The sequence below is a fragment of the Myxococcaceae bacterium JPH2 genome (assembly GCA_016458225.1).
Classification (GTDB): domain Bacteria; phylum Myxococcota; class Myxococcia; order Myxococcales; family Myxococcaceae; genus Citreicoccus.
Map to the genome: position 1 here is coordinate 803,513 of JAEMGR010000005.1, position 57,671 is coordinate 861,183.

Genomic DNA, 57,671 nt, shown 5'->3' on the forward strand with positions numbered 1-57,671 from the left:
CGGAGGGGTTGCACAGGTACACCGTGGGGTCCGCCGCGAGCTGTCCGCGAAACAGCTCGGAGAACTCGCGAGCCGAATCCCCCCCGAAGAGCACCGTGTGGTGTGGCAGCGCCGGGCGTCCCTCCACCGCGAGGAGGAGCACGAAGCCGGAGAGCGCCAGGGGCTCGGACTCACGGCGCGCCGCGCTCAGCGGATCCGCGTTCACCACCACCGTGTCGAACGGCTCCGCGCTCCCGAGCGGCCCCACGCGGTAACCCTCCGCGTCTCGCGAGAAGCTGGCGCGCACACCCAACCGCACCGTGACGCCCTGACGGCGCACGGCCTGCCCCAGGGCCTCCACCAACGCACCAATGCCGCCGCGGACATGGTGCACCCCATAGGCGCGCTCGATGTGCGGGATGAGCGAGAACGCCGCGCTCGCCGCATAGGGTGAGGCGCCCGCGTAGGTGGCGAAGCGCCCCACGAACTGCTGGAGGTGGTGCGTCTTGAAGTGCTTCACCGCGAGGTCATGCAGCGTGGGCAGCTTCATCCCCGCCACCACCGCGCCCACGCCCCGTCGCGCCACGCGCGCCATGAAGCCGGCCAGTCCCTCGAAGGGCGCCTCCAGGTAGGGCTCGCCCGCGGCGCGCCAGATGCGCGCGGCCTCGTCGTAGAACGAGCGGACCCCGCGCCGCTCGCAAGGCCGCAGCTCGCCCGCGCTCCACGCCGTGCGCTCCAGGTCCTTGTGCGCCGTGAACCTGCACCCGTCCGAGAATCGGTAGGCGCACTGCGGCTCCAGCTCGATGAAGGGTGGCAAGAGGTCCACCGCGTCCAGCGCCGCGAACGTGCCGCGCACCAGCTCCGGCAACGTCAGCAACGTGGGGCCGGTGTCCAGCGTGAGCCCGTCGCACGTGAGCGCGCGAGCCTTGCCGCCCAGCGTCGCGCTGCCCTCGAAGAGCGTCACGGCGTGGCCCTCCTTCGCCAGCAGCCCCGCGGCGGTCAGCCCTCCGATTCCTCCCCCCACCACGGCGACGCGCGTTCGCTTCATGGTGGCGCCATCAGCCTTCCGTCCCCGTGCGCAACAGCGGCGTGCGCGCCGCCTCGGGGGACTCGGGCAGCACGGCCTGAGGGCGCACGAAGGTCAGTGCCGCCAGCGCGAGCTTCCGTCGCGTGGGCACGAACGCGCGGGCGCGGAAGACGTCGAAGTCCCTCGCCTCGATGTCGCGGAGGATGTCGCCGTAGATGGCGCCCATGAGCCGCACCATCCGCTGTGAGCCCACCCCTCGGAGGTAGCGCACGCCCGACGCCGCGCGCGCGTAATAGGCCCGAGCGCGACGAATCTGGAACCGCATGAAGTCGCGCCACCGCGCATCCACTTCGCCTCGGCGCAGGTCGTCCTCCGACAGGCCGAACGCGCGCAGCTCCTCGGCGGGCAGGTAGACACGACCGCGCTCCAGGTCCTCGCGCACGTCGCGCAGGATGTTGGTGAGCTGCATGGCGCGGCCCAGGTCCGCGGCCGGAGCCACCGCGCGCGCATCCTCGCCCCCGAGCACCGGCGTCAGCATCAGCCCCACCACGCCCGCCACCCGGTAGCAGTACAGGTCCAGCTGCTCCCACGTGTCATAGCGAGCGCGCGTCAGGTCCATCTCCATCCCGGAGATGAGGTCCTGGAAGGGCTGCTCCGGAATGCGGTAGCGCCGCACCGTGTGCCCGAGTGCGGCGAACTCGCCCGCGTCCCAAGGCGCGCGGGCGTCCCCTCCGCGCGAGCGCCCGGTCAGCGCTCCCCACTCGGGAGAGGCCAGCTCCGGCAGGGCCGCATACAGCTCGCGAACACGCCACCGCGCCGTCGCCAGGCGAAGGGCCAGGTCGCCCCCCTCCCCCGCATCGCCATCCACCAGGTCATCGAGCCTTCGGCAGAAGGCATACAGCGCGAAGGCCGCCTTCCGACGCGCCCCGAAGAGCAGATACGAGGCGAAGTAGAAGCTCTTCGCGTGATGGCGAGTCACCTGCTTCGCCAACCCGTACCCCCGCGCGATGAGCGGCGCATCGTTCCGAGCGGGCGTCATGCGGTGGCCTCCGAGAACGACTCCGTCGCATGCGCTGCCGGCCGGGGCACGAGCCCCGCGGTGCGCGCCCAATCCCCCAGTCGCTCGGTGACGAGCCGCGCGGAGATGAGCACCGTGGGCAACCCCGTGCCCGGCTGCGTGGACGCCCCCACGAAGAAGAGGTTGCGCACGCGCGCGTCCTGGTTCGCGGGACGGAAGGGACCAATCTGCATGAAGTTCTGCGCCAGCCCGAAGGCGCTGCCGCGCGCCAGATTGAACGTGCCGGCCCAATCGTCCGGCGTGAAGACGCGCTCCACGGCGATGTCTCGCTCCAGGTCGGGGATCCCCAGCTCCGCCAGGCGCTGGAACACCTTGGCGCGCACGCGCGGCCCTTCTTCGCGCCAGCTCAGGCTCGCGTGTTGATGTGGCACGGGCACCAGGACGTAGAGCGCGTCGCGGCCGGGCGGCGCGAGCCCCGGGTCCGTCCGAGTGGGCACGTTGACGTAGAAGCTCGGGTCCTCCGGCACACGGAAGCGCTCGAAGATGTCCTCGAACGAACCTCGGTAGTCCCGACCGAACACGACGTTGTGGTGCAGGAGCCCTGGCACTCGCCGCTTCAAGCCCAGGTAGAGGAGGTAGGCGCTCGACGTGAAGCGCAGCGAGGTGCGCCGCTTCAGCGGGGCGGCCTTCGGGTCCAGCAATGACTCGTAGGCATAGGGCAGGTCCGCGTTGCACAGCACCGCGTCCGCGCGAATCACTTCGCCGCCCGCCAACCGCACGCCCGTGGCACGGCCGCCCTCCGTGAGGATGCGCTCCACGGGCGCGCCATAGCGGAAGCGCACACCCTCCTCGCGCCCCAGCCGCTCCAGCGCGCGGGGAATGGCATACAGCCCGCCCTGGGGAAACCAGATGCCCACGCCCAGCTCCGTGAAGGGCAGCAGGCCGTACACGGCGGGAGACGCGTACGGGGACACGCCCAGGTACATCGTCTGGAAGGTCATCGCCGCGCGCAGCCGCTCGTCGCGGAAGAAGCGCGCCACGTCCGAGTACATGCGGCGGTGCGCGCGCACGCGGAAGAGGCTCGCCAGCACGCGGGGCGACAGATAGTCCGTGAGCCCCGCGTAGTTGCGGCCCACCAGCCGGTCCAGGCTGATGCGGTACTGCTCACGGCCCTGGGCCAGGAAGGCCAGGTAGCGCTGGTAGCTGCCGGGCTCCACGCGCTCCAGCTCGCGTCCCATGGCGCACAGCTCGGAGGTGAACGTGATGTGCGAGCCGTCGCGGAAGTGCACGCGGTAGTTCGGATCGCACCGCAGGAGCGTCAGGTAGTCCTCGATCCGCCGGCCAAGCGCGCGGAAGGTCTCCTCGAACACCTCCGGCATCAACACGATGGTGGGGCCGATGTCCCACGTGAAGCCGTCCACCCGAAGCTGGTTGCAGCGCCCGCCGGGCCCCGCTGTCTTCTCCAGAACCTGGACGTCGAAGCCCTGGTGCGCGAGCCGCGCCGCCGCGGCCAGCCCGCCCACGCCCGCGCCCACCACCACCACGCTCGGCCTGTGGGGTCCGCTCATGACGTCCTCACGCGGCCCGGTACGTCAGCCGCTCGATGAGCGCGTCCAGCCGCTCGCGCATGCCTTGAGGATTGGGGAGCCCCCGGAGCGCACGACGCGCGGCGCGAGAGCACTGCTCCACCCGCCGCTCACACGCGGCACGGCCCCCATGGAACTCCACCAGCGCCCGGGCCCGAGCCACCGCGGCGGCGTCCTTCTCTTCCGCGGGCAGCGACCACAGGGCATCCAGCTCGGCGCGGCCCTCGGGCGAGGCGCGCGTGTACGCGGCCAGCACCGGGAAGGTGCGCTTGCCTTGGACGAAGTCGCTGTCGCAGGACTTGCCCGCCACGCCCGAGTCGCCGAAGAGGCCCAGCAGGTCGTCGCGGAGCTGGTAGGCCAGCCCCACGTGGCGCCCCACGCGCTCCAGTCCTTCCGTCAGCGCCTCGTCGCCACCCGCGAGCATGGCCCCGCACACCAACGGCGCGCAGAAGCCGTAGCGCGCCGTCTTCAAGTGCGCCACCCGCAGCGCCTGGAACAGCGTCACCTCGGACAGCGGCGCGCGCGACACCTCCAGGTCCAGGAACTGTCCCGCCGCGGTGTGCCGGCACACGCCCAGGTAGTAGCGCGCCACGTCCATGACGCCGGGCAGCCCACACTCGAGCAGCGCCTCCAGTGCCCGCGCGAAGAGGTGGTCCCCCATCACCACCGCCAGGTCCTCGCCCGCGCGCCCCGCCGCCAGCATCGAGTGCAGCGCGGGCCCACCTCGGCGCGTCGCCGCCTGGTCCGCCACATCGTCATGGATGAGCAGGAACGTGTGCAGCAGCTCCAGGCCCGCCGCGAAGCGCCACAGCTCCGGCGGCACCCCCGAGGTGCCCCGAGCCAGCCCATAGCCCGCCAGCACCAACGCGGGCCGCAGCCGCTTCGCCGGCCGCAGGGCATAGGCCCTCGCGCGCGCCCTCGCCTGGGTCCAGCGCTCGTCCAGGCCCACCTCGTCCGGCAGCTCGAACAGCTCCGCCAACGAGGACTCCACCTGCCCCTGCACGCACTTCAGCCACGCCTGTTCGAGCGACGGCGCTTCACCCGCCGACTGCGCGTTGGGAGGCACGGGGGCCATGCGGCGGACCTCACGGAAGAGAGGACGGACTGCGGCCTTCACCCCAGAGGTAGCGTTTGCGTCTAGCGCTTGTCAAGACTATGTCCAATGTTTGTTTCAACCCTGTACAGAGGAGTGCCCCGATGAAGACGTGGCTGGCTGGCGTGCTCTCGGCGACCCTGGCGGCGGGAGGAGTCCCTGTCTCGGGCCCCCGGGACGCGACGTTGCGCGGTTCGAGCGGGGCGGAGGTGAAGCTGTCCCGCTGGCGAGGCAAGCCGGTCATCCTCTTCTACGAGGACCGGGACTCCACCACGCTCAACGCGGCCTTGAAGGAAGAGCTGTTCGCCAAGGGCCGCGAGCACGGGCTCTTGAGCGCCGCGTGGGTGGTGGCGGTCGCGAACCTCCAGCGCTACGACTTCTTCCCCGCTCGGCAGATCGCCCTCTCCTACGTGCGCGACGAGGAGAAGAAGGTCGGAATCCCCATCCTCGTGGACCTGGACGGGACGCTGGGCCGGGCGCCGTGGGAGCTGCCCACCAAGACCTCCAACGTGCTGCTCCTGGACGCCACCGGCGCCGTCGTCTTCCAGCACGCCGGGCGGATGAAGCCCGAGGAGCGCGCGGCCTTCTTCGTCCAGCTCGGCACCTTGGTGGGGCAGGACCTGGGACAGCCCGCGCCAGGACCCACCCCGTGAAGGTCGCCGTCACCGGCGCGAGCGGCTTCCTGGGCGCTCGACTTGTTCAGCGTTTGTGCGAGGTGGGGCATGAGGTCCACGTCCTCTCGCGCAACCTTGAACGAACCCTGGCCAGTCTTCCGGCAGGCGTCACGGGGACCTGCTGGGTGGGGCCGGAGGTGCCTGAAGGCGCGCTGGTGGGAGCGGAGGCCGTGGTGCATCTGGCCGGTGAGCCGGTGGATCAACGGTGGACGCACGAGGCGAAGCAGCGCATCCACGACAGCCGCGTGTTCGGCACGCGGGCCGTGGTGGACGCGATGGTGCGCGGGGGGACGGCGCGGCGGTTCGTGTCGGCGTCCGCGGTGGGCTACTACGGCGGCGCGCGGGAGGCACAGCCGCTGACCGAGTCCCATGCTCCGGGCGACGACTTCCTCGCGCGCGTGTGTCAGGCCTGGGAGACGGAGGCCCTGCGGGCGCGAGCCACGGGCGTGGCCACCGCGGTGCTGCGCATCGGCGTGGTGCTGCACCCCTCGGGCGGCGCGCTGCATCGGATGCTGCCGCTGTTCCGCGTGGGGGCGGGCGGGCGCGTGGGCTCAGGGTTGCAGTACGTGAGCTGGGTGCACCGCGAGGACCTCGTGGAGCTGCTGCGATTCACCCTAGAGCATCCGGAGCTGGAGGGCGCGCTCAACGCCACGTCCCCCGTGCCCGTGACGAACACCGAGTTCGCGCATGCGCTGGGCCGCGTGATGGAGCGCCCGTCCGGAATGCACGTGCCGGGCATCGTGCTCAAGGCCCGCTTCGGAGAGATGGCGCGCGTGGTGCTGGAGGGCCAGCGGGTGCTGCCGGCGCGCGCGCTGGAAGCAGGCTTCGTCTTTCAACACCCCGAGCTGGAAGCCGCGCTGAGGGACCTGCTGGGACCGGCCGCGCTCGCATAGGGTTGTCCGCGCATGGACGCGAAGCGCACCCCGGTCATCGACGGCGACACGGCGACGTTCCTCTGGCGCGGGCGCGGCGGCGTGCGCGTGCACGGCGACTTCCAGGACTGGCAGGGCGAGCCTCTTCCCCTGGAGCGCGTGGGCCCCAACCTGTGGGCGCGAACGCTGACGCTGCCTCGGGATGCCTACGTGGAGTATGCGCTCTTCGACGCGCACGGCCGCCGCGTGAGGGATCCGCTCAACCCCCGCGTCTCGGACAACGGCTTCGGCGACGAGAACCACTGCTTCTACATGCCCGAGGGCGGCCCCACGCCGTTCGCGCGGCGACTCCCCGGCGTGCCGCGCGGACAGCTGACTCGGCACACGGTGGAGACGGGGGACCAGGCCGTGGGCGCGCGCCGCGCGGTGACGCTCTACGCGCCACCCGTGACAGGCCCCGTACCGTTGGTGGTGGTGCTGGATGGAGAGGATTACCTGCGGCGCGCGCGGCTGCCCGTGCTGGTGGACAACCTCATCGCGCAGCAGCGCATGCGTCCCGTGGCGCTGGCCTTCGTCTCCAACGGCGCCGAGGCCCGCACGCCCGAGTACACGTGCAGCGAGGCCACCGTGCGCTTCCTGCTCAACGCCGTGCTCCCCCTGGCGCGGCGCGAGCTGCCCCTCCTGGATGAGCGCGCGCATCCGGGAGCCCACGCGGTGCTCGGCGCGTCCTATGGCGGCCTCATGGCCCTCTTCGCCGCCCAGCGCGCGCCGGAGGTCTTCGGTCACGTGCTGGCGCAGTCCGGCGCGTACGCACTGGATGGCTGGGACTTCGTCGTCTTCGAGCTGGCCCGGCGCCCCCACCAGCGCCCCCTCTCCGTCTGGATGGACTGCGGCGGCTTCGAGGGGCTCCTGGAGGGCAACCGACGCATCGCGCCGCTGCTGACCTCGGCCGGTCACCGGGTGGCGCTCCGGGAGTACAGCGGCGGCCACAACTATCCTGCCTGGCGGGACGACCTCCCCCACGGGCTGGCGTTTATTTTCCCACATCCACCCACTTCCCGTTCGGAATGAAGCAACCTGGACGAGGGCAGGTGCGATAACCACCGTGGGCCATCCTGGGGCGATCACCGCCTCGGGCTTTCCCGCCCGGAGTCCCGCCATGTCCCGCGTCGATGGTGGCAACCGCCCCCCCTCCTCGTCGAGGCGCCCGGAAACGGAGCGCCCCGAGCGGGGTGACGTGTCGCGCGAGAAGAAGCCCGAGGCACCGGCCGCGCGGCCCACCGGCGCCAAGTCCCAGGCGCCCACCGGCGCCAAGTCCCAGGCGCCCACCGGCGCCCAGTCCAAAGAAGTGATGTCGAACCAGACGATGCGTCCCTTTCAAGGGCGGAGCGACTTCGAACCCGCCCGCCCCACCGCGCGGCCCACGCCGCCGGCCCGTCCCGCCATCTCTCCGGCGGACGCCGAATCCATTGCCCAGGCCGACGCGGAGCTGGGCCTCCTCGAAGAGTTCCCGGACCAGGACGCGCAGGGCGGTCTGGCGTCCGCGATGCTGCACGCGCACTCGGATGCGCCGGTGTCGCAGAACCGCATCGTGGAGCGGCTGAAGCAGGACGGTCGCCTGGAGGCCCTCTTCGGCGAGGTGTTCCGCGACGGCAATCCCTACGTGGAGCAGCCGCACCGCAAGGCCATCGTGCGCGCGCTCGACACGGCGATGGAGCGCGGCACCGTCACGACGGACGACATCAAGGCCTTCGCGCGTGGTGCCTACGCTCAGGAGTGGCGCGAGATTGGCGCCGCGCTCGGCGGCACGGCGCAGCCCGCGAAGGTGAAGTAGCAGCGCCCGCGGTTACCGCGCCACCATCGGGAGCCGCCGCACCAGCGCGCTCCGCACGGCCTGCGTGACCGCGTCCGCGTCCGCGCTGAGCTCCTCGGGCATCCAGAAGTAGAGCACCCGCTCCTCCACCTCCACCTGGGACCGCACGCAGCGCAGTCCGTCGATCTCCGCGCGCTCCGGGCTCTCGGGCAGGCACTGCTTGCACAGGCAGGGCAGCGGCGCGCCCGTCCCATGCGCGGTGAGGTTGATGGCGGGGCGCGAGCCCTTCGCGGCCTGCAGCAGGCTCGCGGCGTCCTCGGCGGTCAGCGCGCGCGGCGTCTGGAGCGACATGCCCAGGGCGCCCTTCGCGGCCTGGATTCCCTTGCCGGATGCGAAGCGGATGCTCGGGATGAGCGAGGTGACGTCGGTGATGGGGATGCGGTTGGCTGATGAGCGCCAGCCATCGTCATCCTGCTCGGGTGAGCGCAGCACGGCCACCAGCCACAGCGCCTCGTCCGGCGGACGCACCGTCACGAGGAACAGGTTCCCGCCCGCTTCGAGCGGCTCCAAGGCGCGGCTGTTGCTGCGGTAGACGTCCAGCGGCAGCACGTCGCCGGGGGAGAGGCCCGCCGCCTGCTTCTCGAAGATGGCCTTGCTGATGATGGCCAGCATGTCAGGCATGTCGCGGACTCTAGCAGGAGGCATAGAGTCCGCGCGGATGCCCGACCTGGACCCCGCCCTGGTGCGGCTGCTCGACGAGGATGCGCAGGTGCGCCGCGACGCGGTCGACGCCGTGGACCTCACGTCCTCCCCGGGCCGATATGCCCTGCGACAGGCCCTGCTGACGGACGAGGACGCCCAGGTGCGCGCGGCGGCGGCGCATCGGCTGGGGGACGCACGCGACGCGCGCTTCATCCCCGCCCTGCTCGAGTCCCTGCGCGACGCCATGCCCAGCGTGCGTGATCGCTCATGGCGCGCGCTGGCGAGGCTCGGGGCGGAGGCGCTGCTGCCCCCAGCCCGCCGCGCGGCCCGCGAGGAGTCCGTGTGGTGGGTGCGCCGCGCGGCCGTGCGCGCCGCCGCGTCGCTCGCCCACCCCGAGGCGTTGGAGGTGCTGCTGATCGCCCTGGAGGACCCCTTCTGGCGCGTGCGTCACGCGGCGGTGCAGGCGTTGGGGTGGCTCGGCGCGGAGGACGCGCGAGTCCGGGAGCGCGTCCAGCAGGCGGCGGAACAGACGCCCCAGGGCCCGCTGCGCTCGGCGGCCACCTACCTGGAAGGCGTGTGGCGCGAGGCCGCGTCCCGCGCGTAAGGCCTGCTTAAGACTCCTCCCCGATAAGCGCACGGTCGCGACCCATGAAGGGCGCGGCTGCGCGTGGCGCGTCGTCACGCCGGGAGGAATCGGGATGAGCAACCCAGTCAGGAACGACACGCCCCCCATCGATGCCACGCGGCGCAAGATCCTCCGAGGCATCGGGCTGGCGCTGGCCGCCGCTCCCCTGGGGCGCCTCCTCGCCGCCTGCGGAGAGGGCACCACCCCCACCGAGCCGCTGTCGGACGCGGGCACGCTCCTGGACTCCGGAGTCCCCGCTGAAAACTGGGCCACCGGCGGCACGGCGGTCATGCGCGGCGGCTATCCAGATCCGTTCGCGTCTGGCATTGGCAGCACGTGCAAGCTGACGTGCGAGGCGACGCTGGGCCCCTGCTACGCGCGGACGCTGGAGCGCCAGGACATCAGCGAGGGCCATGACGGCCTCCCGGTGCGTCTGGCCTTCCTCATCGTGGACGAGACGTGCAAGCCCATCCCGAACGCCAGCGTGGACATCTGGCACGCCGCGCCCGAGGGTCTCTACTCGGGAGACGACGCGAGCACGTTCTGCACCTCGGCGGACGCGAAGGCCGTGGCCGCGCGCTGGTTCCGAGGCGTGCAGACCACGGACGCGAACGGACGCGTGCAGTTCGATACGTGCTTCCCCGGCTGGTACAGCAGCCGCACCATCCACATCCACTTCACGGTGCGACTCAACGGCCAGGAGTACGTGACGTCGCAGCTCTTCTTCGACGACGCGCTGGACGACGACATCGTCAACACGCAGCCGCTGTACAACGCGCGCGGTCCTCGTGACACGACGAACGCGCACGACAACGTCGTCTCGGCGGACTCCGTCGTGGACTACCTGTTCCAGACGCAGCGCATGCCGGACGGCGCGATGCTCGCGTGGAAGACGCTCGTCATCCGCTCCTCGCTCGACGCCGCGCGGTGCCAGGTGCCGGGTGGCAGCGGCGGCGGTCCGGGTGGACCGGGCGGCGATGGCGGCATGGGTCCTCCGCCGGGCTTCGACGGCGGCATGGGCCCGCCGCCTCCGTGACTCAGGGAGGGCCGAACGTCTCCTCCAGGAACTGGCGCATGAAGGCGGGACGCCGCGCGGCGGTGTCCCGCATCCGCTCGAGGCTCCCCTCCCACTCCGTCAGCGAGGCGGGATAGCTCCAGCGCTGGATGTGCTCGGCCATCTCCGGCGCCAGCTGTCCCGCCACCGCGTCGATGGCCGCGACGACGCGCTCGGGCGCGAAGGTGTGGTCCAGGTGCCAGCGGAAGCGCGCGGCGAACCGCGCCCGGAAGTCCGGTGACGCCATCAGCTTGCGAGGCAGCACCACGGAAGGCTCCGACAACGACGGTTCCGACAGCAGCCGCGTCAGCGTGTCGTCCTCGGGGCCCGTGAGCAGCGCCGAGTCCAGGTCGTACACCATCCAGCGCCAGCGCCCGTCCTGCGCCGCGGGCGCGCCCGCCACGAGCTTGCCGCTGTACCGCCACATCCGGACGTTGTTGTCCGGCCAGTCCGTGTTCGCGAAGTAGATCTCCGCGATGAGGTAGTCGATGAAGTCGTCCACGTCCACGCGGGCCTGGACGTAGGCATACGACGCCGGCACCGCGAGGTCGTGGGTGCGCACGTATTCGAGCAGGTCCTGGTACGCCTGCGCGTCGCTCTCCGCGCCCACGTCCAGCAGGCCGCCCGCGCCCTCCAAAATGGTGACCTTCTTGCGGTCCACCGCGTAGTGCCCGCTCAGGTAGTACTCGTCATAGCGCTCGCGCAGCTCATGCAGGCCCCAGTACTCGCCGTTGATGAACACCAGCGCGGGGCGGCACGCCTGGAGCGTCAGCGCCGTCTCGCGCAAGAGCCCCTGGAGCACGCAGTCCTTCAGCTTCGTGGCGACCTGGTCCTGCCCCGACGTGCGCAAGAGCAGCCGCTTGAAGTCCCGCACGTTCAGGCCCGGAAACAGCGCGCCGGAGAACCACTCCGGGCCGTAGTCCTCCTTCGCGTACAGGCGCAGGCTCTTCTGCGCCAGCACCGCGCTGCCTGACCCGTGGATGCGCACGCCCGCCGGCTGCGCGAGCCCGGGCGCGCCATCCGCCTCGAACCACTCGACGGAGACGGGCCGCTCCCAGTCCTTGCCGTCCTGCATGTAGTTGCCCGTGTTCCAGCTCAGCGAGCCGTCCTCGGGAGAGTCCTGGTGCAGGTTCCCCGGCACGTAGATGCCCATGGCGTCGCCGAACAGGTTCGCGGCCTCCGTCACCAGCGAGACCACCGGCAGCGTGTACGGCTCGCGGCCCAGCAGGTACGTGCGCGTCCAACCCGGGCCCACGGGCGTCGCTCCGTCGAACGCCTGCGCGCGGATGACGTGGGCCAGCGACACCGACCCTTGAGGTGCCTTCCAGCCCCAGTTGTCCGGTGCCTCCGGCGCCGTGGTCGGGATGGCGGAGAGGGGCGCGGTGCCCTGGCGCCCCAGCAGCACGAGCGGCCCCGAGTACAGCGGCGACGCCGGCGTTGGCACCGAGCCATCCACCGTGTAGCGCGTCGTCGTGGTGGCCGAGGTGGGCAGCGTCAGCAGCGTCTCGGGCTGGTACAGGCTCGCCGCGTCCAGGAGGTCCAACGGACGCAGCTCCACGTGGGCACGGCCCACCTCACCCGAGACGTGCGAGGCCACCACCTCCACCTCGCGGGCGCTCACGTCGGGCCACCACGGCAGGCTCCACTGCCCACCCTCCACGTCCGCCCGCCCCAGGCGCACGCTGTCCACGAAGACCTCCACCGTCAGCGCGCCCACGTCGCCGCGCACGGCGCCCCACAAGACGTGCCGCGCGTTGTCCATCCCCTCCAAGGTCACCGCGGGCAGCTCCTGCTCGACCCGGCCCTCGTCCGCCGACTCCACCATCGGAGGCGAGCCGTGGCAGGCGGACAGCCACAGCCCCAGACACGCCAGCAAGGCTGGCGAACGCACCGCACGCAACGGGAGCCCAGGAGGAGAGAACGAGGAGCGCATCCGTTCCCTCTACAGCAGATAGTTTGTGTTCACACCACCTAGTTCGAGGGGGCGCTCGCACCCTCGTCCGGCCATGAACTCCCGAGGGGACGGAGCCCCGGCGTGGAGGGCGGGCGGTGTCTAGAATGCCGCGATGTCCACCCGAGAACCCACCCCGCCCGACCTCCTCGCGCCTGACCTCGGGAACGAGGATCCAGCGGTGGTGACGGCGAGGCTGGAGGCCACGCCCGCCTCCGAGGTGAGCGCGCGGGAGCTGGTGGAGTGGCTGGGAGACCCCCACGAACCACTCCGCGAACTGGCGCGCCGTCGCCTGCGGGAGCGGAAGGACCTGGACGCGCTCCGGCTCGCGCTGCGCTGGCTGGATGAGCCTCGGGTGCCCCACGCCGCGCAGGCCGCCTATTCCCTGATGGAGCGCGCGCCCGTGGAGGACGTGGTGCTCGCCACGCGAGTGCTGGACGAGCCCCCACGCCCCGGAGCGGTGGCGTGGGCCACGCGCGTGGCGGCGCGTCGGGCCCATCCCGAGCTGCTGGCCCGGAGCCGAGCCCTCGCGCGACACCCGGAGCCCTCCATCCGTCGCGCCGCGCTGTCGGGCCTCGCCGCGGATCCCTCCAGCCGGGAGGTGCTGCTCGCCGCGCTCGAGGACCCCGAAGCGGCCGTGCGCGAGGAGGTCCTGGCCGCCTGGGAGCGAAGGCCCCCCGCGCGCGCCGCCGCCGAAGCGTTCGCCCAGGCGCTGGTGAGCTTCGCGCCGAAGGCCCGCTCCACGCGAGAGCGCCGCGCGGTGGCCACCGCCGCGGTCCTGCTGAACGATGAGGCCCTGCTCAATCAGGCCTCACGAGACGAGGACCCCTCCGTGCGCGCCGTGGCGCTGGCGGCGAGAGCCCGACACGGGAACCTCTCCGCCGAGGAGCGCGCCCAGGCCGAACGCGACGAGGATCCCTGGATCCGCCTGGCGGTGTTGGACCTCGCCAGCGCTCGGCGGGCCTGCGTGGAAGACCTCGACCCGAGCGTCCGGCGCGCCGCGCTCGACCTCTGGGTCGCCTGGAATCGCGAGCCCTCCGACGACGACTCACCCGAGTCGCAAGACGTGGCGCTCGCCTGCGCGCAATCACCGGACCCGTGGGTGCGTGCCCGCGCGTGCGACCTGCTCGACCCCGCCCGAGCGCCGGAGGAGCTGCACGTGCTGCTGCGGCTGACGCACGACACCTCGCCCATGGCGCGCGCCGCCGCGGCCTCCGTGCTGGAGTCGTGCGACACGCTCGACGCGCGCCTCGACACGGTGGAGGCCGCTGACCTCCAGCCCGCCGTCTGGACCTGGCGCCTGCGCCACGCCGATGACGCCGCCCTTCAACGCCTGAGCGCCGCACTGGACAGCGCCGCCTCGACGGACGCCCTCACCGCGCACCTCGAAGCCCTCACGCTCGTCTTCCCCGACGACGCCCTCGCCGCCGCGCCGTCCGTCGCGCGCCACCGCCCCACGCCCGCGCCCAAGCGCCCGCGAGCCCCCGCGACGCCTCGCCCCCGGCCCGAAGCCCACTCCTCGTCGCGCCCCCTCGGCACCACCGGCCTGCGCGTCTCGCCGCTCGTGCTCTCGGGCGCGAACCTCACCACGCCCGAGCCCTTCTTCGAGGCCCGGGACGCGGGCGTGAACGCCTTCTTCTGGGAGCCCCGCTACACCGCCCTCACGCGGTTCCTCCGCGCCCAGCGCGACCGGAGGAACGAGTTGGTGGTGGTCGCCGGCACGTACCACGCGGGAGAGGCCGCCCTCCGCCGCGATGTGGAGTCCGCGCTGCGGCGGCTGCGCACGACGTCCCTGGATGTCTTCCTGCTGTTCTGGGTTCGTTCGCCGGAGCGCCTCTCCGACGAAGACTTCGCGGCGCTGGAGCGGCTGCGCGCCGAGGGGAAGGTCCGCGCGTTCGGCTTCTCCACGCACCTGCGCGACCTGGCGCGCGAGGCCCTCCACCGCGCGCCCTGGCCCGTCGTGATGACCCGGCACAGCGCCGCGCACCCCGGCGCGGAGGCCGCGTTCCTGCCCGAGGCCCAGGCCCGAGGCACCGGCGTGCTCACCTTCAGCACCACCTGCTACGGCCGCCTGCTGCGCCCCACGCCCGAAGTCACACCCGACGCGGTGCTGCCCTCGGCGGTGGACTGCTACCGCTACTCCCTCTCGCAGCCCGGCGTGAGCGCCAGCCTCACCGCGCCGCGAAGCTGGAGCGAGCTGCGGCACAACCTGGAGGTGCTCGCCCGCCCGAGGATGGAACCCGACGCCCTGCCTGCCATGCGGGCCCATGGGGAGCGCGTGAGAGCCCGCGAGCGAGAGCTGGACGCACGGGTGCGCCGAGCGCCAGGCGGCCCGCGCGATGCCCTGCTCGCCCTGCTGGAAGAGGGCGAAGGGGTGTGATGGAATCCGGGGCGCTCCTGGGGCCGCGTGCAGCCAGCCTTCCGTCCGCGATGTCACGTCGCGGCTGCCGTTGATTCCCATTGAAGAATGACGCGGTACGAGGTCCGCCTTGCGGGCTTCCTCGACCTCGTCCGCCTCTGCCGTGCAGGTGGCGGCGGTCCCAGGAGCCGCGGTTTCCCGCCCTGGAGCCCTGGCACATGAACCTGGTTGGCCTCCTCCTGGAGCTCAAGCCACTGATGAAGGACCCCGAGGCCAGCTTCGACGCCATCGTCGAGCTGCTCGAGCGAAACCAGGGTCTCGCCGAGTACGAGGTGGCCCGCTTCTTCGTCGCGCGCGCCTGGAAGGACCCGGTCGAAGGCCGCGTGCGAAGCCCGGACGCGCGTGAGCGCCTGCGGGCCGCGCGCCTGATTCCCCTCTTGTTCGATCGCACCAGCGCCGCGCGGCTCGTGCGCCGGATGGTGAAGGATGCGGACGCGCGGGTGTCGGCGTCGGCGAGAGCCGCGGTGCGCAAGCTGGGGCTCGCGGACGTGTCGCTCCCGGACTCGCGCGAGGAGCCGCCGAGCCACCCGAGACCCACCGCCATCGGAGGCTGGAACCCCACGGGCTGGAGCTTCGGGCTCTACCCCGAGATGACCCAGGCCGCGCGCAAGCGTCCTCCTCCCGTCACCGAGGCACTGCCCTCGCTGCGCACGCGCGAGGACGTGGCGAAGCTCCTGGGCCTGGGGACGGGCGACCTCGACGCGCTGATGCGCCCGGGAACCCAGTCGGGCTCGGGCTACGTGGAGTTCGAGGTCCCCAAGCGCTCCGGTGGTGTGCGTCGCCTGAGCGCGCCGCGCCCCAAGCTGAAGGCCGCGCAGCGCACGCTCTTGGAACAGGTGCTCGCGCGAATGCCGGCCCACCCCGCCGCGCACGGCTTCGTGTCGGGCCGCTCCACCGTCACGAACGCCGAGCCGCACGTCGGCGCCACGGTGGTGGTGCGCGTGGACCTGGAGGACTTCTTCCCCTCGGTGCACTTCCGCCGCGTGAAGGGCCTCTTCGAAGCGCATGGCTACGGCGAGGAGGTCGCGACCACGCTGGCGGGCCTCACCACCTACCGCGCGAAGCTGCCGGACGGCACGGTCGCGTGGCCCGGCGTGCTGCCACAGGGCGCGCCCACGTCTCCGACCATCGCCAACCTCGTGTGCCGCCGCATGGACGCGCGCCTCACCGCGCTGGCCGCGAAGGTCGGCGCCGCGTACACGCGCTACGCGGATGACTTGTCCTTCTCCTTCCGCCAGCCGCCCGAGCGCCTGGGCCGCTTCTTCTGGTGGGTGAACGCCATCCTCCAGCAGGAGGGCTTCGCGGAGAACGGACCCAAGCGCCGGGTGATGCGCCAGGGCGGACGCCAGCGCGTGACGGGCCTCACCGTCAACGAGCGCGTGTCCATCCCGCGCGATGAGCGCCGCCGCTTCAAGGCCATCCTGGCCAACTGCCGCAAGCACGGCGTGGACTCGCAGGCCCGAGGGCGGCCGGACTTCAAGCGCTGGCTGGAGGGCTACGCGGCCTATGTCCGCATGGTGCACCCCGAGCTGGGCGAGGCCTGGCAGCGCGAGGTGAAGGAGCTGCTCGCCACATGAGTGACGACGCGAAGTGGATCGCGCGGGTGGCCGCCGAGCCCGCGAACAACGCACTCCGGCTGGCCCACGCGCAGACGCTGCGCGAGACGGACGCGCCCCGCGCGGAGTTCATCCAGGCGCAGGTGGCGCTCACCGGCAAGCTGGACCCCGCGAGCCGCCGCACGCTGAACCGAAGGGCCGAGGCGCTCCTGGCCCACCACCACCGCGCCTGGAGCGAGCCCCTGCGCAAGCACGGCATCCAGCGCTGTGACTTCACGCGCGGCTACGTCGAGTCGCTCTCACTCTCGGAAGACCTGCTGGCGAGGCACGGCGAAGCGCTGTTCACGCACGAGCCCGTGCGACAGGTGACGCTGGAGACGCGCGATGGGAAGTCGCTCGCCGAAGCCGCGGCGCAGCCCTGGTTCGAGCAAGTCTCCTGGCTGCGCCTCCAAGGCCCAGGCGCGGAGGCCGCCGCCGAGGCATTGGCGGCCGCGCCCCACGTCGGGAAGCTGGAAGTGCTCTCCTTCCGCGCGCCATCCGAAGGAGGCGTCGCGGCCGTGGTGAAGAGCACCACGCTGACGGGCCTGCGCGTCCTCAGCCTGTCGCTGGAAGAGGCGGACCCCGAAGTGCTGGCCCAGGCGTTCGCGGGGAATCGGCTCGCCCTGAAGCGACTCTTCCTCTCCGGCGCGCGCATCGGCGACGAGGGCGCGGAAGGGCTCTCGAAGTGCAAGACCCTGGGCACGCTGGAGCAGCTCGCGTTGAACCGGAACGAGCTGAGTGACGAGGGCGCGGCGGCGCTGGCGCGGAGCAAGGGGCTGAACGCCCTGGAGCGCCTGGAGCTGTCTGGCAATGACCTGAGCGAGGAAGGCGCGCTGGCCTTCAAGTCACCCAAGGCGCTGCCCAACTTGAAACGTCTGGAGTTGAAGGAGATGGGCCTGAGCGACAGCGATGTGGAGCCGCTGCTGCGCCGGCTGGGTAAAGGCCTCAGGCTCTGAGCCCGCGCACCGGGCGAGCGAGCCTCATCCGTGCGAGCCTTGACGCTTCTTCACTTTGATTTCGTTGCGACGGGCGAGCCGCCCGTGAGTATTGGAGTCCATGGATACCGCGCTGCGCTTCGTCCTGTTCGTGCTCGTCATCGGCGTCATCACGGTGTTCTCACACATCTACCTGTACCGGCGCCTGTTCCGGGACACAGCCGAGCACGCCGGGTGGCGCCTCACGGGCAAGGTGCTGCTCGTCGGACTGTGCCTGCCGCTGATCCTCTCGTGGTTCGTGACCCGCCTGCTGCCGACCAACGCCTTGTTCTCCATGGCCACCGTGGTGTGGACCTGGATGGGCATCTCCATCTACCTCCTGCTGACGCTGGGTGCCGTGGACGGAGTGTGGGCACTCACGCGCAAACTCCAGGCGCGCAAGGCGGCGCGTGAAACGCCGGCCGCCACGCCCGCGCCGCAGGCCCCAGCCTCGGTCGACGAGGCCCGCCGCCTGTTCCTCGCCCGAGCCGGCGCGAGCGGCGCGGTGCTGGCGACCAGCGGACTGGTGGGCTACGGCTCGTGGCGCGCGTTCCACCCGCCCGTGGTGAGCGAAGTGGCGGTGCGGCTGCCAGGACTGCCCAAGGCGCTGGATGGCTTCACGCTCGTCCACCTCAGCGACATCCACGTGGGCCCCATCATCGAGCGGCGGTTCATGGATGAGCTGGTCGCGCGATGCAACGCGTTGAAGCCAGACCTGGTGGCCATCACGGGCGACCTGGTGGATGGCACGGTGTCGGGCCTGGGGCCGGCGGTCTCCGCGCTGACCAACCTGCGCTCACGGGCGGGCACCTACTTCGTCACCGGCAACCACGAGTACTACTGGAACGCGGACGCCTGGGCCCAAGCGCTGGAAGGCATGGGCATCGGCGCGCTGCGCAACCGCCACGTGCGGATTGGAGACGCGGCGGCCTCGTTCGACCTCGTGGGCGTGGATGACTGGTCCGCGCGAAACCGAGGCGGCGCGCGAGGCTATGACCTGGACGCGGCCACCGCGGGACGAGACCCCTCGCGGGCCTCGGTCCTCCTGGCGCATCAGCCCTCCAACTGGGCCGAGGCCGCCCAGGCAGGGATGGGATTGCAGCTCTCCGGGCATACCCACGGAGGCCAATTCTTCCCATTCACGCTCGCGGTCGCGGCCATCTGGCGTCACGACCAGGGCCACTTCCAGCAGGGCGAGAATCACCTCTACGTGAGCCGGGGCACGGGCTTCTGGGGTCCGCCGCTGCGCGTGGGCGCGCCGCCGGAAATCGTGAAGGTGACGCTGCTCGCCTGAGGTGTAGGCTTGACCAGTGAATGAATAAGGAACCGGCGAAGCGTGAGATCAAGCAGGAGCGCGCAGCGCGGACGCGGCTCGAGATTCTCGAAGCCGCCATCACGTTGTTCGCGCGACGCGGTTACCTGGCGACGACGATGGCGGACCTCGCCCGCGCCATCCGGATGACGCCCGGCGCGCTCTACTGGCACTTCCCCACGAAGGAGGACCTGCTGCTGGCCGCCATCGCGGACTTGCACGAGCGCTACCTGCGCGAGTTCGTGGACCTGCTCACCGAGCACCGCAAGCTGCCTGCGCGCGAGCAACTCCTGGCATTCATGCGCCGCACCACGCACTTCCTGGGGCAGCATCGCGAGTACGGCATCTTCTTCAGCCTGGTGGCCGCCGAGTCCGCCGAGTCCAACGACCGCGTCGCCGAAGCCATCCGCGAGAAGATCGCCCTCTACGTGGAAGTGCTCGCGGGCATCCTGCGCTACGGCCAGCGGACGCAAGAGTTCCGCACCGACATGGAGCCGCAGCATCTGGCGCACACGCTGATGGGCAGCTACCTGGGGCTCCTGCTGCACCAGAACCTGTTTCGCACCAGCGTGGACTACAACCCTGTCATGGCCGCGCTGGATGGACTCGTCGCATCGGGCCTGCCGCCCACACCCACCGGGTCCTGAGCCGCTCTGGCTCTCCCGAATCAGCACGTTTTCCAACATTTGGTAGGCTATCGCGCGGTCGGTCCTGGGATGGGGGTCCCACGCGATGCCGCTCGTGCCAGATGGTTACGGGGAGTTCATTGTCATCAAGAGTCGACCGGGGCATCCCCTGGGGCGGCTGAGCAGCGCGGAATACCGAAACATCTATCAGAACATCCTGCATCCCCATTCCCCGTTCCATGTGGTGCATCAGCACCGGCTGAACGTGGCGAACGGGGTGATGCTCGAGGGGCAAGCCTTCACGGCGGTGGAGCAGTCGGTGCGCAACCGCGCGACCACGGTGCAGCAGCAGCTCACCAACCGGAACGCCACGATTCACCCCCATGTCTACGGGCTCATCTTCATCCCGCGGACGCTCTACGAGGTCATGTACCTCAACGCGCTGATGGAGCAGGAGGAGACGCTCGCGGCGTTCAACCAGTGGGACCTGGAGCCGATGGCGCAGTACGAGGCGGCCATCGTGGACCCGGCCGTCAACCTGGCGGCGGAGAACGTGAACTGCTCGCTCGGGATGAACGTGCTCATCACCGACAAGCTGCGCCCCCTGCTGACGGTGCACGAGCAGCACTTCCCGCTGTCGGGCGCGCAAATCTGGAGATTGGCGAACCCCGAGCTGGCGCTGTTCCGAGCCCACGTCCTGCGCGCGGGAGCGCGGCAGTCCGGGTTCCGGTACTTGAACCCCGCGAACGTGGCGAGCCAGATATCGCTGGGTCAGCGGCTCAACGGGAACAACCCCATCCGCACGAGGGTGGACATCCTCATCCGGAGCTTGCGGGCAGCGATGCGGGTGGAGATGGAGAGCGCGGGGAGGCTCTTGCTCTACCGAGGCACCGACCACGACGTGGACTCGCTGGTGGGGAGCGGCGGGTTCCCCATCTCCTTCAACACGAGCCTGTTCGCGACGTTGGTGTACGACCCGAACTTCAACACCTCGACGCCGGCGTTCATGTTGGAGAATCAGCGGACAGGGTACTGCGTGCCCATTCCCTATCAAGACATGGTGCGCGCGAGGTTTCCGTTCCATGTCCCGCTGGGGAACACGCTGAAGCAGTTGCACGGACATGACCAGCCGTCCCATGCGTGGACCAAGACGACGGCGGCCTATTACAACAACCACCTGGGCGGGATGCTGCCGGGGGCCTTTCCAGCCACGTCGCACTTGCATCACATGCAGTACCACGTGAACAACTTGCAGACGTTGAACACGGAGTTCCAGAACAACTACGTGTTGCGCAAGCGGGTCATCTACAAGTGGAACGTGCCGGACCCGGAGGTTTCGAGTCGGAACCTGATGTGCAATGTCTGCGATGCGGTGCACGGCCGGTTCCCGTCTCTCGCGAGGCGCTGGCACATCTGCGACACGTGCAGCGCCATCTACTGCTGGTCCTGCGGCTTCCAACTGCGCCTGTACCGCTTCCAGGACGCGGACGAAGTCATGGATGCCATGGCCCGCGACTATTCAAACCCCGGAGTCCGAGCCTGCCGTTCCTGCGAAGGAACCACCCGACTGTTCAGCTGACCGGACCCGGAGGAGAAGAAGGAGGTGCCACCGTCGGGGCCCGAGCCCGCCAGGCCACACGGACCTCATAGAGCCCGAGGGCCAACAATCCACCGGTGCACAGGACGAAGATGCCCGCGCCGTCGACGGAGATGGGTCCATTGAGGAGCAGGGCGCGGATGGACCCGGCCAGGAAGAAGAGCAACCCCGCGACGCCGACACACGCTTGCACTGCCCCGGTGAAGAGCCCCAGGGCAATGGGAACGCGGCGTTGGGCCTTGGACTGGTTGAGCCCCAGGAAGACCAACCCCAGGACGACCACCGCGACCACGACATTCGCGATGAGAATCTCGCGCAAGTCCGCGTCGGGGTCCTCCACTGCCCTCCCTGCCCAGGCGGGCGATGCCACCAGAAGACTGGTGGCACCGAGCAGCCCGCGAAGCCCTGACTGCCGGACTGAAAGAAGACGCGTGGACCAGTCGAACGGAGCCATGCGCCCAAGCATACTCTAGCTGCTCAGCCAAGCGACCGGGGGCGTCATGGGGCACCCAGTGCGCGGGCCAACGCGCCAACAAGAGGAGCGTTGCCCATTCTCTCACGCCATTGCGCCAGGTAGTCCAACGCGGACATCTTCATCCACCCGGCCTGCCTGGGATTGGCACCTCGACTCACCAGCATTGCAACCATCGCGACATCCAAATCATCCAAGCTCCTTTTCCGGAGCGGAAGGTTGATGGCCGGATCGCCAATCCGCTCTTCGTTCCGGGCGTTCACGTCAGCACCCGCGTCGAGAAGGATTCGAGCCACCTCCAGGTCGCGATTATCTACCGCGCACATGAGGGGAGTCTGTTCACAGTCATCAAACGTGTTCAGCCTGGACCTACCATCAGCCTGAAGCAGCGCATTGAGGACAGGGACAAAGTGCACCTTCGCCGCTTGATGGACCGATGAGCCAAGTCCTCGACCCGACTCACAAGCGGTCCTTGCCCCGAGTCGGAGCAGACAGTCCACGCGACGGAGGGACTCATCCAGTCCGGCCTCTTCCGAAATGGCCAACGTCAATGCGGTGACCCCGTCGAAAGAGGCATTCACGTCGGCGCCGTTCCGCACAAGCGACTCGGCAGCCTCGAGATCGCCCGACTCAATCGCCATGCAAAGGGGGTCGTTGGCTGGAGAACGCATCGAACACGTACCAAGGTGGAGAGAAGAAACGAAGCTGATCAGCCGACCGGTCCAGGGCGAAGCGTGGCCAGAACCCTCGCACGGTTGTGGGGAGCCAGCCCCGAGAGCGTGAGGGTTCCCGAGTGGAATCCCGAGTACCGAATTCGGAGGCTGTCATTCTCCTCCACGACTTCGTCAGCTTGGACACGAGCCGTGAAGAGCCCAATCTTCGTTGTCTGCTCGCCCGGACGGTCCAACTGAAGTCCCCCTCCCGACCGGCGCAGAAAGAGAGAGCCCGGAGCCAGATAGAAAGTGGCGCCTGACGCTCTTCGCGAAGAAAACAGGGTTCTCACCACGTACGCACACGGAGACACCTCTTTGGCCGAAAGCCGAGACAAGTCTCGTGCGAGGCGTCGCTCGCTCATCCACAAGCCCGTGAGCCACAAGACCACGAGGACTGGAGCCCAAAGCCAGCTGAATGTCATGAGACCCTCCCTCTCCACGGACAACGGCTGACCACTCGCAGCCCACCATGGTCCGCACTTCGCGGCCCGTTTAACGCAAAAGGGCCCTCGCCTCCACACATCGAGGCGAGGGCCCGGACTTCAAGACTTCAGGATGCGGCTACGGCTGCTCCGTCGCACTCGCGGAGTTCTGCGGGTCTCTCGCCGCGCGCGTGACGAAGTCATTCTTGTTGTTGTCCGTGTCGCTGCCGTTCCCCTTGAGGGCGTCTGCACCACCGGTCCCCATGCTCGAAGACGTGGAGCTGGGGTTCGCCTTGCGCTCGATGCTGCCGCCCCTGGACGGCGACGGCGCAGCCTCGGTCTCGGAAACCACGCGTCCCGTTCCGTAGCCCACGACGTCGACAACGCCCGTGGTCACCGTGGGGTCGACCGTCACCGTCGAGTTGCCCAGACGCAGGTTGCCCGACGTGCCAGAGATATCCGTCGAGCCCCAGGACATGTCCGCGGCCACCGCGGGCGTGCCGGCCGTGTACCCATCATTCGAGATCAGGAAGTAGCCGTGGGCCTTGATCGTCTTGCCCGCGCCAATCGTCGTGAGGACCGTGTAGTTGACCGTCGTGCTGGTCGTGCTGGCCGTGCGGTACTGCAGCTTCCAACCGCTGATGTCGATGTCGACATCGTTCGGGTTGTACAGCTCGACGAAGTCATCCGCGTTCACGGTCAGTCCCGCGCCAGAGACCTCGCTGATGACCACGTGGCCCATGGGAACCGGGACCACCACGGTGATGGCCGACGACTTCGTCACTCCGTCGTAGGTCGCGGTCAGCGAACCCGTCGCAGCCGCAGCCGCGGCCTTGAACGTCACCGTCGCGGTCAGGCTGCCCTCGGGGATGGTCACCGACGTCGTCGTGTCCGGAACAAACGTCCCCAGGCCCGTCCCCAGCGTCAGCTCCACGCTGACACCACCCACCGGGGCCTTGCGGTCCAGCGACACCGTGAACACCTGCGTCGCTCCCGTGTTCACCGACACCGTCGCAGGCGAGATGCTCGCGAGCTTCGCCGGCGGCGGAATCACCGTGACCGCCGTGGTGCGCGTCACGCCATTGAGCGAGGCCGTCACGCTTCCGGTCCCCTCACCCGCCGCGTTCGCGGTGAAGGTGAAGGTCGCCGTCGTCTCGCCTGCATTCACCGTGACCGCCTGCGTATCCAGCGCACCGAAGGGCGCGCCACCCGCGGGTGCAACCGCCGCCACCTGCACCTGGATCGGCGCAGCCGGCGCCGGCGTCACCGTCACGGTGAACACCTGCGTGGCCCCCGCGTTCAGCGTCACCGCACTCGACGGAGTGATGGACACCAGCCGCGTCGCGTCCTGGAGCACCGTCACGTCCGCCGTCGCCGAGCCTCCACCCAGCGCGGCCGTCACCTGACCCGCCGTCACCGTCGTGGTCTCGTCCGTCGTGAAGCTGAACGTCGCGCTCGTCACGTTCTTCGCGATGGTGGTCGGGGCGAACGTCCCGAAGTCCGTGGCGGGCGAAGACGTCAGAGCCAGCACCGCGCCAGCCGGGGCCGGCCGATCCAACGACACCGTGAACGACACCGTGCCACCGGGCGCGACCGACACCGTCGTCGGCGAGATGCCCGTCACCACAGGCGTCTCGTTCGTCCCCAGAACCCGGAGGTTCGTGGTGAGCGAAGAGGCCCCCGAGGTCGCCGTCAGCGTGACGCTCGCGGCCTGAGCAGCCGCCGTCACCGGCACCGTCACGCTCGTCTGTCCCGCCGGAATGACCACCTGCCCACCGGTCACGCTCAGCACGTTCGAGTCGCTCGACGTCACAGACACCGTCACGTCCACCGGATACGTGGCGGCCATCGTCACCGTCAGCGCCTGCGGGAACGCCGCCGTGTCGCCCACACGCGCGAACCCACCCGACGTGAAGGCCGTCAGCGCGGGCAACACCCCCTGCATGTCCGCCGCGCCACGCGGCACCAGCTTGGAGTTGCTGAAGGTGTACGTCAGCACGCCGCGCAGGGCCCGGTAGAACGTGCCCGTCGTCTGCGTGGGGTACGCGAAGGCCTGGTCATCCACCATCAGGCCCGTCTTGGTCGGATCGCCCGCGTGGTTCTCATCGACGATGAACTCACGCTTCGCGTTCTCGGGACCGGTCGTCCAGAGGTCACGGACCTCCAGCACCACGCCCTCCAACTCCTGCGCGCGCGGTCCGCCCGTGCGCACCGCGTCCGTGCGCACCACCACCGGCGTGGGCGCGGGGTTGAGGCTGCTCAGCTTCGTCACCTTGACGTTCGTCAACTCAAGCAGGCCGAAGTAGTCCTTCAGCACGCCCTCGGTGATGTTGATGCGGTCGCCCACCGCGACGTCCGCCTTCAAGCCGTACACGAACAGGCCCGAGTTCTCCGGACCCTTGCCCGCGGGCGGGTTGGCCACCTGCACCCAGTAGCCGCTCGTCGCCGTGACATCCACCGCGGTGACGATGACGTCGGACACCGCCAGCTTGAGACCCACGAGCGAGCCCGAGCCCGTGCGCGGCGCAGTCTTCACGTCGTAGACCGTCAGCGCACACGCGATACCGCCCGCGTTGGGCACCGGGCAGGGGTCGCACGCGTCACCCATGCCGTCACCGTCCGTGTCCTTCTGGTCCACGTTCGCCACGAACGGGCAATTGTCGGTTGCCAGGATGCCGTCGTTGTCCGCGTCCATCGGGTCATCCGTCGTGCACGCGGCGCTCGCGTCCTGCGGGCAACCATCGCAGAGGTCTCCCTTGCCGTCGCCGTCCGTGTCCTTCTGGTCCGCGTTGGACACGAACGGGCAGTTGTCCCGCCACGTCGGCACGCCGTCCGCGTCGTCGTCGTCCAGCGCATGACTCGGCTGGCAGGTGGTGACGTTGGCCGCCAGCGGGCACGGGTCACACGCATCGCCCACGCCATCGCCGTCCGTGTCCGCCTGCGCGCCGTTGTCCATCGGGCGCACCGGGTTGAACACGGTGGGGCAGTTGTCGCTGCTGCTCGGAATGCCGTCCGCATCCGGGTCATCCGCGCGCACTTCGCTGGAGTAGATAGTGGAACCAGCCTGAGAGGCATTGGGCCACGAGGCGCCCTGCGAATCGCGACGCGGCTCGCACACCGGCTCATCCTTGGGCGTGCCACCGCACGCGAACAGCGGATAGGCATTGGCCGTGTCCGGCGACGCCTGCAGGCCCGCCAGGTCCTTGCCAATCTCAGACGTGAGGCACACCGACTTCGCCGTGCCGCACACATCCAGCGCGTCACACGTGTCCGCGCCCTTCAGCCCGTTCATCAGCGTCTGGTCACCGTAGAGCGGCTTGCCGCCACGCATGGTCAGCACCACGTCCTCGGCGTTCGCCGTCACCACCGCGCGGTGCGGACGGCCGTAGAACACGCGCAGGCGGTAGATGGCCAGGTCCGCCAGCTTGCCCGGCGCGATGCGACCCACCTTCTCGAAGACATCCGTCACGTCGGCGGCGTTCGCCGTCACCATGCGCCAGAGCTGCTCGTCGGTGAACTCGTGCGCGTAGCGCGAGCTGTTGAGGTAGTCCGCGCACTGCAGCTCGCGCAGCAGGTTCATGGAGCCGGACTTCAGCCAGTCCGTGCCCAGCGCGATGCTCACTCCCAGGTGCTTGTACGCCGTCACCATCGCCGTATCGCCGTACAGCGACACGTTGGAGCGCGGCGACCAGATGAGCCCGGTGCCGTGCTCGGCCATCGCGGCGATCTCCTTCGCCGTGAGGCCCACGCCGTGGATGATGGCCGTGCGGCCGAACAGCACGCTGTTGTTGCCCTGCGACACGCAGCGGAACTCGTTGAGCGCCGTCATGCCGATGCCCTCGGAGACGTGCGGCAGGTACGCCGACGTCTTCGGCAGGCCGCTGGACACAGGCAGCGAGGAGTAGCTGCACCCACTCGTCAGCGTCGTGCCGGAGCTGTCACCCAGCGGGAAGGTGTCCGAGTCCGCGTAGCCCTCACCCAGGCCCTCCTGCTGCGCCACCGAGGAGACGTCCAGGTTACGCAAGAGGCCCGGCTGGCCGCCCGCGCCCGCGATGGACGTGGTGCCGGACATCATCTGCCGCAGCTCCTGCCAGCGGATCATGTCCGCCTTGACGTTGGACGGGTTGAGAATCTTCGTGTGGCTGTTGGCGCCCGTGCGCCAGTCATGCCGGTGCTCGTACCGCTCGGCGGTGCCCGCCGACGGCGCGCCCGGGAAGGTGATGTGCTCGTGCGGATTGATGAGGCCCGGGGAGATGACGCCGCGGGGGCACGACACCTGCGTGGCCTCGGCGGCGCCCGCGGCGGCCGAGCAGTCACACGCGGAGCACTGGATGACGCCCTGCGCGTCCACCAGCACCTGGCCGCCCATCAGCGTCTCGCCGTCCTTGAGCACCACGCCGGTGAAGAGGCGCGCGCCGTTGCCTGCCTTCGTCACCGCACACGTGGCGTCGCCCGACAGCGGAGCCGCAGACGCGCCCGGGCACACCGTGGCGGACGAGGCCGCCGGCGTGAGCTTGCAGTTCGCCTCGCAGCCGTCGCCGTCCACCACGTTGCCGTCGTCACACAGCTCGCCCGTCTCCACGCGGCCGTTGCCGCACACCGCGAAGCCCGGCGTCACCGTGCAGTCCGTCTCGCAGCCGTCGCCGTTCACCCGGTTGCCGTCGTCGCACTGCTCGCCGGTCTCCGTAACGTGATTGCCACATTGGGCCGCACCCGGCGTCGTACAGTTCGCCTCGCAGCCATCGCCCCCCGTGGTGTTCCCGTCATCACACTGCTCGCCGTCCTCCTTCTTCCCGTTGCCACAGACAGCTGAGGCGCACTGCTCACCGTCCTTGCACTTGTCATCGTCACCGCAAGCGGTGCTTAGGAGTAGGACCGCGCTGAGCGCGATCAGCAGATAGCGGGGGGTGATGCGCATGAAGCCTCCCGACACGGGGCCGAGCTTTGATGGAAGAGACCCGTCCTCTTTCACGTGAAATGGTTGGGCCGTGAAACATTTCAGCGACACCTGACGGCCTAAGTCCACCCACCCAGCGACGAATCCTCCCTGGTAGGTGCCATGAGGTGAGGTGAATCCCCACCCCGGGTATGAGAGGCCCCGTGCACGGACGCGAGCGCGTTCTCTAGAGTCGCGGGCCCATGGTCACCCGCAACCCGTCCAGCGCCGTCTCCCGCTTCCTCGAAGGACACCTGCGCCGAGACGCTCAGGCTCGGGAGCTGTCCGTGGCGCGCTTCATGGCGGCGCTCTCGGGGATCTGCATCGTGGTGGCGGCGGCGCTCGGCCAGTCCCTCGGCTGGGGCCTGACGCGGGCCCTCATCGGACTGGCGGCGGTGCTGTGCCTCTACTACGGGGCGATGTGGCGCATCCTGCGCGCAGGGGTGTTCCACCCGGCGGTGCCGTGGCTGAACGTGGCCATCGAGGTGAGCATCCCCGCGGTCGTGCTCGCGTTCGACCTGCGCTACCAAGGCCCCGTCTACGCGCTCACCGCGCCCACCCTCGTCATCTGGGGCAGCCTCATCACCCTGGCCGCGCTGCGCAGCAGCCCCCGGCTGGCGCTCGCGGCGGGCGTGCTGGTGGCCGCCGAGTACGCGGGCATCTACTTCGGGTTCGTGCGGCCCCTCTTGCCGGAGCAGCCGCTCGTCACGCTCTCGCCCCTGTTCATCATGGTGCGGGCGTTCTTCTTCGTCGCGGCGGGCGCGCTCACGGCCATCCTCGCGCGCCACTTCCTGAGCCGCACCCGTGACGCGCTGGCCGCGCTGCGCGAGCAAGAGGTCATGGGCAAGTACGTGCTGCACGAGCGCGTGGGCGCGGGCGGCATGGCGGAGGTGTACCGCGCCACGTATTCGCCCGAGGGCGGCTTCGAGAAGCAGGTGGCCCTCAAGCGCATCCTCCCCGCGTTCGCGGATGACGCCAGCTTCCTCGCCATGTTCCGGCGCGAGGCGGAGCTGTGCTCCACCCTCAACCATCCCAACATCATCCAGGTGTTCGACCTGGGCCGGCACGCGGGCACGTACTTCCTGGCCATGGAGTTCGTGGACGGCTTGCCACTCAGCGGGGTGCTGAAGCAACTCGGCCGGCTTCCCTTACCCGTGCCCGCGGCCACCTTCCTGGCGGCGGAGCTGGCCTCGGCGCTGGACTATGTGCACCGCCGCACGGGCCCAGACGGCGCGCCGCTGCGACTGGTGCACCGCGACGTGAACCCGCCCAACATCCTGGTGTCTCGCATTGGCGAGGTGAAGCTGTCCGACTTCGGCATCGCTCGCGACGCGGCGCGCGCGCAGCTCACCGTGGCGGGCGGCGTGCGCGGCAAGCTGGGCTACATGGCCCCGGAGCAGGCCCTGGGCCGGCCCTTCGACGGGCGCGCGGACCTGTTCGCCCTGGGGCTCACCCTCCATGAGGCGCTCACGGGCCACCGTGCGTTGACGGGTGACTCGGAGGAGCGGCTGATGCGCGCCACCGTGGATCAAGAGCTGGTGCCACCCTCGCGCCTCAACCCCGCCGTGCCCGCCGCGCTGGATGCGGTGGTGATGCGCCTGCTGGAGCGAGACCCCGCGCGCCGCACCGCGAACGGCGCCGAGCTGCGACAGCAACTCCTCGCGCTGGAAGGACCGGCGGCTCCCTTTCCGCGCGGGCAACCCGAGCTGGCCCGGCTCGCCCGCGAGGCGATGGAGAACTCACGGCGCGCGCACGAGGCACCCGCGGAGAGCATCGCGCTGACACCGCGAGCGAACGCCGCGCGTCCCGCCTGAAAAGCATCCACACATCCCGAGCAATCCCGCCGGGCCCGCGCTACAACCTCGCGCCTGCTTCGACGGAGCACCTCGCATGGACGTCGCGATCCTCACCTACCAAGGACTGCCTCAGCTCGAACCCTTTGACGCCGGTCTGTTGCCCGCGCTGCGGGAGCTGGGCCTGGATGCAAACCCTGTCATCTGGGATGACCCGACGATGGACTGGCGCACCGTGCGCCTGGCCATCGTGCGCAGCACCTGGGACAGCCACCTGCGCCGAGACACCTTCGTCGCGTGGGCCTCCAAGGTCGGCAAGCTGACCCAGCTTCACAATCCCGCGGACGTGCTGCGCTGGAACACGCACAAGAGCTACCTTCGCGAGCTGAGCGCCAAGGGCGTGCAGGTGACCGACACGGTCTGGGTTCCGCAAGGTGGCACCTTGGACGTGGGCGCCGTGATGCGCGAGCGGAGCTGGGACGCGGTGGTGCTCAAGCCGTCCATCTCCGCGGGCGCGCTGAAGACCTATGTCCTGCCTCGCGCGGAGGCCGCAACCGCGAGCGCCCGCGTGGAGGAGATGGCCCGCGAGTGCGAGGTCATGGTGCAGCCCTACCTCACCGCGTTCGAGCGCGAGGGCGAGCGGGCGTACATCTTCTTCGACGGCGAGTTCAGCCACGCCGTGCACCGCCCTCCCACGCTGAAGAGCGCGCCCCGGAGCTTCTCGGAGCCGCGCGCGTTCACCCCGGAGAACGCCGCGGAGCTGAAGCTGGCGGAGCAGGTCGTCGCGGCGGTGGGCCAGCCCCTGCTGTACGCCCGCGTGGACGTGGCCACGGACAACGCGGGCCAGCCGCGACTCCAGGAGCTGGAGGTCACCGAGCCGTGTCTCTTCCTGTCGTTGGATCCGCAGGCCGCTGGACGGCTGGCGCGGGCCATCGCTCGGAAGCTCTGACTCGGAGCCCGCCCTGCTCGCGCCCGCGCTCGCCCTGCTCCTGGCCGCTGCGCCATCCGCCTCGCTGCGAGTGAGCGCGGCGGGTGACCTGCAGCTCGGCGCGCGGACGACGCCCGCCGTGCTGGAAGCCCTGCCCTCCTTGCTGGAGGGCGACGTGCGCGTGGTGAACCTCGAGGGCCCGCTCACCGCGCGCGCTCACGAGCAAGGCCTGGACGCGGAGGGGACACCGCGCGCCCCTCGCATCCGCTTCGCCGCGCCGCCCACGTGGGCCACGGCCTTGGCGGGCCGAGTGGATGTTGTCTCGCTGGAGAACAACCACGCGTTGGATGCAGGCGAGGCCGGCAGGCGTGACACGGCGAGCGTGCTGCGCGCGGCGGGCATTCAGGCTGCCATGGCTCGCGAGCCTGCCTCCGTGGAACGACAGGGATTGCATGTCACCGTGCTCGCGCGCGACCTGCCTCGCGAGCCCACGCGCGACGATGCACGCACGTTGACCGCGGCGGTGCGCGCCGCGCGAAAGACGGGCCCGGTGCTGTTGTCCCTGCACTGGGGAAACACCAACTCCAACCTGCCCACGCGAGCACAGCGCACGCTGGCTCACGCACTGGTGGAGGCAGGCGCCTCCGCGGTGCTGGGTCACGGTCCGCATGCGCCGCAGGGCGTGGAGCGCCACGGGCCCGGCGTCATCGCCTACTCGCTGGGCAACCTCGCCTTCTCGTGCCGATGCACCGCCGTGAAGGATGCCTACGTGCTGCGCTTCCAGCTCGCGGCGGACGGCGCGGTGTCGGATGTCAGCGCGCTGCCTCTGCGCGCGGGGCTCGCGGGAGAAGCGCCGGGCCGCGCGACGGACTCGGGGGCCGCGGAGCTGCTCGTCAGCGTGTCCGAGGCCCTGGGCACTCGCACCACGACGGCGCCGGATGGCACCGTCGTGTTTCCCTGAGCGCGGGGACTACGGCTTCGGCGCGGCGGTGGTCGCCGCGGCCTTGGCGCCCGCGGGCACCGGGAACTCACGGCCCCACAGGCGGACGCGCGCGGCCTTGGCGGCCTCCCCCTCGAAGAAGACGCTCGCCTTCACCTTCGAGGTGGGCGGCACCTTGATGGAGTCAGACGCCTGACCCGGCGAGCGCGTCTGAAGCTGCGTGGAGAAGCCCTCCGCGTCCACGAGCTGCGCCCCGCCACCTTCCTGCAAGCCGAGCAGGTGCAACGGCGCGGGCGTCTTGTTCTCCACGGAGAGCTGCACCTCCACGCCCCCACCGTCCGCCGGCTTCACGCCCAGCACGGCGAGCTCCACGCTGGCGAAGACCTCCTCGGGCGTGGACAGGGTGTGCGAGCCATCCGTGCTCACCGCGCCTTTTCGCCCCTCCTTCAATCCTTCCACCACGCCGCTGCCCGCACCCTTGGCCACCTCCACCGTCTTCCCCACCACCGAGGCAGTGACGTCCTTGGCCGTCTCTCCCTTGCAAGCAGGCAACAGCAGGACGAGCGAGGCAATCAGCAGGCGGCGCATGAACTCTCCAGAATCGGATGGCAAGAGATAGGCGCGGGTGTACTACAGGCTCAGGCACTGGCGCGAGTGGGGCACTCCAGGCCCGGGTTCCGATCATTCGTGGACATCCTCGAATGACCGCGACCGCCAGCTCGCCTCAGGAAGGTTATCTCTCCCGTCATGGCTCGATCCCTGCTGCTCTCCCTGCTCTTGCGGCAGCACATGGCCCTCAAGGAGAAGTTCCGCGCCAAGTACGCACACCCGTGGCTGGTGTGGGAGGCAGGTGCGTGGAACGTCCCCGAGGCCACCGAGCAGAACGTCGCGACCACGCGACTGCCTTTGATGGACCTGCGCGACTGCCTGCCTGCCGGTGACGCGATGTGCTTCGAGCTGGTGGCGCTGGCCGAGCGAGGCGCGCTGAAGCTGGGGCGGGCCGCGCAGAACACCTTCGTCGTGAATGACGCCACGGTGTCGCGCGAGCAGCTCACCCTCTCGCCCACGCCGGATGGACAGTGGTGGGTGGAGCGCGTGGCGCAGGCTCGCCCGGTGACGCTCGACGGCGAGACGCTCGAGCCCGAGCAGCCTCGGCGTCTGCAGCCCGGCGCGAAGCTTCAAGTCGGGGACGTGCGGCTCACCTTCCACGACGCCGATGGCTTCAACGACCGCATCGCGCGCATCGCCGAGAAGGTCATCGCCCAGGCCTCGCTCCCTCCGTCGCGCTGAGCCTCACCAGGCTCAGTGCGAGGCCGCGGGCGCCACGACCGTGCGCCGCGTGCCCTTGCGAGCAGGCTTCTGCCGCGCGGGCGTGGGAGGCGGACGCGGCGCGGGGCGGGCCTTCACGAGCGGCACCACCAGCTCCGCCTCGCTCGTGTCGAGCCGCACCACGCGCTCCAGGGACATGTAGCCCGACAGCTCCACGCGCAGCCCCAGCAGCGCCCCTTCGCGAGGGACCTGCGTCACCAGCGGGGTCAGCCCCAGCAGCTCACCCGTATCCGAGCGCATCACGTGCGCGCCCTGCGGGAACGAGCTGACCTTCAGCGTGACGAGCGCTCCCGCCACCGCGGGAGGCGGAGGCACGGCCGCGACAGGCGTGGGAACCGAGGCCAGCGCGGGCACCGGCGCGGCCACCACCACCACGGGGGCGGGCTCGGGAGCGGCGCGCCCCTTCATCCCACGCCAGGCCAGGGCGCCCACCGATACGACCAACGCGAGCACCGCGAGCCCCAGCGCCACCCGTCGATCCCTCAGGACCGTGGGCCAGGGGCTTCGCACGGCCGGGAGCGCCGTCGCGGAAGCGCGCCCCGCGGCGACCTCTCCACCCACGGGCATCTCGGCGAGCGCGTTCGTCGCAGGAGGCACGCCCGGCGAGCCGGCGGTCTCTGACGCGGAGCCGAGCACGGACACACCCGCCGGAGTCGACCGAGGCACGGCCGCGTCTCGAGGAGGCAGCGCACGGTCCAGCGTCTCCGCCAGCATGCTGTCCGGGACGCTACTCCCCAAAGACAGACTCGCGGTGCCGAGCGCGGGCGTCGCGCGATCCACGCGCACGAACTCACCCGAAGGTCGGCGCCCTCCATCGAGCGCGGCATCGTCAAACACGGGGCGCAGCAGCAGCAGCGCCGTGGTGACCTCCGTCAACTGCTGCGGCCGGGCCTCGGGCTCCTTCGCCAGACACCGCATGACGAGCGCGGAGAACTCGGCGGGCAGCGGCTCGCCCGAGGGCAACGTCGCGGGCAGCGCGGGAGGCGCCTGCGTGATGATCTGCACCACGAGCTGGCCGAACGCGGTGGACTCGAAGGGCGGGTGCCCCACCACCAGCTCGTAGAGGATGTTGCCCACCGCGTAGATGTCCGCGCGGTGGTCCACGGGTAGGCCCGCCGCCTGCTCGGGCGACATGTACGCGGGCGTGCCGATGATGGTCCCGTCCAGCGTGCTGGAGACGCCGCCGTGGGCGGACATCAGCTTCGCCACGCCGAAGTCCAACACCTTCACGAAGTCAGCCTGGCCGCCGCGCGGGATGATGAAGAGGTTGTCCGGCTTGATGTCCCGGTGCACCACGCCCACCTGATGGGCGGCGCCCAGCGCGGTGCACACCTGCACGGCGATGCGCTGGATACGCGCGAGCGTGATGGGCTCGGACTTCAGCAGCGTGGCCAGACTCTGGCCGCGCAGCAGCTCCATAACGCAGTAGACGCGGCCCTCCGAGCCCTCGTCCACGAAGTCGAAGATCTCCACGATGTGCTCGTGGTTGATCTGATTGACCGTGCGCGCCTCCTGGAAGAAGCGCTGCACGAAGGTGCTGTCACGCGCATGGTCCGCGCGCAGCACCTTGAGGGCCACCTGGCGCCCGAGCTTCGCGTGGCGAGCCTGATACACCCGCCCCATGGAGCCCTCACCGAGGAGTCGCTCGAGCTGGTACGCGCCCAGCATCGAGCCCTCTCGGAGTTCCTCCACCTCTTGGGTACTGCCACTGCTCACGGCCCCTCCGTGACTGGACAGGACACACTCCGAGAACCCTTCTCGCAGCCACCAATCCGGCCTGGGCCCCGCTGTCCCTCTTCCATGACGGCGAACCCCCGTGAGCGCCACCCTCTCCGAGCGGAATCCCACGCGGACTCACCGCGCGCGCGGTGCATTTGAACCTCCGTGAGCAGACGAACAGTCGCCTGCCCCGAGGGGCCGTGGCGGGTGTCTCCCGCCACGGAATCCCACTGAACCGTGAGGCCCTCGCTCATCCGCACGTCTTGTTGTTCTGGCAGGTGCCCCCGGTGGCATTGCAGGCGGTGCCGCGCGGGCAGTCTGCGGCGTCGGCGCAGTCCGTGCTGCCGTCGCCATCGTTGTCGACGCGGTCAGCGCAGTTCTTCTCCACACGCTTCAGGTTCTCGCACGTACACCCGGTGCCGCACGACTTGGTGTTGCAGTCCGAGTCCGCGCAGTCCGTCTTGGTGTCGCCGTCGTTGTCCGCCTTGTCGTCGCAGACGGTCTCCACGGCCTTGCTGCCCGTGCACAGACAGCCCGTGCCGCACGCCAGGTTGTCGCAGTCCGAGTCCGCGCAGTCCGCCTTGGCGTCACCGTCGTTGTCCTGCTTGTCGGTGCAGACCGTCTCCTTGCGCGTCGTGCCGTTGCACACGCAGCCCGTGCCGCACGACTTGGTGTCGCAATCCGAGTCCGCGCAGTCCGCCTTGGTGTCGCCGTCGTTGTCCGAACCGTCCGAGCAGTTCGACTCCTGGCGCACGCAGTTCGTCAGCGAGCAGCCCGGACCGCAAGAACCACTCACGCAGTTGGCGTCCGCGTTCCCCGCCTTGCAGTCGATGTGGCCATCGCCGTTGTCATCCTGCCCGTTGGAGCAGTCCGACTCGACCGCCTGACCACCCATGCAGATGGCGCTCGGCACCTGTCCGGCGGGCTGGCTGAAAATCTGCCCGTCGCAGTCCGCCAGGTCCGCGCAGTCGGTCTTGCCGTCGCCGTCGTTGTCGATGCCGTCGTTGCAGACCGTCTCCTTCGCCGTGGTGCCCGCGCACACGCAGCCCGCGCCGCACGACTTGGTGTCGCAATCCGAGTCCGCGCAATCCGCCTTGCCGTCGGCGTCGTTGTCGAGCTTGTCATCGCAGGTGACTTCGCGGGGCTTGAGGCCACTGCACGCGCAGCCCATGCCGCACGAGGCCCCGTCGCAATCCGCGTCCGCGCAGTCGATGGCGCCGTCGCCGTCATCGTCCTGGCCGTTCACGCACGCGGAATCAATCTCGACCTTCTGACCGTTCTTGCAGACGCACGACGGACCGGGGAGGCACGCGCCGCCCGCACACGAGGGGTCCGCGCAGTCGACGGCGCCGTTGCCGTCGTTGTCCACCCCGTCGTCGCACTTCGCCTCGCCGCAGCGGAAGTTGCGGCACGCGCGACCCGCGCCGCACGCCTGGGTGTTGCAGTCGGAGTCATCACAATCCGCCAGCCCGTCGCCGTCGTTGTCCACGCCGTCGTCGCACTTCGCCTCGGACTTGCCGCCGCTGTGGCACACGCAGCCCACGCCACACGCCTGGTCGTTGCAGCCCGGGTCCGCGCAGTCCGTCGTGCCGTCGTTGTTGTCGTCGATGCCGTTGTCGCAGAGCGTCTCCGCGCGCGGCTCGCAGCGACCCGCGAGGCACTGCTCCGTGGACGCGCAGCGGCGGTTGCACCGGCCGCAGTGCAGCGGGTTCGTCTGGAAGTCGAAGCCCTCGTCCACCTGCCCGTCGCAGTTGTCGTCCAATCCGTTGCACGTCTCGGCGGTGGCGGGCTTCACCTCGCCCGTGCAGAGGATGGTGCCGTTGGGGCCGCAGGACGGCGTGCCCTCCTTGCAGCGGCCCACGCCCTTCGTCCCCTCCGGACCCGTGTAGCAGGTGGTGGCCTCCAGTTCGTCCACCTGCCCGTCGCAGTCGTCATCCAATCCGTTGCACTGCTCGGTGGACGGCACGCAACAGTAGTGCACCGTCGTCCCGGGCCGCGTGGCACAGACCGCGCCACCGCCGGCGCAGTCCGCGTCCTGCGTGCACGTGTACGGCATGTTCTCGGGGAACTCGACCTTGCAGCCCGCCACCAACGCGGACGCCAACAACAGCCCACCCAGCCAGCGGGGCAGCGACTCAAAACGAGACATGGTCAGAAACTCCCGCCGACGACGAGTTGGAGCGACGTGGCCGAACGAGCCGGGCTCGACGTCACGGGTGCAACCGAGGGAACCGGACTCTTCGTGGGCACCAACACCAGCCACACCACGCTGCCCGCCGCCACCGCGCCACCGCCCGCCATCAGCGCCGTGGCGAGGTTGGCCTGGCTCTTCGCGTCGTCACGCTCCTTGGGCGTGACATCGATGACGCCATCCCCATCCGCGTCCTTCGCGCGCTTCTCCACGTTCTTCGCCTGACTGCCCAGCACCGCGCCCACGCCCACCACCGCCAGGCCCACCAGCGCCGTGTACAGCGCGGGCCGCTTGAAGATGGACGGCCCCGAGGGCGCCACCTTCGTCTTCAGCGCCACCGACGCGCGATCCTCTCCACCCGGGCCATCCGGCGAGGGCCCCGTAATCTCCAGGTTGGCCGTCACCTCCTGCCGCTCTCCGGGCGCCAACGTCAGCGTCTGCGTGAACGTGGTGTACTCCTCCGCGGAGACCTCCAACGCCACCTTGCCCGGGGAGATGTGCCGCTCCAGGCTGCCCACGCCCAGCGTCTTCTCGCCCACGCGCACCACCGCCTGCGGCACGTTGACGGTCACCTTCAGCACCGCGCGCGGCCGAGCCACCGCCGCCACGCGACTGGCCAGCTTCGCCGCCGCCTCGCGCTGGAAGGTCGCGTCCTTGGGGTTGCGTCCCGTCACCGCGTCCTCGTGCACCACGTTGAAGTCGCGATCATACGTCCACGAGCGCAGCGTCCAGCCCGCGTCCTCCAGCGACAGCCGCGCCATGACGAGCACGTCCGCGTCCAGCGACTCGGCCTGCTCGGACATGCACGCGGGCGTCGCGCAGCGCAGCGCCGCCGTGTACTTCTCCGCCAGCCGCTCCCGCACCTCGCGCATCGGCGTGCCGAGCGCCACCTTGCCTCCGCCCAGGGCCGCGCGCCCCAACGCCTGGAGCCAGCGCCCGGACTGCTGGGCGCCCGCCCGCTCAGGCGTGTCCAACCCCATCACCACCAGACGCGGCAACAGCTCCGAGCCCGCGGGGCCATCGGCCCTCAAGTCCAGTCCAACTTCTCCGGAGCTGGCCTCGCCCTCCTGCGCAGCGGGCTGCGAAGAAGAGTCCGAGAGGTCCAGCCCCAGGCCACCCGCCTGCGCCCAGGCGCGGCAGGGAAGCGCCCCGAGCCCGAGGGCCAGGGCAGCAAGCAACACGGCGGGAATGCGCATGACCGCAGTTCTACCGCGATGGTCCCCACAACGGAATTGTACCCCGACATCACACCGATTTCGGGAATCCCCGGGCAGGCCCAAGCGGCCCTGTGGTGGCCGCTCCCTGGGCACGCGGCGGGGAGGCCGGTCGATGGGGGAAGCTTGCCGGGGACCCCGGGGGTCCGCATCCCTGACTCCAGAGGGAGGCGTGAAGATGGCGGATGAAACGCTCTGGATCCTGGTGGCCAACGCGAGTCGCGCCCGACTCTTCGCCACGGACGCGAAGGGCTCGGAGGACTGGCGACTCATCGACGAGTTCCAGCACGAGGAGAGCCGCGCCAAGACGGAGGAGCTGCTGAACCAGCCGGACAATCCCAACGCGGGCACGCTGCACGGCCCGCCCCCCGAGAACGAACCCAACGGTCGCCGCGAGCTGGAGCACACGCGCTTCGCCCGGGAGCTGTCCGCGGTCCTCGACCGGGGTCATGATCGACACGCGTTCGACAAGCTCGTCATCGCGGCCCCTCCGGAATTCCTCGGACGGATGCGGCGACTGTTGAGCACCCGGGTGAAGCAGCGGGTCATGCTGGACGTGGACGCGGACTATTCCAGCCTGCCCGCACGCGAGCTGCCGGACCGCGTGCCGGTGCTGTAGCGGCGGACGCGTTCGGGGCACGATGGGGGCACGGCTCTGCTATGAGGGCCGCCCTCCACCGTGCCTCGAAGCGACATGCCCTTTCCCATCCTCGGCTCTCTGACGCTGCGCAGGCGACTGACGCTGTATGTGGCGCTGGTGTCCTGCGTCCCGCTGCTGGCTCTCACCTGGCTCCAGAACACCATTGCCCGGGGGATGCTGGAGCGGCAGGTGGAGTCCTCGCTGCGCATGGAGGCCGAGGGACTCAAGGACCTCATGGAGGCCATGTTGGCCGAGCGCGAGGTCACCGCGCGAAGTTGGGCCGAGGACCCCGTCCTTCGCAACGCGCTGAAGACGCGCGACGCGACCGCCAGCGACGCCATGCTGGCCCTGCTCCAGCGCCGCTTCCTCACCCTCAACGGCATCGTCCTCTTCACCGACGACGGCGTCGCGCTGTCCGCCAGCACCCCGGCGCTGCGCGACGAGTACGCGCGCATCTCCGCCGACGTGCGGCGCAGCCCGTGGTTCCTCGAAGCCCAGCAGGAGCGCACCACCGCCGAGGGCGTCACCGAGGTGAACCCCATCTACCAAGGACAGGTGCTGCCGCTGGCCGTGCCGGTCCTCGAAGCGGCGACGCACCGACGCCTGGGCGTGCTCTTGGCCGCGTTCGACTGGGGGCAGGTGTCCGAGGTGGTGAAGCCCGCCCTCGCGCGCGCGGCGCTGCGGGGCCACCAGAGCTTCGCGCTGAAGGTGCTGCGCCCGAACGGACAGGTGTTGTTCGACTCGCGCGGTGACGGCGCGCACGATGATCGCGAGCGACTGGTCGTGGCGGCGGTGGACGGCGTGTCGGTGCGCGACGTGGGCGATGGCTGGCGCTTCGAGGCGCTGGTGGATCCGGACGAGGCCTACGCGCCGCTCATCCAGGCCCGCGCCATCGTGCTGTCCTTGACCGCCCTCTTCGTGGCGGCGGCCGTGGCGGGCTCGTGGCTGCTCGCGCGCGGCTTCATCCGGCCCATCCGGGCGCTGAGCGAGGTCATGCTCCACGTCGTCAAGGAGGGCGACCTCTCCCGGAAGCTGGACCTCGAGGTGGGCCAGGACGAGCTGGGTGAGCTGGCCGGCGCGTTCCTCCAGCTCATGGCCAGCCTGCGCGAGACCGCGGGCAGCCTGAATCGCGCCACGCGCGTGCTGAGCGACACCGTGGCGGAGCTGCAGCGGACCTCCGAGGCGCAGGAGCGCAACGTGTCGCGCCAGGCCGCGGCGCTCCAGGAGACGCAGGTCACCGCGCAGGAAATCAAGCAGACGTCGATGCTGGCCTCGGAGAAGGCGGACGCGGTGCTGAGCGTGGCCGCGCGCGCGGAGGAAGTGGGCCGCGCGGGCGAGGGCGCGCTGCGCGAGAGCATGGGCGGCTTCCAGGCCCTGAGCGAGCAGGTGGGGCAGATGGCCCAGCGCATCGCGCAGCTCAACGAGCGCACGCAGCAGATTGGCGGCATCACCCAGACGGTGAAGGACCTGGCGGACCAGTCCAACATGCTCGCGCTCAACGCGGCCATCGAGGCGGTGCGCTCCGGTGAGCACGGCAAGGGCTTTGGCGTGGTGGCCCGAGAGATTCGCAGCCTCGCGGATCAGTCCATCCAGGCCACCGAGCGCGTGCGCGACATCCTCGGGGACCTGGGCAACGCCATCCTCTCCGCCGCGAAGATGACCGAGCAGGGTTACGTGCGAGTCACCGAGGGCCTGGAGCAAGTGAGCGCCACGGGCCAGCACCTCAACGAGCTGGCCACCATCATCCAGGACAACGCCTCGGCGGTCCGTCAGATTGCCGGCGCGGTGAACCAGCAGAACGCGGGCATCGCGCAGATTTTCACCGCCGTCACGGACCTGTCCGGGATGATGGACGAGACGCAGGCGGGCCTGAAGGCCACCACCGAGGCCGCGCGCCGGCTCCAGGAAGTCACCAGCCAGATGGAAGGCGTCGCGCGCGCCTACCGCATCTGACGTCTTCGGAGACCCCGCATGTCCGCCGTCGTGCGCGCAGTGCTGTTGGACCTGGGCAACGTGCTCGTCTTCCACGACAACGCGCGCCTGTTCGCCGCGCTCGGCGCGCGCGCGGGCCTGTCCGCCGAGGAGGTCGAGCGGCGCCTCTCGGGCACGGGCTGGACGGCCGCCAACCGGGGCGAGCTGGACGCGGAGGGCATCCGCCGCGACGTGTGCGGTGCGCTGGGCATGGACCTGCCCATGGACGAGTTCGCGCCGCTGTGGAGCTGCCACTTCACGGTGAACGCGTCCGTGCTCCCGCGCGTGGAAGGACTGGAGGGGCGCGTGAAGCGCATCCTCGTGTCCAACACCAACGCGCTGCACATCGCCCACGTGCGGCCGCTGCTCCCGGTGCTGTCTCGCTTCGACTCACTCGTGCTGAGCTGCGAGGTGGGCTTCGTGAAGCCCGAGCCCGACATCTTCCGCATCGCCCTGGAGCGCGCGGGCTGTGCGCCGCGCGAGGCCGTCTTCTTCGATGACCTGCCCGAGTTCGTCGTGGCGGCCGAGGCGTTCGGCCTGCGCGGCCGACTCTTCACGGACGCGGCCACCTTCGACTCGCAGCTCCGAGTCCTCGGGGTGTAGCGCGCCGTCAGCTCCGCGCGTCGCCTCGGCCGAGGAACGAACGCACGCGCGACAGCCACGCGCCTCCGCGCCGGTGCGTCTCGGGACGGTCGATGCGATACACGGCCACCGGCAGGCGGATGTTCTTCAGCTCACCGCGCCCCAGCCGCACCGGCTCCGACGACAGCCGTCCCTCCACCTGCCGCACCACCGTCTCGCTGGCGTAGAGGGTGCCGGGCCGGGCGAGGGACTCGATGCGCGCGGCCAGGTTGACGCCCTCGCCGAAGACGTCCCCATCCCGGTGCGTCACCATGCCCAGGTGCACGCCCGCTCGCACCGCCACGCGCCGCTCGGTGGCGACGCCGTCGTTGCGGACATCCACCGCGGCCTGCAACTCCAAGGCAAACGACACGGCGGACATGCCCGCGTCGAACTCCAAGAGGAAGCCATCCTCCAACCGCTTCACTTCGCGCCCACCGTGGCGAGGCAATAACTCGCGCACGAGCAGGCCATGCTCTTCCCTCAGGTCTCGCTGAAGGGCGTCATCGTCCCAGCGCTGTCCCGCTGGAGCCTCCATGTCCGTGAACATGATGGCCGATAACTTCCTGGGTTCTGGTGCCTCGACCGCCATCGCGTGCAGCCTCCCTCCCCCCGGATGCCGACCGCACGATGCTACCCCACCACGGAGCCTGGGTCCTGGTCGCGCCCGCTGCCTCGACCGGGCCCCGAGGCCCCGGACGGCCCCTCGTCCCGGGGGGACGCGACCGTACGAAGCCAGGACCTGGAAATCACTGCCCTGGCTTCACACGGTACGCGCCGCTGACGCGACGCACCAACCACCTCCGGGGAAGGCTCGGAGCGCTGTCGCGGACCCGACGCGGCAGGGCGGGCCGCGTAGGGAATGCGCCAGACTCCGGACCTGGGGGGCAGCCAGGCTGTCCCCTACCCGTCACGGCGGCTACTTCGCCGAGGGCGCGGCCACCTGCTGGGACGCGCGCAGCTCCTGCACCACGCGCGTGGCGCCGTACACGTGCTCCAGCGCGGCGAGGATGCCGTCACCATGCACGCCCACCGCGCGGTTCGTCTCGGGCACGTAGGCGAAGCGCCCGCCCAGCGACTGCAGGTTGCCGTCGAAGATGAGGCCCACCACCTGCCCGTCGCGGTTCACCATGGGCGAGCCTGAGTTGCCGCCGATGATGTCGTTCGTCGTCGCCATGTCGAACGGCGTGCCCGCGGGCACCTTGCCCTGCGCCTTCATCCACGAGTCCGGCAGCTTGAAGGGGTCCTTGCCCGTGTGACGCGCGTAGGCGCCACCGAACGTGGTGAGCGCGTCCACCGAGTGGCCGTCCTCCTCCCAGCCCTTCACCACGCCCTGGTTGAGGCGCAGCGTGAAGGTGGCGTCCGGGTAGCCCGCGGTGCCGTACACCGCCAGGTTCGCGCGCGCGAGGCGCTCACCGTTGCGCTTGAGCACCGACTCCACGGTGTCCTCGTAGCGCTTGCGCGTGGCGCGAGCCTCCGCGTCCACCTTGCGCGCGAGCTGAATCATCGGATCCTTCGAGGCCTCCACCGCCGCCTTGCCGCCCTCCAGCAGCGCCTGACGGGCCTTCACGTCGCCGAGCTTCGTGCCCGTCACCAGCGCGCGCGCCAGGTCCGCGGGAGCCTCCTTGCCCAGCACGCGCTGCACGAACGGATCATCCGCGCCCAGCGTCTCGCGCAGCTTGTTGAAGCTGAAGGTGAGCTGCACCACCTCCAGGTCCGTGGCCACCGGAGCGGCGCGCAGCAACTGCTGACGCAGCGCGGGGAGCTGTCCCTCGGTGTACTCGCGCAGGCGCTCGGCGTTGGGCTTGGGCAGCTCGTCCGCGGCGCGCACCAGCGTCTCCGCGTAGCCGAACAGCTCAGACAAGAAGCCGTCCCCGGCCTCCTTCATGCGGTAGCCGGGCAGCATGCGACGGTACGCATCGAGCGCCTGCGTGTTCTCCTCCCACGCGCCCGCCGTGTCTGCCTTCACCTGCGCCTGCGCATCGATCCGCTTGCGCAGGTCCGCCTCGTCCTGGCGCTTGCGCGCGAGCAGCGAGGGGTCCGCCAGCGCCTGGTGCCGACCGCGCAGCGCCTTCAGGCCGTTCTCCACCGCGCGCAGCCGCGAGCGGGTGACGCGGTAGCGCTCCGCCGAGCCGCCCGCGAACTCGCGCAGCGTGCCGCGCAGCTCAGCCAGGTACAGCAGCGTGTACGGCAGGGCCACGTCGCGCTGGAACTCCAGCTCCGCGACCGTGCTCTTGCGCTCGGTTCCACCAGGATGGCCCGAGACGAACACCAGGTCGCCCGGCTTCGCGCCCTCCTTCGCCCACGGCAGGTAGTCCGGGCTCTTCGCCGGAGCATCGCCCTGCCACACGCGCAGGAAGGACACGTCGTAGCCATAGCGCGGGAAGTTGAAGTTGTCCGGGTCGCCGCCGAACGCCGCCATGGAGAACTCGGGGGCGAACACCAGCCGCACGTCCTGGAAGCGGCGGTACTTGTAGAGCTGATACTTGCCGCCGTTGAAGAGCGTCACCACGTCACAGCGCACGTCCGCGCTGGTGGCGCACGCGGCCTCCACCGTGGACATCTCCTTCTTCAGCGCCGTGTTGAACGCCGCGCCGGAGAGTCCCTTCGTCGCCGCGTTCATCTTCGCGGTGACGTCCGTCATCTCCACGAGCTGGTTGGCTTCAATCTTCGGGCAGCGGCGCTCCTCCTGCGGCGACTTCGCGTAGAAGCCCGTGGCGAGCAGGTCTTCCTTCGGCGAGGACAGGTCCTCGATGCAGCCGCGAGCGCAGTGGTGGTTCGTCATCACCAGGCCATCCGGCGACACGAAGCTGGCCGAGCAGCCGCCCGCCAGTCGCACGGAGCCGAGCCGAACCTTGTCCAGCCACGCCTGCGTGGGCGCGAAGCCATACGCCTTCTTCACGGCCTCCGAGGGAAACGCGTCATAGGTCCACATGCCCTCCTCCGCCGAGGCGGGCAGGGAGAGGAGCAGGCCGAGGGCAAGCAATCTGCGGTGCACGGGCGGTCGTCCTTGTCTTCAGTCGTGTCGGGTGAGGGCCCCGTTCTTTCCCGCGACAGGGCGCGCGTCAACCACCCGGCCCTCCGTGTATTCCAACCGACCACGCAGCGCGTCAGGTATGGTGCGAGTGATGCCCGTGAAGCACCACGTCTACCTCGTCCCCGGATTCTTCGGATTCACCAACCTGGGCGAGCTCGTCTACTTCGGCCACGCCTTCGACTACCTGAAGGCGGAGTTGGCTCGGCGCGGCGTGGACGCGGAGGTGGTGATTGTTCCCTCGCACCCCACGGCCTCCATCCGGCAGCGCGCGGCGGACCTGCATCGGACGGTGCAGGAGACCGCGTCGAAAGACGACGGGCCCATCCACCTCGTGGGGCACTCGACGGGAGGACTGGACGCGCGCCTGTTCGTCAGTCCAGGGGCGCAGCTCGCGGACGGGCTCGAGGTAGAGCCGCTGGCTCGGCGCGTGCGGTCCGTGGTGTCCGTGTCCGCGCCGCATGCGGGCACGCCGCTGGCCTCCTTCTTCCAGGGGATGTTGGGGCAGCGCATCCTGAAGCTGTTGTCGCTCTTCACCATGTACGTGCTGCGCTACGGCCGACTGCCGTTGCGCGTGGTGTTCCGCTTCGGGCACGTGCTGGCGCGAGCGGATGACAACCTGGGGTGGAAGCACACGCTGTTGGATCAACTCTACGACCAGCTCCTCGGGGACTTCTCTTCCGAGCGACGGGACGCGGTGGCGAAGTTCCTGGGCGACGTGGGGCACGACACGTCACTGATTCCGCAGCTCACGCCCGAGGGCATCGACCTGTTCAACGCGAGCACGCATGACCGGCCGGGCGTGCGGTATGGCTCGGTGGTGACGCAGGCGCGGCCGCCGTCGCTGCGCACGCGCTTGTCCGCGGGGCTGGATCCGTACGCGCAGCTCACGCACACGATTTATGCGTTCGTGTACAGCCAGACGCAGCGCATGCCGCTGACGGCGCTGCCGCTGCATACGCCGGCGCAGACCGCGGCGCTGGTGCAGTCCTACGGCGCGATGCCGGGACCCACCGCATGCGATGGAATCGTGCCCACGCGCTCGCAGGTCCACGGGCGGGTGCTGGCGGCGGTGCGCGCGGACCACCTGGATGCGATTGGGCACTTCGACCAGCCCGCGCACCAGCCGCCGCACGTGGACTGGCTCATCTCGGGCTCAGGCTTCCGTCGGCCTCAGTTCGAGGCCATGTGGAAGCGCATCGTGGACTTCCTGCTGCTGGAGACGTAGCGCCCCGGCTCAGCCGCGCTTGAACACGGCGAGGAAGCGGGCCTCGGCGACGAGGAGTCCGTCCACGTCCAGCAGTTGCACGGGCACCCAGGCTTCGGCCTTGTCGCCGCGCTCGCGCAGCGTGGCTTCGAGGTGGGCGAAGACTTCCGGAGGAGGCTCGCAGACAGCGGTGACGGCGCTCTTGGCCTTGGCGTGGAATTGAACCTCCATGCGGTTGACCAGGAGCTTGTATTGATTGGGCGGGAAGCGCGTGAAGAGGAGCACGCCCATCGTGAGTTCCATCACGGTCACCTGAGCGCCCAGGTACACGCTGCCCACGTGGTTCTTCGTCTTGCGATTGAGCGGCACGGAGGCGCGAGTCCGCGAGTTCGACACCTCCTCCACGCGGTAGCCCATGGCCGAGGCGAGCGGGACGATGTTCTTCACCGCCAACGTCGTCAGCGTGTTGGCCATGCCCGGGGACACCCGGCGCAGCTTCTCCACCATCTCCAGCGCGAACATGATTCTCCTCACCGCCCTCGAGGCGGGTGCGGCGCCATCCTACGCGGCGCGGCGCGACGACGGGTCCTCGACCGACGCGAGGAACGCCAGGATGCGCTGGGCACAGGCCTCAGGCTGTTCCAGCGGGAACAGGTGCGTGGTACCCGCGAGCTTCTCCGTGCGGACATTGGGCACAGTGCGAGCGACACGGGACAGAGCACTCTGGGTCAGCGTGTCGGAGTCACCGCCACGAAGGACGAGCGTGGGCACGGACACGCCGCGCAGCTGGGCCCAAGGGGAACTGGGTGCGGTCTCGAAGCATCGAGCCTCCCACTCGCGAGGAATGGTGAGACGGAAGCCACCCTCGGGACGCTCGATAAGTCCGTGAGCGATGTAGTCCTGGAAGCAAGCGGGGTCGAAGCGGGAGAACAGGAGCTTCTTGCGGTAGCTGAGCGAAGCCAGTTCACGGGTCGGCCAGACCGCACGGCGACGAAGCGCGAGACTCGCGGGAGGCAACCTGTGCACCACGCCGAGCAGGGATGCAGCGCGAAGCACCCAAGTGCGCACGCCGGTCATGAGCACAGGGTCCAGGGCTACGACGGAGCGAAAGAGCTGTGGGTGCTTGAGGGAAGCAAACAGCGTGGCCACACCGCCCATGCTGTGCCCAAGACCGACAATGCGCTCGAATCCTCGGTCGAGGAGGAGCTGAGCCATCTCGTCCGCCAGGTCCTCCCAGCGACGAAGTGAGCGAGGATCCGAGCCAGGAACGAAGCACGAGCCGCGCCACGAGTAGACGTGGAAGTGAGGAGTCAGGCGCTCGATGAGCTGGCGATAGGTACCGGGCGGGAACCCATTGGCATGGGCGAAGTGGAGCACCGGACCGGTGCCACCCTAGTCATCCAGGGACAAAGAAGCGCGCATCGCCTCCCCGCATACCGCACCCAGCCCCACCTGTCGCGCCGAACTCAGGGCCCAAGAGCCACACGGACACAAAGAGCGACGATTGGCCCTGACTCCGTGTCCAACTGCACGGGTATTTCAATCCACGCGCCTCACAGTCACGAGGAGCGACCGACCCACCGAAGATGCCGTAGCAAAGCTGACGGTCGTTTCAATCCACGCCCCTCGCACCCACAAGAAGCGACCTGAGTGCAGTTGGCGGTGGCAGCCCACCCAGAGTTTCAATCCGCGCCCCTCACGGTCACGAGGAGCGACGTTCGCCCACTACGCCTCTTGGTGCCTGCGCATCCGCCCGTTTCAATCCGCGCTCCTCGCGGTCACGAGGAGCGACCCCTGCGCTGGGGAGCGGTACGGCGGGCATGGTGTTTCAATCCGCGCTCCTCGCGGTCACGAGGAGCGACAAGCAGTCGCGCTGCACTGCTGGCACCTCGCCAGGTTTCAATCCGCGCTCCTCGCGGTCACGAGGAGCGACAGCGGGACAGGGCCGCGCAGCTCCTCATGTACCTGTTTCAATCCGCGCTCCTCGCGGTCACGAGGAGCGACGGCCAGGTTGCCTTCGATTCGCGCCGAGGTGGCGTTTCAATCCGCGCTCCTCGCGGTCACGAGGAGCGACGACCCGCCGGGATGCGCGGACCAGCGCACTCGAGTTTCAATCCGCGCTCCTCGCGGTCACGCGGAGCGACGGCCAGGTTGCCTTCGATTCGCGCCGCGGTGGCGTTTCAATCCGCGCGCCTCGCGGTCACGAGGAGCGACGGCCAGGTTGCCTTCGATTCGCGCCGCGGTGGCGTTTCAATCCGCGCTCCTCGCGGTCACGAGGAGCGACGAACATCCGGGATGCGCTGACCAGCGCAATCGAGTTTCAATCCGCGCTCCTCGCGGTCACGAGGAGCGACGGCTCTGCTCATGTGCGCGTAATTGGAGGTCTTGTTTCAATCCGCGCTCCTCGCGGTCACGAGGAGCGACATAACAGGACTATTCGTGTCCGGTATTATTATGGGTTTCAATCCGCGCTCCTCGCGGTCACGAGGAGCGACCATGTTTGAATTTGATTGGGTTGTATCGTGGATGTTTCAATCCGCGCTCCTCGCGGTCACGAGGAGCGACCCAAAGGGTTTGTCCGTCTCGGAGAAGATAGAGGTTTCAATCCGCGCTCCTCGCGGTCACGAGGAGCGACAACGCCACTCAGTTGACCCTCAGGCAGATGGAGGGTTTCAATCCGCGCTCCTCGCGGTCACGAGGAGCGACCTTCAAGAGCACTGAGGCGCGCATCATCCCGCAGTTTCAATCCGCGCTCATCGCGGTCACGAGGAGCGACATCGTGATTACACAACCAAGACAAGACATGGCGTTTCAATCCGCGCTCCTCGCGGTCACGAGGAGCGACCATTCTTTACAAACTTCTTCAGCTCTGCATCCAGTTTCAATCCGCGCTCCTCGCGGTCACGAGGAGCGACTCCTGACGTGGGAGCTGGTGCGCGTGGGCCTGGTTTCAATCCGCGCTCCTCGCGGTCACGAGGAGCGACTGACAAGCAGCGGGCCCTCGTATTGGACGCCATCGTTTCAATCCGCGCTCCTCGCGGTCACGAGGAGCGACTCGCTACATGAGCCCGGTCAAGCGTGTCAGTTTGTTTCAATCCGCGCTCCTCGCGGTCACGAGGAGCGACAAGCCGATGGTCATCTAGGATAAGTGCTTGAGTGTTTCAATCCGCGCTCCTCGCGGTCACGAGGAGCGACCATGTCGCTGAGGGCATCCCTGGCGCCGCGCAGGTTTCAATCCGCGCTCCTCGCGGTCACGAGGAGCGACTGGACCAGCGTCTGGGCCCGGGTCTGCGAAACGGTTTCAATCCGCACTCCTCGCGGTCACGAGGAGCGACAAGCTCCCGAACCTCGGCACCCTCACGCACGGGTTTCAATCCGCGCTCCTCGCGGTCACGAGGAGCGACATCATGGCTCGGGCCCTTGAGGCTCAACGTCAAGGTTTCAATCCGCGCTCCTCGCGGTCACGAGGAGCGACTGGACCAGCGTCTGGGCCCGGGTCTGCGAAACGGTTTCAATCCGCACTCCTCGCGGTCACGAGGAGCGACAAGCTCCCGAACCTCGGCACCCTCACGCACGGGTTTCAATCCGCGCTCCTCGCGGTCACGAGGAGCGACATCATGGCTCGGGCCCTTGAGGCTCAACGTCAAGGTTTCAATCCGCGCTCCTCGCGGTCACGAGGAGCGACTGGACCAGCGTCTGGGCCCGGGTCTGCGAAACGGTTTCAATCCGCACTCCTCGCGGTCACGAGGAGCGACAAGCTCCCGAACCTCGGCACCCTCACGCACGGGTTTCAATCCGCGCTCCTCGCGGTCACGAGGAGCGACATCATGGCTCGGGCCCTTGAGGCTCAACGTCAAGGTTTCAATCCGCGCTCCTCGCGGTCACGAGGAGCGACTGGACCTGTACCCGGAGGCGTGACCCATGGCGCAGTTTCAATCCGCGCTCCTCGCGGTCACGAGGAGCGACTTGCCGTCGGGCTTTCGCCCTGGTCGGCACAGGTTTCAATCCGCGCTCCTCGCGGTCACGAGGAGCGACGGGGGCCTAAACCAACTTTAGGCCCCCTAGGTGTTTCAATCCGCGCTCCTCGCGGTCACGAGGAGCGACGCCATTGCGGCCTCATCGGCCAGCACTGCGTCGTTTCAATCCGCGCTCCTCGCGGTCACGAGGAGCGACATACGCGTGCCGGCGCCAAACATTCAAGCGCCGGTTTCAATCCGCGCTCCTCGCGGTCACGAGGAGCGACCGGTGAGTCGCTTCGTTGCGGAGAACCCCGATTGGTTTCAATCCGCGCTCCTCGCGGTCACGAGGAGCGACACTCGGCCCAGCAGCAGCAGTCCCCCACAGGAGTTTCAATCCGCGCTCCTCGCGGTCACGAGGAGCGACAACCCAGCGTACCCGAGGCGGCCGGCGAGGAGCGAGTTTCAATCCGCGCTCCTCGCGGTCACGAGGAGCGACCTTGTCGGGCTCGGTGCCGTCCAGGCCCAGCATGTTTCAATCCGCGCTCCTCGCGGTCACGAGGAGCGACGCAGCTCCTGGGGAGACTGGACAACGGGCGCGGTGTTTCAATCCGCGCTCCTCGCGGTCACGAGGAGCGACTTTGATATGTGGGTCCAAGATGAACATCATTGTGTTTCAATCCGCGCTCCTCGCGGTCACGAGGAGCGACTCTGCCCTGCCAATGTACTGGAACCTCTGCGGAAATTGACCGGGTTCCGCGAACCTCTTTCCCGTGGCGCTCCCGCGCGACGGAATAGAACGGGTTCTGGCCCGAACCCTTGATGACTATTGGCGATTTCAACGAGCGCGAACCCTCGACGCAGCTTGCACCGGGAGAGGTTCGCGCTCGCCTTCGCCCTCTCCTGCGTCCCTCCCGCCGAGCGCTCTGCTCCCCCGTGGCGCCATAGCATCCCCTTTGCCTCCGCGTGCACCCACTCGGCAGGTAGAGAAGCCCAACAGTGCGGTCACTTTGGACACTCCCTTTCAACGACTTGCACTGTTCAAAAGGCGGACCTCGGCGGCGCGGCCCAGCAGGCGGGCGGCCGGGCCTGACAGGGCGAGCGGGAATCCCCACCCTTCGACCTGGAACCCCAAACCCGAGGGACGTGCACCATGTACACCAGCAGCCATGTGAACCTCCCCGCCAACGCCCGCGAACAGCTCGTCGATCTGCTCAATACCCTCCTCGCCAGCGCGATCGACCTGCATTGGCAAATCAAACAGGCCCACTGGAACATCCGCGGCAAGCACTTCATCAGCCGCCACGAACTCTTCGACGACCTCGCCAAGCACGCTCGCGAACAAGCCGATAGCTTCGCCGAACGCGCCGGCACCCTCGGCGGCTACGCGGAAGGCACCATCCGCCTCGCCACCCAGAACTCCCTGCTGCCCGAGTACGACCTCGAGGCCGTCGACGGCGATGCCCATATGCGCGCCCTCGTTGACCGCTTCGCTCGCTACGCCGCCAGCATCCGCGACGGCATCCAGCGCTCCGAGGCCCTCAAGGACCCTGTCACCGTCGACCTCCTCACCCAGTCCCTCGGCGACGTCGAGCTGGACCTCTGGTTCCTCGAGAGCCACCTCACCGGTGAGAACCGCCCCGGTGCCCCCCGCACACGCAAGGACCGCGACGCCGGCACCACGTCCCACGCCTGAGCCCGCTCCTTCCGCGAGCGCTCGGCGCGGCCTCGGCATATAGATGGCGTCCTCTCGCTGCACGGAGGACGCGGGCCATGACGGCGCAGAACCGACTCGATGGGAAGGTGTGCCTCATCACCGGGGCCACGGGTGGCATCGGCCTCGAGACCGCCAAGGCCCTGGCTCGCCTGGGTGCCACCACCCTGCTCGTGGGCCGGGACCCCGGTCGCACCCAGGCCGCCGTCGCCGCCGTGCGCGAGGCGGCCCCTGGCGCCACCGTGGAGTCCTTCCTCGCGGACCTGTCCTCCCTCCAGTCCGTGCGCGACCTGGCCTCCGCCGTCCGCGCGCGCACCTCCCGGCTCGACGTCCTCATCAACAACGCCGGCCTCATCCACGACCGCCGCCAGGTCACCGTGGATGGCTTCGAGGCCACCCTCGCCATCAACCACCTAGCCCCCTTCCTCCTCACGAACCTCCTGCTCGACCTGCTCCGGGCGAGCCCCTCCGCGCGCGTCATCAACGTGTCCTCGCAAGGACATCGCCTCGCGCGGCTGGACTTCGATGACCTCCAGAGCACGCGCGGCTATGACGGCATCCGCGTGTATGGCAATTCCAAGCTCGCCAACATCTTGTTCACCCACGCGTTGGCCAAGCGCCTGAAGGGCTCGCGCGTCACCACCAACGCGCTCCACCCCGGCGTGGTGCGCACCGGCTTCGGGCTCAACTCGCAGGGCTTCTTCAAGCACCTCATCAAGCTCGGCGCGCCCTTCATGCTCAGCGCGGAGCGCGGCGCGCGGACCTCTGTCTATCTGGCCTCGTCCCCCGAGGTGGCGGATGTCTCGGGGCAATACTTCATCAAATGCCGTCCAGTGAAGGCGTCGTCGGCCGCGCGCGATGACGCCCTCGCCGAGCGGCTCTGGCAAGTGAGCGCTCAGCTCACGGGAGTGCAGACATGATCGACCTGTACACGTTCCCTACCCCCAATGGCCGCAAGGTCTCCATCGCCCTGGAGGAGCTGAAGCTCCCCTACACCGCCAAGGTGGTGAACATCCTGCGCGGCGATCAGTTCAAGCCCGAGTTCCTGGCCATCAATCCCAACAACAAGATTCCCGCCATCGTGGACCACCATGGCGCGGATGGCCGCCCCATCACCGTCTTCGAGTCCGGCGCCATCCTCATCTACCTGGCGGAGAAGACGGGCTACCTCATGCCGTCGGATCCGCGCGGCAAGGCCGACGTGCTCCAGTGGCTGATGTTCCAGATGGGCGGCGTGGGCCCCATGTTCGGGCAGTACAACCACTTCACGCGCTTCCACAAGACGGCCGTCCCCTATGCCATCGAGCGCTATCGGGCCGAGTCCAAACGTCTGCTCAGCGTGCTGGACAAGCAGCTCGGCCAGGGTGAGTACGTGGCGCGTACGTTCTCCATCGCGGACATCGCCCTGTACCCGTGGGTGGCGGGCTTCCGCGACTACAACCCCGAGCTGTTCATCGGCCTGAACCACGTGCCCGAATGGCTGCACCGCATGGCCAGCCGCCCCGCCGTCCAGAAGGGCATGGCCGTCCCCACCCTCCCCAAGTAGTCCTCGATCGCCTCACGTCTCCATGGCCACGCTCGAACAGCTCCGCTTCGACAACACCTACGCTCGACTCCCCGCGGGTTTCGCCGCCCGCGTGGCACCCACGCCGTTCCCAGACGCCCACGTGGTGAGCGTCAACCCCGCCGCGATGAAGCTGCTGGGATTGGACGCGGCGGAGGCCCTGCGCCCCGAGTTCGCGCAGGCCCTGGGCGGCGGCCGTCTGTTGCCCGGTATGGAGCCCGTGGCCATGGTGTACGCGGGGCATCAGTTCGGCGTGTATGTGCCTCGCCTCGGAGACGGACGCGCGCTGCTCTTGGGCGAGGTGCGCACGGACTCCGGCGACAAGTGGGACCTGCACTTGAAGGGCGGCGGGCCCACGCCGTACTCGCGCGGAGGAGACGGCCGCGCGGTGCTGCGCTCCACCGTGCGCGAGTACCTCTGTGGCGAGGCGATGCACGCGCTGGGCATCCCCACCACGCGGGCCCTGTGCGTGCTCGGCAGTCAGCAGCCCGTGTACCGCGAGGCGGTAGAGACGGGCGCCATGCTGGTGCGGCTGGCGCCCTCACACGTGCGCTTCGGCACCTTCGAGTACTTCCACCACTCGGAGCAGACCGAGCAGGTGGCGACGCTGGCGGACCATGTCATCGCCACGCACTTCCCTCATCTTCAGGGAGAGGCGGACCGATACGCGCGCTTCTTCGAGGCGGTGGTGGAGCGCACCGCGTTCCTCTTCGCGCAATGGCAGGCGGTGGGCTTCGCGCACGGGGTGTTGAATACAGACAACCTGTCCATCCTCGGACTCACGCTCGACTACGGCCCGTATGGATTCCTGGATGACTTCGAGCCCGGCTTCGTGTGCAACCACTCGGACGCGCGCGGGCGCTACGCGTTCGACCAGCAGCCGCGCATCGGGCTGTGGAACCTCGCGTGTCTGGGTGAGGCCCTGCTCTCGCTCATGACCGAGGATGTGGCCCGCGCCGCGCTCGCGCAGTATCAGCCTCGGTTCGCGGCGCATTTCCTCGCGCGCATGCGGCGCAAGCTCGGGCTGCGTGAGGAGCGCGAGGAGGACCGTGACCTGCTCGAGTCACTGTTTGGCCTGATGGCCGACTCGCGCGTGGACTACGCCCGCTTCTTCCGAGCCCTGGGCCGCTTCGACTCCGCCGAGGGCGCGCGCCAGGACCTGTTGCGAGACCAGTTCCTGCCGCCCGCGGGCTTCGACACATGGGCCGAGCGCTACCGAGCGCGGCTGGGCGCCGAGGGCAGCGTGGACACGGAGCGTCGCGCTCGGATGGACCGGGAGAATCCCAAGTACGTGCTGCGCAACTGGGTGGCGCAGCGGGCCATCGAGCGCGCCCAGGAAGGTGACTTCGCGGAGGTGGATCGCATCCTCGCCCTCCTGTCCGCGCCTTTCGACGAGCACCCTGACTCCGAGGAGTACGCGGCGTCGCCTCCGGCCTGGGGACGACACCTCGCGGTCAGTTGTAGTTCCTGACGTAGGTATCTCCACAGACGGCTGGACTCCACTTCGCGGCCGGCATGGGCAAAGACAAGTCCAGTCCCTGAGCAATACGGCCATCGGGCTTGGGCCGCGCACGCAGGGCGGCGAGGGAGCTGGCGCCGCCTTTCCGTAGCAGATGACACCGGCGCGAAAGCGATTGAGCCCGTGCGAGCAGCACCCCACTCGCACGAACGCTCAGCTCGTATCAGCGCATGACAAGTGCGGAGCATACTGACCGTTTGACGGCCATCTTGCTCGATGCGGAGTTGACGGAACTGAACATTCGGTCCGCCGTGTCATATTCCAAACAACAGAGCCCTGACGACCCGAGTGCGGCATTAGAGGTATACTCATTCCATGCTGCTGGCTCGGCCTGACCGACTCTTGCGCTGGGATGTCCTGGAGGAACACCTCAGCGAGGCGGCGTTCCTTGGCACGCAGTGGGAGAGTGCGCTGACGTCGGCCCGCTTCACCCTGGAGGAACTCCAACGCGGCCTCGAGCAGCGGCTCCTCTTGCACCTGGAGGCACTGGCGGCGGCCGGCCCCATCGCAGCCAATCGGCTGTTGCTACCAGCCCTTGCTGGAGAGGAATCCGAGACCATCCGTGCGGCAGCCCTTGCCTTGCTGTGCTCGGGACCGACCTACGTTCCTTCACTGCTCCCCCTGCTCACTGACGGAGAGCCATGCGTGAGCACAGCGGTGCAACGAGCCATCCAGCTCAGGGGAGGAGAGGCCCTGGCGGAGAGCCTGAAGCCCCTGCTCGTGACCGGGCCGCCGCAAGTCCAGATGACCGTTCTTGAGATACTCCGGTTCCTGCAGGTATCTCCTGGGCCGGCGCTGACCACGCTCTGCAATCACGACGTCCCAGAAGTCCAGGCGGCCGCGCTGCGTGCTGCGCGCCTCTGGCCCGAGGCGGTGCAAGCACAACGGATACACGCTGCGCTCGACTCTCCCGTGACCACGGTCCGTGAGGCCGGGTTGGAGCTGGGGCTGGTGTGTGGCATGCGCAGAGCCTGGAAGGCTTGCCAGGAGTGGGGCCAGGAGAATGCCTCCTCGGGAAGCAAAGCACGACTCCTGTTGGCCTTGGGGGGCAATGACGCGGAACTCGCACAGTTGCTCCCGCTCCTGGAAGCTCCGACGCTGCGCCGAGATGTGCTGTGGGCGCTTGGCTTCAGCGGGCGCATGGTCGCGGCCAATGCCTGTCTTGCCTGGCTGAATGACCGAGCGTGCGGCGCGGTCGCGGCAGAGGCATTCTGTGCCATCACGGGATTGCGTCTGGCGGGTCCGTTCGTGAAGAAGACGGATGAGACAGAAGAGCCTGCTGGCACAGCGGGCGATGACGACGCCTTGCTGCCGGGTGCCGACGACGAGTTGGTGGCACCGGAGCCGCTGGCCATCCAGCAATGGTGGGCGCAGGCTCGCCTGAGGTTCGACCCGGATACGAGATACCTGGGCGGCCGACCCTTCACGCCAGATCGATTGAGCGAAGCGCTCCGGACCGAGCCCATGCGCCGGCGTGCACCCCTCGCGCTCGAACTGGCCATCCGGAGCCGGGGACGCCATCAACTCGAAGTGAACGCCTTCGCGCGAATCCAGGCACGGCAGTTACAGACGGTGCAGCCAGAAGCGCTCCGAGGACTCCACGCAAAAGCTTTCGCCACATGGATGAGTGCATGAAAGAGGTGTCGTCATGGGAACAACGGTGGGCGTGAACAAGATGTCGGTGGTCCACGAAGACTCCGGCGGAGTAACGGTTGCCGTCCCCGATGTTTGCAAGACGCCGAGCCCGGGAGGACCCATCCCCATCCCCTATCCGAACATCGCAAAGTCCTCGGATACGGCGCAGGGCAGCAAGAAGGTGGTGGTCGAAGGCAAGTCCGTGTGCCTGAAGGACTCGAACTTCAGCACCAGCACTGGAGACGAAGCAGGCACCGCCGGGGGCGGAGTGGCCTCCAGCAAGACGAAAGGCAAAGCCGAGTTCGTCAACTACTCGTTCGATGTGAAGTTTGAAGGCAAGAACGTGGCCCGGGCCATGGACTTGATGCTGCACAACGACAAGAACACGCCTCCGGCCCCGCTCATCCAACCGCCTGTCATCGCGATGGGGAAAGGACCCGACAGCATCCAGTGCTTGTGCTGCAAGAAGGATTACTGAGAGGCGGAGGACTCGGCTCATGCGGCTGACCGTGACAGGTCTGGGAATGACAAGCGCCGTCGGATACGGCGCGGTGGGCAGCTGCGCGGCCATCCGCGCGGGGGTCAGCCGCCCGCAGGCGCTGGATGGATTGAGGGTGGGGGATGGCGAGGGCGGCTCGCAGCCCGTGACAGGACATCCTGTGTCTGGGTTCGCCGAGGGCTTCTTTCAAGTGGGCGCGTGGCTGCGACTGGCTGCCGGTTGCCTGGCGGACCTGCGACACGGCGCCATGCTTCCCGCCAGCTCCGATGAGCGATTCTGGCACCGCACGGGGCTCACTGTCGTGGCGCCCATCATCGACAAGGCGCGCTTCTCCTGGTCTCTCCAAGAGCGTCCGGAAGCGCTGCTGGGAGACTTCGCTTATCGGCTTCTGCTGCTTCAGCAGCTGTCCATCCCACGAGAACAGGTGCGCGCGCATGCAGTGGGACACTGTGGACTGGCCCTGGCAGTGCAAGAGGCGAGTGTGCGTCTCGCCAACCGCCACGTGGAACGGGTCATCGTCCTGGGGGCGGACTCGTACGTGGACACGACCAGCCTCGAATGGCTCTTCCAAGGCAGACGCCTGAAGGAGCCGACGCGGCAGACGGGCCTCATGCCTGGCGAAGCCGGGGCCTGTGTCCTCGTGGAACAGGAAACCGATGCCCGAGCGAGGGGATGTGCCACGGACATCCGACTGGACGCCGTGGCACTCTCCACGCCGCCCTCCTCGGAGCGCCCTGCCCTCCCCCTGATGGGGCGCCACCTGGCGGAGGTCATCCAACAGGTGCTCCGCGAGTCCGCACAGGAGGCGCCCTTCCGAGGCCTGCTCGTGGTGGACCTGAATGGAGAGGAATGGAAGTCCCAAGTCTGGGGACACGCTCAGCTGGGATTGAGCTCCGTCGTCGCCTTCGATGGGTGCCAGCTCATTGTCCCATGTGAGGCGGTGGGTGAGCTGGGCGCGGCGAGCGGGCTCGTGGGACTGGCTGTTTCGGTGAGCAGCATGCTCCGCCAGGGCGCTGACGCGGCACGGTGCGCCATCGTCTGCTCGATTTCTGACTCAGGCCAGGTTGGAGCCGTGCTGCTCCGACGCACTGGCAAGAACTGATGGAGAGGAGTTCGTATGAGTGGAGCGAACGCGCATATCCTCAATCAGCACAAAATCCAGGCAGTCCTGGATCGGGCCAACGACTATCGCAAGAATGGTATCGATATCATTGGCGCCAACGATGGGAAGACCAACCCCGTCTACAACAACGACAGCAAGATCAAGAAGTACCTGAACCAGAAAATGGCGGAGGCCAGGAGCGAGGGAAAGCGCAACCTCCCGAAGACGACCATCGCGGGTGCGCAGTATGGCGATGACACCCATGCCGCCGGCTACCATTTCAATCACTTCGCTGCAGACAACGGTGGAACCCCCTATCCCAACGAGGGCCACCACATGCTGCCGTGCGAACTATTCCTCCAGAGAGAAGAAAGCGGCGACCCTGAAAAAGGCGGCCTCTTCGGGGAAATCGAACGGCAGATCCTCCTCCGCGTGAAGTATGACGTCAACAATGGCAACAATGTCATCTTCCTCCCCGCGGCCCTCAACCTCTGTGGCGTGCATCAACTCCCGTACCACGCAGGAAGCCACCCGGGCTATTCTTCAAAGGTGCGCGCGGACCTCAAGCGGATTGACGCAATGCTCAAGGACCAAGCCAAGAAGCTTTGCGAGACATGGAATCCCCCCGACTCCAT

The 57,671-nt window shown here is 69.1% G+C and carries 44 protein-coding genes, 1 pseudogene and 1 CRISPR repeat array (2 of these 46 running past the window's edge); of the genes and pseudogenes, 28 read left to right on the plus strand and 17 right to left on the minus strand.

All coding sequences use genetic code 11. The features are described 5' to 3' along the window. The 4 genes in view from crtI (JGU66_12085) to JGU66_12100 are tightly spaced (at most 10 nt apart) and all read right to left on the minus strand, a layout consistent with a single transcriptional unit that may run on beyond the window. A protein-coding gene (gene crtI / locus JGU66_12085; GenBank protein MBJ6761507.1) for a phytoene desaturase crosses the window boundary here: on the minus strand, nt 1-1,027 show its 5' portion. Its footprint begins 431 nt before the window's first position; only the first 1,027 of its 1,458 coding nucleotides appear in the window; it begins with the start codon at nt 1,025-1,027; the stop codon falls past the left edge of the window. A gap of 10 nt (nt 1,028-1,037) precedes the next feature. Beyond that, complete coding sequence (locus JGU66_12090) at nt 1,038-2,045, minus strand: phytoene/squalene synthase family protein (protein ID MBJ6761508.1); 1,008 nt, start codon at nt 2,043-2,045, stop codon at nt 1,038-1,040. Continuing rightward, nucleotides 2,042-3,592: a phytoene desaturase gene (crtI, locus tag JGU66_12095; GenBank protein ID MBJ6761509.1), complete on the minus strand. Its 1,551-nt coding sequence runs from the start codon at nt 3,590-3,592 to the stop codon at nt 2,042-2,044. The genes JGU66_12090 and crtI (JGU66_12095) overlap by 4 nt, the downstream gene beginning before the upstream one ends. A gap of 7 nt (nt 3,593-3,599) precedes the next feature. Continuing rightward, nucleotides 3,600-4,685 carry a polyprenyl synthetase family protein gene (locus JGU66_12100; protein MBJ6761510.1) on the minus strand — a complete coding sequence of 362 codons (1,086 nt, stop codon included), beginning with the start codon at nt 4,683-4,685 and terminating at the stop codon, nt 3,600-3,602. Between the two features lie 80 nt (nt 4,686-4,765). Here JGU66_12100 and JGU66_12105 point away from each other — a divergent pair, with 80 nt between their 5' ends. From JGU66_12105 to JGU66_12120, 4 genes are all read left to right on the plus strand, one after another. Continuing rightward, nucleotides 4,766-5,356, plus strand: coding sequence for a hypothetical protein (locus JGU66_12105; protein ID MBJ6761511.1), 591 nt, complete (start codon nt 4,766-4,768; stop codon nt 5,354-5,356). Further along, entirely contained in the window at nt 5,353-6,270 is a 918-nt protein-coding gene (locus tag JGU66_12110) for a TIGR01777 family oxidoreductase (protein ID MBJ6761512.1), read from the plus strand. Before JGU66_12105 ends, JGU66_12110 begins: the two co-directional genes overlap by 4 nt. A 12-nt stretch (nt 6,271-6,282) precedes the next feature. Then, nucleotides 6,283-7,320 carry an esterase family protein gene (locus tag JGU66_12115; GenBank protein MBJ6761513.1) on the plus strand — a complete coding sequence of 346 codons (1,038 nt, stop codon included), beginning with the start codon at nt 6,283-6,285 and terminating at the stop codon, nt 7,318-7,320. Nucleotides 7,321-7,408: 88 nt separating this feature from the next. Then, a complete protein-coding gene (locus tag JGU66_12120) occupies nt 7,409-8,083 on the plus strand; it encodes a hypothetical protein (protein ID MBJ6761514.1) in 675 nt (224 codons plus the stop codon). A gap of 12 nt (nt 8,084-8,095) precedes the next feature. Here JGU66_12120 and JGU66_12125 read toward each other — a convergent pair whose 3' ends face one another. Then, nucleotides 8,096-8,743: a hypothetical protein gene (locus JGU66_12125; protein ID MBJ6761515.1), complete on the minus strand. Its 648-nt coding sequence runs from the start codon at nt 8,741-8,743 to the stop codon at nt 8,096-8,098. 37 nt (nt 8,744-8,780) lie between these two features. Here JGU66_12125 and JGU66_12130 point away from each other — a divergent pair, with 37 nt between their 5' ends. Beyond that, nucleotides 8,781-9,368 (plus strand): HEAT repeat domain-containing protein, encoded by a 588-nt coding sequence (locus JGU66_12130; protein MBJ6761516.1) that lies wholly within the window; start codon nt 8,781-8,783, stop codon nt 9,366-9,368. Between the two features lie 94 nt (nt 9,369-9,462). Beyond that, nucleotides 9,463-10,425 carry a protocatechuate 3,4-dioxygenase gene (locus JGU66_12135; GenBank protein MBJ6761517.1) on the plus strand — a complete coding sequence of 321 codons (963 nt, stop codon included), beginning with the start codon at nt 9,463-9,465 and terminating at the stop codon, nt 10,423-10,425. 1 nt (nt 10,426) lies between these two features. Here JGU66_12135 and JGU66_12140 read toward each other — a convergent pair whose 3' ends face one another. After that, nucleotides 10,427-12,376: a CotH kinase family protein gene (locus JGU66_12140; GenBank protein MBJ6761518.1), complete on the minus strand. Its 1,950-nt coding sequence runs from the start codon at nt 12,374-12,376 to the stop codon at nt 10,427-10,429. A 133-nt stretch (nt 12,377-12,509) separates the two neighbouring features. Between JGU66_12140 and JGU66_12145 the strand changes: the two genes are divergently transcribed. From JGU66_12145 to JGU66_12170, 6 genes are all read left to right on the plus strand, one after another. After that, entirely contained in the window at nt 12,510-14,774 is a 2,265-nt protein-coding gene (locus JGU66_12145; protein ID MBJ6761519.1) for an aldo/keto reductase, read from the plus strand. Nucleotides 14,775-14,971: 197 nt separating this feature from the next. Next, entirely contained in the window at nt 14,972-16,390 is a 1,419-nt protein-coding gene (locus tag JGU66_12150) for an RNA-directed DNA polymerase (GenBank protein ID MBJ6761520.1), read from the plus strand. Continuing rightward, entirely contained in the window at nt 16,387-17,364 is a 978-nt protein-coding gene (locus tag JGU66_12155) for a hypothetical protein (protein MBJ6761521.1), read from the plus strand. The genes JGU66_12150 and JGU66_12155 overlap by 4 nt, the downstream gene beginning before the upstream one ends. Nucleotides 17,365-17,464: 100 nt before the next feature. Beyond that, complete coding sequence (locus JGU66_12160; protein ID MBJ6761522.1) at nt 17,465-18,676, plus strand: metallophosphoesterase; 1,212 nt, start codon at nt 17,465-17,467, stop codon at nt 18,674-18,676. A gap of 20 nt (nt 18,677-18,696) precedes the next feature. After that, nucleotides 18,697-19,341 carry a TetR/AcrR family transcriptional regulator gene (locus JGU66_12165; protein MBJ6761523.1) on the plus strand — a complete coding sequence of 215 codons (645 nt, stop codon included), beginning with the start codon at nt 18,697-18,699 and terminating at the stop codon, nt 19,339-19,341. An 85-nt stretch (nt 19,342-19,426) separates the two neighbouring features. Continuing rightward, nucleotides 19,427-20,899, plus strand: coding sequence for a hypothetical protein (locus tag JGU66_12170; GenBank protein MBJ6761524.1), 1,473 nt, complete (start codon nt 19,427-19,429; stop codon nt 20,897-20,899). Here JGU66_12170 and JGU66_12175 read toward each other — a convergent pair. The 3 genes from JGU66_12175 to JGU66_12185 form a co-directional block, all read right to left on the minus strand. Next, nucleotides 20,892-21,257 (minus strand): hypothetical protein, encoded by a 366-nt coding sequence (locus tag JGU66_12175; GenBank protein ID MBJ6761525.1) that lies wholly within the window; start codon nt 21,255-21,257, stop codon nt 20,892-20,894. The two genes, JGU66_12170 and JGU66_12175, sit on opposite strands and share 8 nt — an antisense overlap. A 158-nt stretch (nt 21,258-21,415) precedes the next feature. Next, a complete protein-coding gene (locus JGU66_12180; protein ID MBJ6761526.1) occupies nt 21,416-22,030 on the minus strand; it encodes an ankyrin repeat domain-containing protein in 615 nt (204 codons plus the stop codon). A gap of 633 nt (nt 22,031-22,663) precedes the next feature. Then, entirely contained in the window at nt 22,664-27,442 is a 4,779-nt protein-coding gene (locus JGU66_12185; GenBank protein ID MBJ6761527.1) for an amidohydrolase family protein, read from the minus strand. A 221-nt stretch (nt 27,443-27,663) separates the two neighbouring features. Here JGU66_12185 and JGU66_12190 point away from each other — a divergent pair, with 221 nt between their 5' ends. From JGU66_12190 to JGU66_12200, 3 genes are all read left to right on the plus strand, one after another. Further along, complete coding sequence (locus tag JGU66_12190) at nt 27,664-29,274, plus strand: serine/threonine protein kinase (GenBank protein MBJ6761528.1); 1,611 nt, start codon at nt 27,664-27,666, stop codon at nt 29,272-29,274. Nucleotides 29,275-29,350: 76 nt separating this feature from the next. After that, a complete protein-coding gene (locus JGU66_12195; protein ID MBJ6761529.1) occupies nt 29,351-30,202 on the plus strand; it encodes a hypothetical protein in 852 nt (283 codons plus the stop codon). A gap of 70 nt (nt 30,203-30,272) precedes the next feature. Then, nucleotides 30,273-31,142 carry a CapA family protein gene (locus tag JGU66_12200; protein ID MBJ6761530.1) on the plus strand — a complete coding sequence of 290 codons (870 nt, stop codon included), beginning with the start codon at nt 30,273-30,275 and terminating at the stop codon, nt 31,140-31,142. Between the two features lie 9 nt (nt 31,143-31,151). Here JGU66_12200 and JGU66_12205 read toward each other — a convergent pair whose 3' ends face one another. Next, entirely contained in the window at nt 31,152-31,709 is a 558-nt protein-coding gene (locus JGU66_12205) for a hypothetical protein (GenBank protein MBJ6761531.1), read from the minus strand. 159 nt (nt 31,710-31,868) lie between these two features. Here JGU66_12205 and JGU66_12210 point away from each other — a divergent pair, with 159 nt between their 5' ends. Further along, nucleotides 31,869-32,411, plus strand: coding sequence for an FHA domain-containing protein (locus JGU66_12210; protein MBJ6761532.1), 543 nt, complete (start codon nt 31,869-31,871; stop codon nt 32,409-32,411). 12 nt (nt 32,412-32,423) lie between these two features. On the opposite strand, the gene JGU66_12215 is transcribed toward JGU66_12210, so the two are convergent. The 3 genes from JGU66_12215 to JGU66_12225 all read right to left on the minus strand — a co-directional run bounded on the left by JGU66_12215 (nt 32,424) and on the right by JGU66_12225 (nt 37,556). Further along, nucleotides 32,424-34,118: a serine/threonine protein kinase gene (locus JGU66_12215; protein ID MBJ6761533.1), complete on the minus strand. Its 1,695-nt coding sequence runs from the start codon at nt 34,116-34,118 to the stop codon at nt 32,424-32,426. A 301-nt stretch (nt 34,119-34,419) separates the two neighbouring features. Then, nucleotides 34,420-36,318 carry a hypothetical protein gene (locus tag JGU66_12220; GenBank protein ID MBJ6761534.1) on the minus strand — a complete coding sequence of 633 codons (1,899 nt, stop codon included), beginning with the start codon at nt 36,316-36,318 and terminating at the stop codon, nt 34,420-34,422. 2 nt (nt 36,319-36,320) lie between these two features. Further along, nucleotides 36,321-37,556, minus strand: a complete 1,236-nt coding sequence (locus JGU66_12225; protein ID MBJ6761535.1) for a PEGA domain-containing protein — start codon at nt 37,554-37,556, stop codon at nt 36,321-36,323. Between the two features lie 196 nt (nt 37,557-37,752). Here JGU66_12225 and JGU66_12230 point away from each other — a divergent pair, with 196 nt between their 5' ends. The 3 genes from JGU66_12230 (at nt 37,753) to JGU66_12240 (ending at nt 40,788) form a co-directional block, all read left to right on the plus strand. Next, complete coding sequence (locus JGU66_12230; GenBank protein MBJ6761536.1) at nt 37,753-38,193, plus strand: host attachment protein; 441 nt, start codon at nt 37,753-37,755, stop codon at nt 38,191-38,193. A 75-nt stretch (nt 38,194-38,268) separates the two neighbouring features. Beyond that, on the plus strand, nt 38,269-40,167 hold the full coding sequence (locus tag JGU66_12235; protein MBJ6761537.1) for a methyl-accepting chemotaxis protein: 1,899 nt from the start codon (nt 38,269-38,271) through the stop codon (nt 40,165-40,167). Between the two features lie 18 nt (nt 40,168-40,185). After that, the gene (locus JGU66_12240) at nt 40,186-40,788 is read left to right on the plus strand and encodes an HAD family phosphatase (protein ID MBJ6761538.1); all 603 of its coding nucleotides are present in this window, start codon (nt 40,186-40,188) and stop codon (nt 40,786-40,788) included. Nucleotides 40,789-40,795: 7 nt separating this feature from the next. Here the strand turns inward: JGU66_12240 and JGU66_12245 are convergent, their stop codons facing one another. Both JGU66_12245 and JGU66_12250 read right to left on the minus strand, forming a co-directional pair. Beyond that, on the minus strand, nt 40,796-41,398 hold the full coding sequence (locus tag JGU66_12245; protein MBJ6761539.1) for an adenylate/guanylate cyclase domain-containing protein: 603 nt from the start codon (nt 41,396-41,398) through the stop codon (nt 40,796-40,798). A 327-nt stretch (nt 41,399-41,725) separates the two neighbouring features. Beyond that, nucleotides 41,726-43,804, minus strand: a complete 2,079-nt coding sequence (locus JGU66_12250; protein MBJ6761540.1) for a S46 family peptidase — start codon at nt 43,802-43,804, stop codon at nt 41,726-41,728. Nucleotides 43,805-43,934: 130 nt separating this feature from the next. Between JGU66_12250 and JGU66_12255 the strand changes: the two genes are divergently transcribed. Then, nucleotides 43,935-45,068, plus strand: a complete 1,134-nt coding sequence (locus JGU66_12255; protein ID MBJ6761541.1) for a triacylglycerol lipase — start codon at nt 43,935-43,937, stop codon at nt 45,066-45,068. Nucleotides 45,069-45,077: 9 nt separating this feature from the next. On the opposite strand, the gene JGU66_12260 is transcribed toward JGU66_12255, so the two are convergent. Next, entirely contained in the window at nt 45,078-45,569 is a 492-nt protein-coding gene (locus tag JGU66_12260; GenBank protein MBJ6761542.1) for a YiiD C-terminal domain-containing protein, read from the minus strand. A gap of 39 nt (nt 45,570-45,608) precedes the next feature. Next, a pseudogene (locus tag JGU66_12265) lies at nt 45,609-46,469 on the minus strand (alpha/beta hydrolase). A gap of 114 nt (nt 46,470-46,583) precedes the next feature. After that, nucleotides 46,584-49,713: direct repeats of the CRISPR family, unit length 37 nt; unit sequence GTTTCAATCCGCGCTCCTCGCGGTCACGAGGAGCGAC. A 443-nt stretch (nt 49,714-50,156) separates the two neighbouring features. On the opposite strand from JGU66_12265, the gene dps reads away from it, so the two are divergent. From dps to JGU66_12305, 8 genes are all read left to right on the plus strand, one after another. After that, the gene (gene dps / locus JGU66_12270; protein MBJ6761543.1) at nt 50,157-50,699 is read left to right on the plus strand and encodes a DNA starvation/stationary phase protection protein Dps; all 543 of its coding nucleotides are present in this window, start codon (nt 50,157-50,159) and stop codon (nt 50,697-50,699) included. A 77-nt stretch (nt 50,700-50,776) separates the two neighbouring features. Next, nucleotides 50,777-51,637, plus strand: a complete 861-nt coding sequence (locus tag JGU66_12275; protein MBJ6761544.1) for an SDR family oxidoreductase — start codon at nt 50,777-50,779, stop codon at nt 51,635-51,637. Beyond that, the gene (locus tag JGU66_12280) at nt 51,634-52,263 is read left to right on the plus strand and encodes a glutathione S-transferase N-terminal domain-containing protein (GenBank protein ID MBJ6761545.1); all 630 of its coding nucleotides are present in this window, start codon (nt 51,634-51,636) and stop codon (nt 52,261-52,263) included. The genes JGU66_12275 and JGU66_12280 overlap by 4 nt, the downstream gene beginning before the upstream one ends. 22 nt (nt 52,264-52,285) lie before the next feature. Next, complete coding sequence (locus JGU66_12285; protein ID MBJ6761546.1) at nt 52,286-53,752, plus strand: YdiU family protein; 1,467 nt, start codon at nt 52,286-52,288, stop codon at nt 53,750-53,752. A gap of 363 nt (nt 53,753-54,115) precedes the next feature. Then, nucleotides 54,116-55,435 carry a TIGR02270 family protein gene (locus JGU66_12290; GenBank protein MBJ6761547.1) on the plus strand — a complete coding sequence of 440 codons (1,320 nt, stop codon included), beginning with the start codon at nt 54,116-54,118 and terminating at the stop codon, nt 55,433-55,435. A gap of 13 nt (nt 55,436-55,448) precedes the next feature. Next, nucleotides 55,449-55,913: a DUF4150 domain-containing protein gene (locus JGU66_12295; GenBank protein MBJ6761548.1), complete on the plus strand. Its 465-nt coding sequence runs from the start codon at nt 55,449-55,451 to the stop codon at nt 55,911-55,913. 46 nt (nt 55,914-55,959) lie between these two features. Next, the gene (locus tag JGU66_12300) at nt 55,960-57,036 is read left to right on the plus strand and encodes a hypothetical protein (protein ID MBJ6761549.1); all 1,077 of its coding nucleotides are present in this window, start codon (nt 55,960-55,962) and stop codon (nt 57,034-57,036) included. A 15-nt stretch (nt 57,037-57,051) separates the two neighbouring features. Continuing rightward, nucleotides 57,052-57,671, plus strand: partial view of an AHH domain-containing protein gene (locus tag JGU66_12305; GenBank protein MBJ6761550.1) — the 5' portion only. 145 nt of this gene lie beyond the right edge of the window; the window shows 620 of its 765 coding nt (coding positions 1-620); it begins with the start codon at nt 57,052-57,054; the stop codon falls past the right edge of the window.

Excerpts from the sequence above, each read along its gene's own strand:
- JGU66_12090 (MBJ6761508.1), bottom strand. The coding sequence starts at position 2,045 with ATGACGCCCGCTCGGAACGATGCGCCGCTCATCGCGCGGGGGTACGGG.
- crtI (MBJ6761509.1), bottom strand. The coding sequence starts at position 3,592 with ATGAGCGGACCCCACAGGCCGAGCGTGGTGGTGGTGGGCGCGGGCGTG.
- JGU66_12100 (MBJ6761510.1), bottom strand. The coding sequence starts at position 4,685 with ATGGCCCCCGTGCCTCCCAACGCGCAGTCGGCGGGTGAAGCGCCGTCG.
- JGU66_12105 (MBJ6761511.1), top strand. The coding sequence starts at position 4,766 with ATGTCCAATGTTTGTTTCAACCCTGTACAGAGGAGTGCCCCGATGAAG.
- JGU66_12115 (MBJ6761513.1), top strand. The coding sequence starts at position 6,283 with ATGGACGCGAAGCGCACCCCGGTCATCGACGGCGACACGGCGACGTTC.
- JGU66_12120 (MBJ6761514.1), top strand. The coding sequence starts at position 7,409 with ATGTCCCGCGTCGATGGTGGCAACCGCCCCCCCTCCTCGTCGAGGCGC.
- JGU66_12125 (MBJ6761515.1), bottom strand. The coding sequence starts at position 8,743 with ATGCCTGACATGCTGGCCATCATCAGCAAGGCCATCTTCGAGAAGCAG.
- JGU66_12130 (MBJ6761516.1), top strand. The coding sequence starts at position 8,781 with ATGCCCGACCTGGACCCCGCCCTGGTGCGGCTGCTCGACGAGGATGCG.
- JGU66_12135 (MBJ6761517.1), top strand. The coding sequence starts at position 9,463 with ATGAGCAACCCAGTCAGGAACGACACGCCCCCCATCGATGCCACGCGG.
- JGU66_12140 (MBJ6761518.1), bottom strand. The coding sequence starts at position 12,376 with ATGCGCTCCTCGTTCTCTCCTCCTGGGCTCCCGTTGCGTGCGGTGCGT.
- JGU66_12145 (MBJ6761519.1), top strand. The coding sequence starts at position 12,510 with ATGTCCACCCGAGAACCCACCCCGCCCGACCTCCTCGCGCCTGACCTC.
- JGU66_12150 (MBJ6761520.1), top strand. The coding sequence starts at position 14,972 with ATGAACCTGGTTGGCCTCCTCCTGGAGCTCAAGCCACTGATGAAGGAC.
- JGU66_12155 (MBJ6761521.1), top strand. The coding sequence starts at position 16,387 with ATGAGTGACGACGCGAAGTGGATCGCGCGGGTGGCCGCCGAGCCCGCG.
- JGU66_12160 (MBJ6761522.1), top strand. The coding sequence starts at position 17,465 with ATGGATACCGCGCTGCGCTTCGTCCTGTTCGTGCTCGTCATCGGCGTC.
- JGU66_12165 (MBJ6761523.1), top strand. The coding sequence starts at position 18,697 with ATGAATAAGGAACCGGCGAAGCGTGAGATCAAGCAGGAGCGCGCAGCG.
- JGU66_12170 (MBJ6761524.1), top strand. The coding sequence starts at position 19,427 with ATGCCGCTCGTGCCAGATGGTTACGGGGAGTTCATTGTCATCAAGAGT.
- JGU66_12180 (MBJ6761526.1), bottom strand. The coding sequence starts at position 22,030 with ATGGCGATTGAGTCGGGCGATCTCGAGGCTGCCGAGTCGCTTGTGCGG.
- JGU66_12185 (MBJ6761527.1), bottom strand. The coding sequence starts at position 27,442 with ATGCGCATCACCCCCCGCTATCTGCTGATCGCGCTCAGCGCGGTCCTA.
- JGU66_12190 (MBJ6761528.1), top strand. The coding sequence starts at position 27,664 with ATGGTCACCCGCAACCCGTCCAGCGCCGTCTCCCGCTTCCTCGAAGGA.
- JGU66_12195 (MBJ6761529.1), top strand. The coding sequence starts at position 29,351 with ATGGACGTCGCGATCCTCACCTACCAAGGACTGCCTCAGCTCGAACCC.
- JGU66_12205 (MBJ6761531.1), bottom strand. The coding sequence starts at position 31,709 with ATGCGCCGCCTGCTGATTGCCTCGCTCGTCCTGCTGTTGCCTGCTTGC.
- JGU66_12210 (MBJ6761532.1), top strand. The coding sequence starts at position 31,869 with ATGGCTCGATCCCTGCTGCTCTCCCTGCTCTTGCGGCAGCACATGGCC.
- JGU66_12215 (MBJ6761533.1), bottom strand. The coding sequence starts at position 34,118 with ATGCTGGGCGCGTACCAGCTCGAGCGACTCCTCGGTGAGGGCTCCATG.
- JGU66_12220 (MBJ6761534.1), bottom strand. The coding sequence starts at position 36,318 with ATGTCTCGTTTTGAGTCGCTGCCCCGCTGGCTGGGTGGGCTGTTGTTG.
- JGU66_12225 (MBJ6761535.1), bottom strand. The coding sequence starts at position 37,556 with ATGCGCATTCCCGCCGTGTTGCTTGCTGCCCTGGCCCTCGGGCTCGGG.
- JGU66_12230 (MBJ6761536.1), top strand. The coding sequence starts at position 37,753 with ATGGCGGATGAAACGCTCTGGATCCTGGTGGCCAACGCGAGTCGCGCC.
- JGU66_12235 (MBJ6761537.1), top strand. The coding sequence starts at position 38,269 with ATGCCCTTTCCCATCCTCGGCTCTCTGACGCTGCGCAGGCGACTGACG.
- JGU66_12240 (MBJ6761538.1), top strand. The coding sequence starts at position 40,186 with ATGTCCGCCGTCGTGCGCGCAGTGCTGTTGGACCTGGGCAACGTGCTC.
- JGU66_12245 (MBJ6761539.1), bottom strand. The coding sequence starts at position 41,398 with ATGGCGGTCGAGGCACCAGAACCCAGGAAGTTATCGGCCATCATGTTC.
- JGU66_12255 (MBJ6761541.1), top strand. The coding sequence starts at position 43,935 with ATGCCCGTGAAGCACCACGTCTACCTCGTCCCCGGATTCTTCGGATTC.
- JGU66_12260 (MBJ6761542.1), bottom strand. The coding sequence starts at position 45,569 with ATGTTCGCGCTGGAGATGGTGGAGAAGCTGCGCCGGGTGTCCCCGGGC.
- dps (MBJ6761543.1), top strand. The coding sequence starts at position 50,157 with ATGTACACCAGCAGCCATGTGAACCTCCCCGCCAACGCCCGCGAACAG.
- JGU66_12275 (MBJ6761544.1), top strand. The coding sequence starts at position 50,777 with ATGACGGCGCAGAACCGACTCGATGGGAAGGTGTGCCTCATCACCGGG.
- JGU66_12280 (MBJ6761545.1), top strand. The coding sequence starts at position 51,634 with ATGATCGACCTGTACACGTTCCCTACCCCCAATGGCCGCAAGGTCTCC.
- JGU66_12285 (MBJ6761546.1), top strand. The coding sequence starts at position 52,286 with ATGGCCACGCTCGAACAGCTCCGCTTCGACAACACCTACGCTCGACTC.
- JGU66_12290 (MBJ6761547.1), top strand. The coding sequence starts at position 54,116 with ATGCTGCTGGCTCGGCCTGACCGACTCTTGCGCTGGGATGTCCTGGAG.
- JGU66_12295 (MBJ6761548.1), top strand. The coding sequence starts at position 55,449 with ATGGGAACAACGGTGGGCGTGAACAAGATGTCGGTGGTCCACGAAGAC.
- JGU66_12300 (MBJ6761549.1), top strand. The coding sequence starts at position 55,960 with ATGACAAGCGCCGTCGGATACGGCGCGGTGGGCAGCTGCGCGGCCATC.